Source organism: Kaistella sp., from assembly GCF_041824135.1.
Lineage (GTDB): Bacteria > Bacteroidota > Bacteroidia > Flavobacteriales > Weeksellaceae > Kaistella.
Genome location: NZ_JBGZYM010000076.1, coordinates 1 through 57,671 on the forward strand (window position 1 = coordinate 1; position 57,671 = coordinate 57,671).

Annotated in this window: 49 protein-coding genes and 1 pseudogene (1 of these 50 running past the window's edge); 38 read left to right on the top strand and 12 right to left on the bottom strand. The window is 33.3% G+C overall.

Translation table 11 applies throughout. The annotated features are described in order from the left end of the window. The 25 genes and pseudogenes from ACEYOS_RS08380 to ACEYOS_RS08500 form a co-directional block, all read left to right on the top strand. Nucleotides 1–280: pseudogene (locus tag ACEYOS_RS08380) on the top strand (DNA-binding protein); the annotation flags it as partial. Further along, entirely contained in the window at nucleotides 277–1,518 is a 1,242-nt protein-coding gene (locus ACEYOS_RS08385) for a tyrosine-type recombinase/integrase (RefSeq protein ID WP_373710186.1), read from the top strand. The pseudogene ACEYOS_RS08380 and the gene ACEYOS_RS08385, both read left to right, overlap by 4 nt. 1 nt (nucleotide 1,519) lies before the next feature. Continuing rightward, the gene (locus ACEYOS_RS08390; RefSeq protein ID WP_373710185.1) at nucleotides 1,520–2,200 is read left to right on the top strand and encodes a DUF2214 family protein; all 681 of its coding nucleotides are present in this window, start codon (nucleotides 1,520–1,522) and stop codon (nucleotides 2,198–2,200) included. A gap of 102 nt (nucleotides 2,201–2,302) precedes the next feature. Beyond that, the gene (locus tag ACEYOS_RS08395; RefSeq protein WP_373710184.1) at nucleotides 2,303–2,680 is read left to right on the top strand and encodes a helix-turn-helix domain-containing protein; all 378 of its coding nucleotides are present in this window, start codon (nucleotides 2,303–2,305) and stop codon (nucleotides 2,678–2,680) included. Further along, nucleotides 2,677–3,915 (top strand): primase-helicase family protein, encoded by a 1,239-nt coding sequence (locus tag ACEYOS_RS08400; RefSeq protein WP_373710183.1) that lies wholly within the window; start codon nucleotides 2,677–2,679, stop codon nucleotides 3,913–3,915. The genes ACEYOS_RS08395 and ACEYOS_RS08400 overlap by 4 nt, the downstream gene beginning before the upstream one ends. Before the next feature lie 221 nt (nucleotides 3,916–4,136). Further along, entirely contained in the window at nucleotides 4,137–5,018 is an 882-nt protein-coding gene (locus ACEYOS_RS08405) for a toprim domain-containing protein (protein WP_373710182.1), read from the top strand. A 183-nt stretch (nucleotides 5,019–5,201) separates the two neighbouring features. Then, the gene (locus tag ACEYOS_RS08410; RefSeq protein WP_373710181.1) at nucleotides 5,202–5,660 is read left to right on the top strand and encodes a special sigma factor; all 459 of its coding nucleotides are present in this window, start codon (nucleotides 5,202–5,204) and stop codon (nucleotides 5,658–5,660) included. Beyond that, entirely contained in the window at nucleotides 5,653–6,813 is a 1,161-nt protein-coding gene (locus tag ACEYOS_RS08415; RefSeq protein WP_373710180.1) for a relaxase/mobilization nuclease domain-containing protein, read from the top strand. Before ACEYOS_RS08410 ends, ACEYOS_RS08415 begins: the two co-directional genes overlap by 8 nt. A gap of 10 nt (nucleotides 6,814–6,823) precedes the next feature. Next, complete coding sequence (locus ACEYOS_RS08420; protein WP_373710179.1) at nucleotides 6,824–7,462, top strand: hypothetical protein; 639 nt, start codon at nucleotides 6,824–6,826, stop codon at nucleotides 7,460–7,462. A 191-nt stretch (nucleotides 7,463–7,653) separates the two neighbouring features. Beyond that, nucleotides 7,654–12,030, top strand: coding sequence for a hypothetical protein (locus ACEYOS_RS08425; protein WP_373710178.1), 4,377 nt, complete (start codon nucleotides 7,654–7,656; stop codon nucleotides 12,028–12,030). A 415-nt stretch (nucleotides 12,031–12,445) separates the two neighbouring features. Beyond that, nucleotides 12,446–12,643: a helix-turn-helix transcriptional regulator gene (locus tag ACEYOS_RS08430; protein ID WP_373710177.1), complete on the top strand. Its 198-nt coding sequence runs from the start codon at nucleotides 12,446–12,448 to the stop codon at nucleotides 12,641–12,643. 7 nt (nucleotides 12,644–12,650) lie between these two features. Then, nucleotides 12,651–13,217, top strand: a complete 567-nt coding sequence (locus ACEYOS_RS08435; protein ID WP_373739275.1) for a DUF1819 family protein — start codon at nucleotides 12,651–12,653, stop codon at nucleotides 13,215–13,217. Continuing rightward, on the top strand, nucleotides 13,214–13,828 hold the full coding sequence (locus tag ACEYOS_RS08440) for a DUF1788 domain-containing protein (RefSeq protein ID WP_373710175.1): 615 nt from the start codon (nucleotides 13,214–13,216) through the stop codon (nucleotides 13,826–13,828). Before ACEYOS_RS08435 ends, ACEYOS_RS08440 begins: the two co-directional genes overlap by 4 nt. A gap of 2 nt (nucleotides 13,829–13,830) precedes the next feature. Continuing rightward, nucleotides 13,831–17,403 (top strand): BREX system P-loop protein BrxC, encoded by a 3,573-nt coding sequence (gene brxC / locus ACEYOS_RS08445; protein ID WP_373710174.1) that lies wholly within the window; start codon nucleotides 13,831–13,833, stop codon nucleotides 17,401–17,403. Between the two features lie 3 nt (nucleotides 17,404–17,406). After that, nucleotides 17,407–20,997, top strand: a complete 3,591-nt coding sequence (gene pglX / locus ACEYOS_RS08450) for a BREX-1 system adenine-specific DNA-methyltransferase PglX (protein ID WP_373710173.1) — start codon at nucleotides 17,407–17,409, stop codon at nucleotides 20,995–20,997. Then, nucleotides 20,994–23,498, top strand: coding sequence for a BREX-1 system phosphatase PglZ type A (pglZ, locus tag ACEYOS_RS08455; protein ID WP_373710172.1), 2,505 nt, complete (start codon nucleotides 20,994–20,996; stop codon nucleotides 23,496–23,498). The genes pglX and pglZ overlap by 4 nt, the downstream gene beginning before the upstream one ends. 9 nt (nucleotides 23,499–23,507) lie before the next feature. Then, a complete protein-coding gene (gene brxL, locus ACEYOS_RS08460) occupies nucleotides 23,508–25,535 on the top strand; it encodes a BREX system Lon protease-like protein BrxL (RefSeq protein ID WP_373710171.1) in 2,028 nt (675 codons plus the stop codon). A 26-nt stretch (nucleotides 25,536–25,561) separates the two neighbouring features. Then, nucleotides 25,562–26,860, top strand: coding sequence for a DUF262 domain-containing protein (locus ACEYOS_RS08465; RefSeq protein ID WP_373710170.1), 1,299 nt, complete (start codon nucleotides 25,562–25,564; stop codon nucleotides 26,858–26,860). Continuing rightward, entirely contained in the window at nucleotides 26,860–28,719 is a 1,860-nt protein-coding gene (locus tag ACEYOS_RS08470; protein ID WP_373710169.1) for a DUF262 domain-containing protein, read from the top strand. Before ACEYOS_RS08465 ends, ACEYOS_RS08470 begins: the two co-directional genes overlap by 1 nt. A 68-nt stretch (nucleotides 28,720–28,787) precedes the next feature. Continuing rightward, nucleotides 28,788–29,768 carry a RhuM family protein gene (gene rhuM, locus ACEYOS_RS08475; protein WP_373710168.1) on the top strand — a complete coding sequence of 327 codons (981 nt, stop codon included), beginning with the start codon at nucleotides 28,788–28,790 and terminating at the stop codon, nucleotides 29,766–29,768. Nucleotides 29,769–29,972: 204 nt separating this feature from the next. Next, a complete protein-coding gene (locus ACEYOS_RS08480) occupies nucleotides 29,973–30,164 on the top strand; it encodes a hypothetical protein (protein WP_373710167.1) in 192 nt (63 codons plus the stop codon). A 331-nt stretch (nucleotides 30,165–30,495) separates the two neighbouring features. After that, a complete protein-coding gene (locus ACEYOS_RS08485; RefSeq protein ID WP_373710166.1) occupies nucleotides 30,496–32,025 on the top strand; it encodes an SAVED domain-containing protein in 1,530 nt (509 codons plus the stop codon). Between the two features lie 17 nt (nucleotides 32,026–32,042). Further along, on the top strand, nucleotides 32,043–33,197 hold the full coding sequence (locus ACEYOS_RS08490) for a hypothetical protein (RefSeq protein ID WP_373710165.1): 1,155 nt from the start codon (nucleotides 32,043–32,045) through the stop codon (nucleotides 33,195–33,197). Further along, a complete protein-coding gene (locus ACEYOS_RS08495; protein WP_373710164.1) occupies nucleotides 33,091–34,995 on the top strand; it encodes a ThiF family adenylyltransferase in 1,905 nt (634 codons plus the stop codon). The genes ACEYOS_RS08490 and ACEYOS_RS08495 overlap by 107 nt, the downstream gene beginning before the upstream one ends. After that, nucleotides 34,992–35,465: a Mov34/MPN/PAD-1 family protein gene (locus ACEYOS_RS08500; RefSeq protein ID WP_373710163.1), complete on the top strand. Its 474-nt coding sequence runs from the start codon at nucleotides 34,992–34,994 to the stop codon at nucleotides 35,463–35,465. Before ACEYOS_RS08495 ends, ACEYOS_RS08500 begins: the two co-directional genes overlap by 4 nt. 333 nt (nucleotides 35,466–35,798) lie before the next feature. Here the strand turns inward: ACEYOS_RS08500 and ACEYOS_RS08505 are convergent, their stop codons facing one another. Continuing rightward, on the bottom strand, nucleotides 35,799–36,365 hold the full coding sequence (locus tag ACEYOS_RS08505; protein ID WP_373710162.1) for a hypothetical protein: 567 nt from the start codon (nucleotides 36,363–36,365) through the stop codon (nucleotides 35,799–35,801). 195 nt (nucleotides 36,366–36,560) lie between these two features. On the opposite strand from ACEYOS_RS08505, the gene ACEYOS_RS08510 reads away from it, so the two are divergent. The 3 genes from ACEYOS_RS08510 (at nucleotide 36,561) to ACEYOS_RS08520 (ending at nucleotide 39,119) form a co-directional block, all read left to right on the top strand. After that, the gene (locus ACEYOS_RS08510; RefSeq protein ID WP_373710161.1) at nucleotides 36,561–37,574 is read left to right on the top strand and encodes a nucleoid-associated protein; all 1,014 of its coding nucleotides are present in this window, start codon (nucleotides 36,561–36,563) and stop codon (nucleotides 37,572–37,574) included. A gap of 72 nt (nucleotides 37,575–37,646) precedes the next feature. Then, the gene (locus ACEYOS_RS08515; RefSeq protein WP_373710160.1) at nucleotides 37,647–38,309 is read left to right on the top strand and encodes a phosphatase PAP2 family protein; all 663 of its coding nucleotides are present in this window, start codon (nucleotides 37,647–37,649) and stop codon (nucleotides 38,307–38,309) included. Between the two features lie 81 nt (nucleotides 38,310–38,390). Further along, nucleotides 38,391–39,119 carry a hypothetical protein gene (locus tag ACEYOS_RS08520; protein WP_373710159.1) on the top strand — a complete coding sequence of 243 codons (729 nt, stop codon included), beginning with the start codon at nucleotides 38,391–38,393 and terminating at the stop codon, nucleotides 39,117–39,119. Nucleotides 39,120–39,174: 55 nt separating this feature from the next. Here ACEYOS_RS08520 and cysK read toward each other — a convergent pair whose 3' ends face one another. After that, nucleotides 39,175–40,107 (bottom strand): cysteine synthase A, encoded by a 933-nt coding sequence (gene cysK, locus ACEYOS_RS08525; protein ID WP_373739276.1) that lies wholly within the window; start codon nucleotides 40,105–40,107, stop codon nucleotides 39,175–39,177. A gap of 58 nt (nucleotides 40,108–40,165) precedes the next feature. Beyond that, entirely contained in the window at nucleotides 40,166–40,981 is an 816-nt protein-coding gene (epsC, locus tag ACEYOS_RS08530; RefSeq protein WP_373710157.1) for a serine O-acetyltransferase EpsC, read from the bottom strand. A 246-nt stretch (nucleotides 40,982–41,227) separates the two neighbouring features. Here epsC and ACEYOS_RS08535 point away from each other — a divergent pair, with 246 nt between their 5' ends. Continuing rightward, entirely contained in the window at nucleotides 41,228–42,154 is a 927-nt protein-coding gene (locus ACEYOS_RS08535) for a malate dehydrogenase (RefSeq protein WP_373710156.1), read from the top strand. Nucleotides 42,155–42,650: 496 nt separating this feature from the next. Next, nucleotides 42,651–44,291 (top strand): alkaline phosphatase PafA, encoded by a 1,641-nt coding sequence (gene pafA / locus ACEYOS_RS08540; RefSeq protein ID WP_373710155.1) that lies wholly within the window; start codon nucleotides 42,651–42,653, stop codon nucleotides 44,289–44,291. Nucleotides 44,292–44,841: 550 nt separating this feature from the next. Here pafA and ACEYOS_RS08545 read toward each other — a convergent pair. Together ACEYOS_RS08545 and ACEYOS_RS08550 are read right to left on the bottom strand one after the other, a co-directional pair. Then, a complete protein-coding gene (locus ACEYOS_RS08545) occupies nucleotides 44,842–45,375 on the bottom strand; it encodes a DUF4136 domain-containing protein (protein WP_373710154.1) in 534 nt (177 codons plus the stop codon). A gap of 23 nt (nucleotides 45,376–45,398) precedes the next feature. Continuing rightward, complete coding sequence (locus tag ACEYOS_RS08550; protein ID WP_373710153.1) at nucleotides 45,399–45,602, bottom strand: DUF5522 domain-containing protein; 204 nt, start codon at nucleotides 45,600–45,602, stop codon at nucleotides 45,399–45,401. Nucleotides 45,603–45,641: 39 nt separating this feature from the next. Here ACEYOS_RS08550 and ACEYOS_RS08555 point away from each other — a divergent pair, with 39 nt between their 5' ends. Beyond that, nucleotides 45,642–45,974, top strand: coding sequence for a hypothetical protein (locus tag ACEYOS_RS08555; RefSeq protein WP_373710152.1), 333 nt, complete (start codon nucleotides 45,642–45,644; stop codon nucleotides 45,972–45,974). Nucleotides 45,975–46,174: 200 nt separating this feature from the next. Here ACEYOS_RS08555 and ACEYOS_RS08560 read toward each other — a convergent pair whose 3' ends face one another. Both ACEYOS_RS08560 and ACEYOS_RS08565 read right to left on the bottom strand, forming a co-directional pair. Continuing rightward, a complete protein-coding gene (locus tag ACEYOS_RS08560) occupies nucleotides 46,175–46,993 on the bottom strand; it encodes a universal stress protein (RefSeq protein ID WP_373710151.1) in 819 nt (272 codons plus the stop codon). A gap of 6 nt (nucleotides 46,994–46,999) precedes the next feature. Then, the gene (locus tag ACEYOS_RS08565; protein WP_373710150.1) at nucleotides 47,000–48,463 is read right to left on the bottom strand and encodes a potassium/proton antiporter; all 1,464 of its coding nucleotides are present in this window, start codon (nucleotides 48,461–48,463) and stop codon (nucleotides 47,000–47,002) included. Between the two features lie 150 nt (nucleotides 48,464–48,613). Here ACEYOS_RS08565 and ACEYOS_RS08570 point away from each other — a divergent pair, with 150 nt between their 5' ends. The 4 genes from ACEYOS_RS08570 (at nucleotide 48,614) to ACEYOS_RS08585 (ending at nucleotide 52,242) form a co-directional block, all read left to right on the top strand. Beyond that, nucleotides 48,614–49,522 carry a 1-aminocyclopropane-1-carboxylate deaminase/D-cysteine desulfhydrase gene (locus ACEYOS_RS08570; RefSeq protein WP_373708533.1) on the top strand — a complete coding sequence of 303 codons (909 nt, stop codon included), beginning with the start codon at nucleotides 48,614–48,616 and terminating at the stop codon, nucleotides 49,520–49,522. A gap of 47 nt (nucleotides 49,523–49,569) precedes the next feature. Next, nucleotides 49,570–50,619 carry a glucosaminidase domain-containing protein gene (locus tag ACEYOS_RS08575; protein WP_373708534.1) on the top strand — a complete coding sequence of 350 codons (1,050 nt, stop codon included), beginning with the start codon at nucleotides 49,570–49,572 and terminating at the stop codon, nucleotides 50,617–50,619. Nucleotides 50,620–50,681: 62 nt separating this feature from the next. Beyond that, nucleotides 50,682–51,965, top strand: coding sequence for a glutamate-1-semialdehyde 2,1-aminomutase (gene hemL / locus ACEYOS_RS08580; protein ID WP_373708535.1), 1,284 nt, complete (start codon nucleotides 50,682–50,684; stop codon nucleotides 51,963–51,965). Between the two features lie 70 nt (nucleotides 51,966–52,035). Then, the gene (locus ACEYOS_RS08585) at nucleotides 52,036–52,242 is read left to right on the top strand and encodes a hypothetical protein (protein ID WP_373708536.1); all 207 of its coding nucleotides are present in this window, start codon (nucleotides 52,036–52,038) and stop codon (nucleotides 52,240–52,242) included. Between the two features lie 70 nt (nucleotides 52,243–52,312). Here the strand turns inward: ACEYOS_RS08585 and namA are convergent, their stop codons facing one another. Beyond that, nucleotides 52,313–53,359: an NADPH dehydrogenase NamA gene (gene namA / locus ACEYOS_RS08590; RefSeq protein ID WP_373708547.1), complete on the bottom strand. Its 1,047-nt coding sequence runs from the start codon at nucleotides 53,357–53,359 to the stop codon at nucleotides 52,313–52,315. Nucleotides 53,360–53,502: 143 nt separating this feature from the next. After that, nucleotides 53,503–54,054, bottom strand: a complete 552-nt coding sequence (locus tag ACEYOS_RS08595) for a ferritin-like domain-containing protein (protein WP_373708537.1) — start codon at nucleotides 54,052–54,054, stop codon at nucleotides 53,503–53,505. Nucleotides 54,055–54,438: 384 nt separating this feature from the next. On the opposite strand from ACEYOS_RS08595, the gene ACEYOS_RS08600 reads away from it, so the two are divergent. After that, nucleotides 54,439–54,921: a cytidine deaminase gene (locus ACEYOS_RS08600; RefSeq protein ID WP_373708538.1), complete on the top strand. Its 483-nt coding sequence runs from the start codon at nucleotides 54,439–54,441 to the stop codon at nucleotides 54,919–54,921. A 60-nt stretch (nucleotides 54,922–54,981) separates the two neighbouring features. Continuing rightward, complete coding sequence (locus ACEYOS_RS08605) at nucleotides 54,982–55,866, top strand: exopolyphosphatase (protein ID WP_373708539.1); 885 nt, start codon at nucleotides 54,982–54,984, stop codon at nucleotides 55,864–55,866. 12 nt (nucleotides 55,867–55,878) lie between these two features. Here ACEYOS_RS08605 and ACEYOS_RS08610 read toward each other — a convergent pair whose 3' ends face one another. The 3 genes from ACEYOS_RS08610 to ACEYOS_RS08620 form a co-directional block, all read right to left on the bottom strand. After that, entirely contained in the window at nucleotides 55,879–56,352 is a 474-nt protein-coding gene (locus tag ACEYOS_RS08610) for a hypothetical protein (RefSeq protein WP_373708540.1), read from the bottom strand. Nucleotides 56,353–56,510: 158 nt separating this feature from the next. Beyond that, nucleotides 56,511–57,002, bottom strand: a complete 492-nt coding sequence (locus ACEYOS_RS08615; RefSeq protein ID WP_373708541.1) for a metallophosphoesterase — start codon at nucleotides 57,000–57,002, stop codon at nucleotides 56,511–56,513. Between the two features lie 212 nt (nucleotides 57,003–57,214). Then, complete coding sequence (locus ACEYOS_RS08620) at nucleotides 57,215–57,406, bottom strand: hypothetical protein (protein ID WP_373708542.1); 192 nt, start codon at nucleotides 57,404–57,406, stop codon at nucleotides 57,215–57,217. Nucleotides 57,407–57,514: 108 nt separating this feature from the next. Between ACEYOS_RS08620 and truA the strand changes: the two genes are divergently transcribed. Continuing rightward, a protein-coding gene (truA, locus tag ACEYOS_RS08625; RefSeq protein WP_373708543.1) for a tRNA pseudouridine(38-40) synthase TruA crosses the window boundary here: on the top strand, nucleotides 57,515–57,671 show its 5' end (the start). 575 nt of this gene lie beyond the right edge of the window; only the first 157 of its 732 coding nucleotides appear in the window; the start codon lies at nucleotides 57,515–57,517; the stop codon falls past the right edge of the window.

Genomic DNA, 57,671 nt, shown 5'->3' on the forward strand with positions numbered 1-57,671 from the left:
AGCACATAATTTTGGTGAAAGATTAACCCGAGTTTGTAAGTCGGATTTGGAATCAATATTTACTGCGGTAAAAATTGCGCCGGAAAAAGAAAAGATTGAGGAAAAACAAGTTTTTGAAATAGGTACTTGCTATACAATTTCCGAAATTAGTGCAAAATACCATGCTGATCCTGGAACCGTAAATAGTGTAATTAAGAGAAACAAAATCCCCACTAAAAAGGTGGGAAGTTTTGTGTATGCACCTAAAAATTTAATTGATAAAATTTTTGACGGAAAATGAAAGAATTATTAAAAACCAAAGTTACAGTTAGGTTGCGAAAAGCAGAGTTCCGAAAAGAATGGTTCATTTATTTGGAAAGTTACCCCGTGATGATTTCAGGTAAAAATGATCCTCAAAGAATTCGTGAATATTTGAACCGAAGTGTCACAACAGTAGAGTTTGACAAGAAAAGACCTGCGAGAACTACGGAAAATTCAGTTTCATTCAAACCAAAAAGAGATGATAACGGAATTATCGTTTGCAAAAGTGAAAATGACCGCGAGACAATGTTTTACGCAGATTCATTACGGAAATTAAGACAGAGAGAATACGATAACATTGAACTTTACAACGAACTTGATATAATTCAGCAGGAGGAAAAAGAAAGATCTCAGGAGAATTTTATAAGATATTTTGATTTGCTTGTCAATAAAAGGCATAAAAATAATTCCGAATCTATTCAGGTAAATTGGTATCGGTCGATAGAATTTTTAAAAGATTTCGGAGGTGAAAAAATTATGTTTTCACAGATTAGCACAAAATTCTGTGAAAATTTCAAATCGTATTTGTTGACTGCGAAAAGTGGTAGCAATAAAGAAGCGATAATTTCTCAAAATACAGCTTCCACCTATTTTTCTGTTTTCAAAGCCGCATTGAAAGAAGCATTTATCGATGGATATTTTACAACTGATATTTCGGCTAAAATTAAATCAATTCCGCATGAAGAATCGAGACGAGAATATTTAACGTTAGAAGAACTCAATACTTTGGTTGAAACACCATGTGAAGTTGATGTTCTAAAACGTGCAGCGCTATTTTCTGCATTGACAGGTTTGCGACATTCCGACATTCAAAAATTGACGTGGAATGAAATCAAGATTGAAAACGATCAAGCAAGAATAAACTTCACTCAAAAAAAGACAAAAGGTGTAGAATATATGCCAATGTCTAAACAAGCATTACAACTATGTGGAGAAGCAGGTTCTTCGAATGAATTGGTGTTTAAAGATTTGACGAACCCTGCTTGGATTTCCCGACCACTTAAAAAATGGATTGCAAGCGCAGGAATTACCAAAAAAATAACTTTTCATAATTTCAGACACACTTTTGCTACTTTGCAACTTTCTAGCGGTACTGATATTTACACAGTTAGTAAAATGTTAGGACATACCAACGTTAAAACTACGCAGGTTTATGCAAAGGTTGTTGATGAAAAGAAAAATGAAGCATCAAAAGCAATTCAGTTAAAAAACTTCTAGAATGAATTTGAAATATTTTGATCATATATTAAAACATTTGCCGGTCGTTTCTGCCTGTGTATTAATAGGCGCTTTGGCTAGGGTGGCTTTTCTTTATAAAGGTGTTGATGATTATACGGCAAACATTATTTTTTGGTGCGTCAGTGCATTATTTATAGTTGTTTATGCATCAATAGTTTTATTTCTGGATGCAGTTATAAAAAATAAGAAGATACTCCCTGAAAAGACTATTGCTAAAGTTGAGAGTGCGAAATTAATTCCTATCCAAGATTTTGAGAAAATAAGACAAATCAAACAGAAAGAAAATAGAGAAAAGGAGAAAAATAAAGCGGATATTGCTGTTAAATATGTCCAGGAACAATTTGCACCCTATGCTTCAGATGAACATTTAAATTTACTTTGCGATTACGTGATTCTATATTCAGAAAAGCAACAATTGAATAATGTAAAACCCATCAAAATAAAAACATTATCAAATCTTGATTTGCAAAATTTTGGCTGGAATATCTGGAATCATTTTAACGTTAGTAATCAAACCAGGATTGCTTTTTTTCTTAAAGAAGTATTTATGGAATCATTTAAAGATAGTGAAGTTCATAGTATAAAATCTCATTTAAGAAATTCTGGCAAAGACATCATTATTACTATCAAAGAAAATCTCTCCGACCACAAAATCATGTAAAAAATTAGAAAAATGCTGTTTTTTTAAAGTGTTTCATCTGTGTATATCATCACAGGCGAAACACTTTTTTTCTTTGCACCATAACAATCAAAAACAACAGTTATGGAGAGTAATGAAATCTCATTCGAAAATCTGCCAAAAGCAGTGGCGCATCTGGTCAGCGAAATTGCTATAATCAAACTTTTGGTAGAAGTAAAGCAAACCCAGCAAGTTCCTCAAAAAAGAATTCCAATAGATATAACGGAAGCCTGCCAAATTATTGGAAAGGCCAAACCCACCGTTTACACTCTCGTGCGGAAAAGATTGATTCCTTGCTACAAAAATGGTAAGAAACTCTATTTTTTTGAAGACGAATTATTAGACTGGATTTCTAAAGGAAGGAAAAAAACGTTACAGGAAATTGAATCTGAAGCAACCGCAGATTTCAAAAAGAATTTTAGAAAAACTTCAGCAGAATTTAATCTAAAATCCCAATCATGAGCACAGAAATTCCTTACTTAAGAGTAGGAACATCCTACTATAAAACCATTCAAAAGCCACTAATTTCTGGAGATAAGATTTCGATTTTAGTTCGCTGGAATAGAGAAACCATCATAAGCGACCACGGAAAAACATACGTTTCAAGCGTTCCGAAATTTGATGGCTTTTGCTGTATTCCAAGCCATTTACATTATCAACAAGTCATTGAAGGATTCTACAACGTGTACAATGAAATGCCTTTTCAACCAAATGGTGAAAAAGTAGAACTTCAATCAATAAGAGAAAAAATTCCTTTTTCTCTGGATTTTATGCATCATATTTTCGGAGAACAAATAGAATTGGGACTGGACTATTTAAAAATTTTACTTCTATATCCCACACAAATTCTTCCTATACTTTGTTTGGTCAGCAAAGAAAGGGTTACGGGAAAAACAACATTTATCAAATGGCTCAAATGTATTTTCGGATTGAATATGACCTACATCAAGGGAGATTCATTCGGAAGTCAGTTTAATGCAGACTGGACCTCAATGTTAATTGTGGCAATTGACGAAGTCTTCTTCGATAAAAAAGAGATCACCGAACGATTAAAATATCTTTCTACGACAGACAAAGATAAAAAAGAAGCGAAAGGGAAAGATCGGGAGGAGGTCGATTTTTTTGCGAAGTTTATTCTCTGTTCCAACAATGAAGATAATTTTATTCAGATTGATGAAAATGAAGTTCGCTTCTGGATTCTGAAAATTAAACCGATCAAATCTGAACGAACAGAATTTCTGCGCGATCTTAATGCTGAAATTCCATACTTCTTAAACTACTTGATACAAAGAACATTTTACAGCCAAAAGAAAACAAGAATGTGGTTTAACCACACGGAACTTAGAACCACTGCATTGCAAAAACTAGTTTGGAAAAATAATAACAAACTGGAATCCCGAATTATTGAGTTGCTTTTTGAATTTTTTGAAAGTGTAGAAGACACGGAAATAAATGCCGTCCCTCAAGATATTCTGAATATGCTTAGTAAAATGTTTAAAAGCAGTTATTGGACGATCAACGATGTTCGAAAACTATTAAAAGAAGTCTGGAAACTAGAACCGCAAAAAAATTCTTTGGCTTACATCAAATACGACATGGATTACAGCGGAAGTTTCTTTCAGCAAAATAAACTTGGTCGCTATTTTACCATAGAAAGAAATTTTATTTCTCAAAAATTTGATGAAATGATGAGTTAGTTGATAACGAAAATAAAATCAATCACTTACATCTCATCAAAGTACTCATCAAATTTTAAAACACTGATTTTTGATGAGCATTTGATGAGCAAAAAATATAAAGTTTGATGAGATGATGAGCATTTGATGAGTATATAAGTTAATGATATACAAATATATACAGTGTTTTCTCATCAATTCATCAAACTTTCCCTAAAAACCAACCCCTAAACTTTACAGCAATGAACTGCACACAATTTAATAAAATATCTGTGGAAGATATCCTACAATCGCTCGGACATTTTCCCACAAAACAAAATGAAAAAGAAGCGTGGTTTCTAAATCCTTTTTCCAAGGAAAACAACGCCTCTTTTAAAATCAATAAAAACCTCAATTATTGGTATTTATTTTCAGAAGGAATCGGCGGAAATAACATTGATTTTATGAAGAAATTTTTGAATGCTTCAATATCTGAAGTTTTAAACTGGGCAGAAAATCACAATTTTTCTTCTTTTCACCAGCAAACCAATAATCAGAAATTATTTAATCTTTCCAAAACTTATGAAATAGTAGAGGTGAAAGAAATTCAACATCCTGCATTAATTCAATATCTAAAAAGCAGAAAAGTAGAAGCTCAAAAACACTTAGTTTCTGAAATTCATTATCAAATGAATGACAAAAAATATTTTGGAATTGGCTTTAAAAACGATTCAAATGGATATGAAATCCGAAACGCTTATTCTAAAATTTGTCTTGGTAAAAAAGACATTACAACCATAAAAAATAACTCAAAATCGCTTCTGATTTTTGAAGGGTTTTTCGATTTTCTTTCCTTTAAAAATATTGAAAAATCGTTAGAAAATGTCCCTTCAGATTACATGATTTTGAATTCAGTTTCGATGATTCATAAGATTAAAAATTCACTTGAAAATTATGAAAAAACAGACCTCTATTTTGATAATGACGAAGCAGGAAATTGCGCCGTTGAAATCATCAAAAACGAAAGAATTGAAGCAGAAGATTGCCGGATTTTATATTCAGATTTTAAAGATTTAAATGATTGGTTAATTCATAAAAATCCACAAAATGATAATCTACAATCGTTAAATAGAAGGAGGTATTAGCATAGAAGAAAGAATAAAAGACCTGCGTAAAAAGGTGACGGTCAAAATATGGTTAGATGGTAGTGCAAAAAGTACCCATTGTTTACAATAAGCGTTTCACGCTTTTTATAAAACTGGGATGCTTGATTTCTTCCTATCGTCAGAAATACAATTTACAGAAAATAACATAATAAAAATTAAAACATGAAAGAAGATTTTTTTAAAAAATTTGTACAAAAAGCAACACAGGAAAATGAGCAAAAATTGAATGCTGAAAAAAGAAAAAATCACTTCAAAGATTTAGGTCGAAGAGGTGGTTTGAAAAAGAAATCTGATCCGCAATTAACGAGAATAATTTCCTTTAGGATGACTGAAAGTGAATATCAAATTGAGTTAAAAAAAGCCGAGAAAGTAAAGTTGAAATTATCAACTTTTGCCCGAATGGTTTACCAGGGAAAAGTGCTGAAAATTGACGAATTTAAAACCGATGAAATCTTGTTGGAATACGGTAATAATTTTAAGAGGATTAAAAATTTACTGCGCCACAGAGAATGGAATCTTTTCGCAAATAAAAAGAAAATTATTGTAGAGATTGAAGAAATTATTGAACTCGTCCGTGAGTATTTATATTCTAAAAAAGATCAAATAATAGCGGATGAATAATTCAGCAACTACCAGAAAGATCTCTGAAATTGCGTTGGAATATAATGGGAACGACAAAGGAATGGCGGTACTTGCGGCAGTTAATTTTCTTTTGGGTAGAAAACCAGAAGATCAATTTCAGGAAATGAAAATCGTACCTGATCGGAATCACAAGGTTAAAAAATGGGCATTAACCGGATATATTTCGCCACCAGAAGAAATTGGAAAATCTCTTTCCGATCAGGAATTGACGGACATTGCGATTGAAGCATTAAAAAAAGTTGGCGTTACGGATTTAAATCAATTTCGTTTGGATATTCATAAAAGCACAAAACAGAAACACATTCATTTTGTGGTCAATAGAATGAATATTCATGGGAAATGTACTGTTAAATCGCATAAAATAGGAGAAAGATTCGGTGAAGAAGTCCGCCAAATTTGTCAGGAACGAAATCTGAAAACCGATGTAGAAATTGGAATTGAAAAGAAAGCAGAAATGCTGAAAAATCTTATTCAGAGTTTGAAGTGCTCCAATAATTTTGATGAATTAATTTCAGAAATGAGGAAAAGAGGCTTTTTAACTGAACTTTCTAAAAATGAAAAAATTGGAATTTCGGGAATACGAATCATTTTGGAGAGCGACATCAATCATAAAACCAAACGACAATACAAACCGGGTTATAAACTTTCAGAAATAACATCAAGTCTAAAAATAGCGGAGATCAAAAGTGTTTTTGATTTGAAAAATATTGTGAATCAGGAATTAAAAGCGTCTTCAAGTTTGAAAGAACTTCGGGATAATCTGTATAGGCAAGGATGGGCGATGAAAGTTCAGTATAAAAACGAATTCCGACCCAATCAAATTAATCAAGTTCAGGATATCTGGATCAAAAGAGTTGCAACCACAACTACCAATCAGCAGAAAGATGGTTTCTTATACCACAAATACGATGGGTTTTCTCTTTCTGCAATTGGTAGCAATTACCAGAATATTGAAAAACTACTAAATAGTACCTCATTATCATCAAATCATTCACCATGTATTTCTGATAGTACCAATCGTGATGATATTTTAGAAATTGCCTTGGGTGCAGTTGAAGACATCCTAAAACCAAATTATGTTTCGCAAGCGGAAGATGAATGGTGGAAAAAAAAGAAAAAATTCAAACGATAAAAAATATAAAATGGAAAACAAAAATCAAATTGAAGAATCTAAAACCGATGGATTCGAACTTTTAGAAAAAGTAATAAAATCAAACGAAGAAAATATTAAATCAAATAAAGATAAAATTGAACTCTATGTGAAATTGGCATTTATGTTCGAGGATCATTTAAAGATGATGGGTCAGACACAATTAGATTTTGAAGTGGTTGCCGAGAAATATAAAGATGCAATGAAATTTCATGAATTAGAATCTGTAAAAAGAAGTGAATTCTTAAAAAATATTCCAACCAAAATCGAAGCAGTTCTTGCACCGGAAACAGTAGAATATTTTGAAAAGATAGATTCAAAAATAAAAGAAATGAAAATCTTAACATGGTCCCGAATTGGAACGATGATTTTAGCGATTCTAGTATTAATTATTTCTATCAACTTTGCTACGAATTGGTATAAAGAAAGTATTAAAGCGAAAAGTGAAATTAGAGAAGAAATTTTAAATGAAATTGCTGGTGAAGGGAAAAAAATATATTATGAAAATGAGGTGAAAGCTTTGACTGAAAATACTAAATTGATGCAATTATGGATTAAAAATAATCCTACAAAAGCAGAAGATTTTTTGAGATTTAAAGATGGGTACGAAGCGAGTAAGGACTCTAAGTAAGAAACGTTATTCTTCAATTTGATTGTTATTTCATACGAATTAATGTTTTTTGTATGAAATAACGATCATTTAGAAAAAAACAAAGTGGAATTTTTTCAATTTTATTCAATTGGAAGTACAAATTTCATAGATTTAGAAATTTGAAATTCTATGATTAACTTTTTAAACAAGAATATTTTTAAATTTAAATGATGAACTGGAATAAATTTACCACCTATGGAGAAAGCCCACAAAATTCTTTTGAAACATTATGTAATCAACTTTTTGAAAGATTTCTCAAACGAACATATAAAACTGAATTAATTAAATTTAGAGTTATTAATGGTGCTGGAGGCGATGGAGGAATTGAGGCATATGGACAATTAACTTCAGGAGAAATAATAGCGATCCAAGCAAAATGGTTTCAACAAAGCATAAGTGATAGTGAAATTAGACAAATAAAAAACTCAATTCTAACAGCGAAAAAAATTCGTGCTGAAATTAAAGAGTATATTATTTGTATTCCACATGATGTAAATTCTCTGAAAATTGGAAGGGGAAAAAAGCCAACTACAAATCACGAAGAAAATAAAATTAATAATTTAGTTGAAGAAATTCATGTAACCTATCCTGATTTAACAATCACTTGGTGGTTTGACAATGAAATATTAACTGAACTTCAGCAACAAGATAATGAAGGTGTCCATAAATTCTGGTTCGATAAAGAAGTCATATCAATGAACTATTTATCAAATCATTTTGCTATCCAAAAAAGAGGATGGTTAAACGAAAGATATATTCCTGAATTACATGGTTTAGGTTTAATTCATAAAGAATACGAAAAACTTTGTTTTTCAAACCAATACCGGAATGAACTATTTAGCAAAATCTCACAGGCAATTATAGATATAAGATTTTGTATCTCTCAAATTGAACTTTTTATACCAAATAATTATGTAGATGGTGTAAATGACGAGTTGCTTGTTGCTAAAGAGAATCTCAAAAAATTTCTTGAAGAACTTAAAAATATAGCAGATGCTATAAAAACCGGGAATGGCTTTTATATACCTCTAATTTTTCCAGAAGTCGATTTATGGGAAATAAAACTAAAACTAGAGAAATTCGATGCTATCAATATTCAAAAAAATATACTACCGAAATTAATTTCAAGTTTACAAAATATCCATGAATATGATTTACCACAATACATACGACACTTCTTTTTTTATTTTAATCAGAAGATAAGATTAATTTTAGGCGAATCAGGTACTGGCAAAACACATGGACTTACAAATTGCGTTGAAATTCATTTGTCTAAAAACTCTCCATCTTTAATTGTACAAGCGAAAGGATCTGCATGTAACAACTGGACTGAAATTCTTTGCCAGTCGCTAGAAATAGATTGGAATAAGAATGAAATTCTTTCCGCATTTGAAACGCTTGCAATTAAGAATGACATTCAAAGAGCAACTTCATTAAATGCTGGAGAAGAAAATGACTACGAAGTTACAAAAGCAATAATCTGTATTGATGGTCTTGAAGAAGAAATTGCAAATGAAAAAGATTGGTATGAGCGATTAAGAGAATGTGAAGAACTCACAACTAAATATCCACGGCTTAGATTTCTATTCAGTGCACGACGATATTTTTATGATCACAGAGAAGTTCCAGAAAGTGAAATTTTTGAAGAAGTCTTCTTACCGAGGGAAGGAGACATACCCATTGAAGAAGTGGCACCATATTATTTTAATGCCGATAATTATAATATCCAACTTTCTTCCCCTTCACTAATAAGGGGAATTGATAGTTTGCTTGCCTTAAGACTGTTTTGCGAAGAATATAGAAACCAGTCTATTAATGCTACAAATAATATTTTAACAGCGACAAGAGATTTAATTAATTTAAAAATAAAACGTTTAAATAGCGAATTTCTTTCAAAATTACAAAGCAAAAAAGGAGCAATCAGAAATCCTTTAATGGATTCTTTAGAAATTATCGCAAATTTTTTTTATGAGAACCACGAAATAGAACACAATGAATTAGTCAAATTAATTTCAGAACCATTAGAAAAGTATTTAGATGTATCAGAAATGGATTCTCTAATTGATTATTTAACTAATAATGCGTTTTTAATAAGATTTGACAGAATTAATAATGAAGGACTTTTAAAAAAAGTCAAGCATTATTATAGCATCACATATCAATCTATCATTGAGCATATTATATCTGAAAACATTTACTATGATATAAAAAGCGGTTCTTTAGATAGAATCCCAGAATTTTTACATAAGGTAATGATAAGACCTGTAGATTTTAATGCAGCAGATTCTTACAGTTATATGGAAATTAAGCCTAACGAAAAAATAATTCAAAATATAATAAATAATTCATTAATTGAGTCAGGCAAATTGATTGGGGATGATGGTTTTCTAACAGAAGGTTTCGATGAATGGAAAATATTAGAATACCAGTTAGTAGCAATAAACGCGGCACCAATTAATATAGCACAAGATTTCAAATCCAAAATTGACGAACTTTTAAATGGGAGTTATATAAATCTTTCTTACGTTTTAAAATATTTAATTTTTCCATCAAGTTCTTACCAAGATTCTGTTTTTGGCGCAGAATATTTACATGAAATCTTAATGAAACTTTCTGTTTTTGAACGAGACAAATTTTGGTCAGGTTTGGATATGTACGAACTCACTAAAGTTGACGAAATTGAAAGAGATAATTATCAATATGACAATATTTTCAGGCAATTAGGGATTGGTAATCCAACCCTGTATGAGTGGGATTTACACAACGGTAAACCACTTATTTTTGCTTGGGGTCTTTCAACAATTGATCAAAAATTAAGAAGTGATTTAAGAATTTCATTAACCGGTTGGGGAATTAATAATCCTTCCGAATTTGTACTTCTGTTAACTAAAATATTCAATTGCAATGACCCACAAATCCAAGAAGATTTGGCTTCAATAATGCTAGGAATAGCAAGTAGATTAAAAGACAAAGAAAAAATTAGTGAATTGGCTAACTGGTCAATTGCCAATGTTTTTGATCATCTAAAAATTCATCGAAATATTATTGTAAGACAAGGTTTTCGTGCAATTATAGAAAGAGCATTTCAGCATAATTTAGTTTCTGAAGTAGAAATTCAAAAGTGTAGACCAAGTCAAATGCAAACTATCGATTTGCTTCCTCTTGAAAGAAATTTAGAAACGACCAGTGAAGGGCAATCCTATCCAATTGTTCATGATCTAAAATGGTACGTAATAGGAAAATCATATAGTAAATTTTTAGAGTATCCATCTTCATTCGTTGATGGTTTAAAGGATAATGATTGTAGTGAGGCAAAAATCTTATTAGATATGTACCGCGAAAAATATAATGATGATAATTTATTTGCGGATCGTTGGAGTATGGAGGTTGCCATTTCTTATATTAAAAGACTTGGATTTACTAGATTAGAAGGAAATAGCTACACAAAAGCAACTCATGGAAGCAAAAGCGAAGTATTTACCTATGAAGAAAAATATACATGGCTTGCAGTTCATTATATTCAAGGATACTTATCAGATTATATTCCTGCAAAGTCATGGTCTGGTAATCGAGAATTTGTGTCAGACTATTCACAAATTACAGACATTCCAAATCCAGCAGAATTTTTTCTTGATATTGATGCAGAAATTGAAGAATTAGAACTTAAAAGAGATTGGGTTGTAAAAGAGGTTTTATCAAGTGAGTTAGAAACTGGCATTGAAATAAATCAAAGTATTTGCAATTGGGTTAACGAAGAACCTATTTTTAATTTAGAAAATTGGTTAACTTTTGATTCTACCGATTTTCAAATTGCTGAACCTAATAAAAAATGGATAGCACTTTACAATGGAACCAGTTTATCGGATTCAAAGGAGTACTGTAATTCATACTTTAATGCAACTGCATGTATAATTAAAAGTGAAGATTTGCCACCACTCCTAAAAATTATTCAGGAAATTCCAGACGTCTTAAATTTCATATCTAATAGTGATAATTTCTATTCTACGCCAAAAACAAGTACATACAGCAATCCAACTGATATAGTGTGGATGACATGGATTGAAGAAGATGACACAACGCAATCATATTATGATGGCATTTCTGAAGATGAAAAATATCTTTATCACACAGTAACGCAGATTACACGAAATACAGTTGAAGGAGAAGACTATTTTAAGTTGCCGTCAAAAAAAATCAGAAAAATGATTGATTGCATTGAACTCGTAGGAGACGAATTAAAAAATGCAAATGGAATTACAACCGCATTTAATTTTAAAAAATCCGACGGTGCATACCGTGATAGTCAGGAATTAGTTCTAGTTGATAAGGATATTTTGGAAACTGCAATTGAAAAAGAAGGATATGAAATCATATGGTTTATTGATCTTTTTAAAAAGAAAAATCCTTTAAGTGAAAATCTAGACAAGGATTTTCATGTCCAAAAATCACGGAAATATTTTGTTTGGACAGAAAATAACGAAAAGAAAAGCATAAAATTTTGGGATGAACACTTTTCAAACAGGAGAGATGAAGATAAGATCAAGTAATATCAAAACGTTACCTCTATCAGTTTTTAAATGATTTATAAATGAAAAAGTAATTTAAGAAACAGAGTATGATACAAATAGAAAAGTTTTATTTGATTACGAATAGATTTATGACAAATTGAATAATATTACTTCTATTAAAAGCTACGATAGAGATTTAGTTTGCAATATAAAAAGAGAATTTTACGATTCTAATAATTTGGTGGAAAAGATAGAATTCCAATCAGGCGTCAAAAGAAGAGTTAGAAAATATGACTTTAAATTTAACGATAACCATGATTGGATAATGAGAATGACTACAGATGATGGGGAACCAAGATTCATTACTGATCGTGAAATAATTTATTATTAAATATCATAAAATCCTCCTAATAATTTTATAAATTTACACCACAAGTTAATTAAATAACATCTAATGAAAATCAATCGATTGAAAGTAATCCTTGCTGAAAAAGAGAAAACCAATAAATGGTTGGCTGAAAAATTGGGGAAAAGTGATGTTACAGTTTCGCGGTGGTGTACCAATGAAGTGCAACCATCGATGGAAACATTGCTTGAAATTGCAAAACTTTTAGATGTAGATATTAAAGAACTATTGAATTCATCAAAATAATATGAAAATGCAGGTTTACAGATTTTCATTTACCGCAGCGTCTTTGATGGTTTCCGAATTGGTAGTTTTAGCAAAATTATTAATCAGTGTGGATTTTGATTACGATCAGATTTCTCAAAATGAAATCAAGAGAGATAGAGAGGCAACACGCAAACGTGAATTTTCAGAATTGGTTTTACGTTTGAAAACGCTTTCTAACGAAGAGATAAAAATTCTTGCAGAAAGCAGTCTTGAAAATCAAAAACTTATTTCGTTTTTGGCTTGTGTGCGATTATACAGAATTATCAGAGAATTTGTAGAGGAAGTGATTTTGGAGAAAATATTACTTTTTGATAATCTCTTAAGCAACAGAGATATAAGTGCTTTTATGTACAATAAATCCCTAGAATACAAAGAAATTGAAAAATTAACCGAAGGCACTCAAAAAAAAGTGCAACAAGTTATTTTTAAAATTCTGGAGCAAGCGGGAATTATTGATAGTGTTCGAACAAAAAAAATACAAATTCCATTTCTTGATTTTAATTTGCAAAATATATTATTAGAACAAGATAAAAAATACCTTTTGAACTTATGATTTGCGGGCAAGAAAAAATAAAAGAGAACTTTAATTCTATTTTTGATATTACACGATCAAAGGAATTTTTGAATATGGAGGGACTTGGTGGTGAAGTTCCATTCTGGATTGCGCCTTATGATATTCAATTGCAAGATTTTGCCGATCAAGAATTAAATCACTTATTAAATAAATTGAATAATGCAGGTGTGAAGGTTTTGGATCTTGATCTCTTTCAACTATCAGTAGAGATCATTGAAGAAAATATCGGACTTGATAAAATGTTCCAAGTAGAAAAGAAAAAAAATAAAGATAAATTTAAAAAAGCATTACAATCTACCTTGAATTTGCACGAACGATTTATCCCTTTGATTGATGAAAAAGTGAAAGAATCAAAAGCGCAAATTCTCATATTAAAAGGTGTAGGTGCAGTTTATCCTTTCATTCGTTCGCATAATGTTCTTAATAATTTACAAAGTGTAGTTACTCATATTCCAACTTTAATGTTTTTCCCTGGAGAATATAACGGCAGAACCTTGAATCTTTTTGGAGATATAAAAGATGATAATTATTACAGAGCACAGAATATTTTTCTTCATAAAATTAATAACCTTACTAAAACTCAAAATTAATAATGATAAAATTACCGGACTATTTTGTAAAACCTTATGATCGAGTTATAGAAACTGTTATTATGGCAGATGATCAGAATCACATTTATGATGAAGTTTCTGAATATGTAGTTACCCATGATATTTCTAATAAAATTTCAGATTTCTTTGAGGCATACAGAGACAAAGGCAGTACTAATGGAGTATGGATTTCGGGTTTCTTTGGTTCTGGAAAGTCGCATTTACTGAAAATTTTGAGTTATGTGTTAGAAAACAAACATTACGACCAAGAAAAATTGGGCGAAATGTTTGCGGGTAAAATTAAAGAAGATGCCAAATTAAAGGCAGATATTTTACAAAGCATTGAGAAATACAAATCTGAAAGTATTTTATTTAATATTGATCAACAAGCGCAAATTACGAATAAAAATGACCCAAATGCGTTGCTACAGGTCTTTTATAAAGTTTTCTATGACCACCAAGGTTTTTACGGATTCCAACCACACATTGCAGAATTTGAATCCTATTTAAGCAAGGAGAATAAATTTGACGATTTCAAAATCGAATTTAACAACAACTTTCCTAGACAATGGGAAGAAGCAAGGATAGATTATGTAGATCCACTTTTCAATGAAGCACTAGAAATGGCTTTAGGTAAGATTTATGGTGTTGATGCTTCCAAATATGAAGATTATCTGGATCAATGGGAAAATAAACACAAAGCGTCTATTGAAAATTTTGCAGATAAAGTAGCAGATTATATTTCTACAAAAGGAAAAAATTTCCGTCTGAATTTTTTCATAGATGAAGTAGGGCAATACGTTGCAGAGAACACAAAACTAATGTTGAATCTGCAAACTATTGCAGAATCTTTAAACACAAAATGTAATGGAAATAGTTGGGTTTTTGTAACGTCGCAAACAGATTTAGAAGGTTTGATTGGTGATGACCGTCATATTCAAAAAGACGATTTCTCCAAAATTCAAGGACGTTTCAGCAATCGTATTCCTCTTACTTCTTCCAATGTCGATGAAGTGATTGAACGTCGACTTTTGGAGAAAAATGAAAAAGGAAAAGATTATTTTGGCAAATTATACGATAAGGAAAATGCAAATCTCAAAACATTACTTTCTTTTTCCGAAGTTGGGATGCAGTTTAAATTATACAGCGATCAACAAGATTTTATTAATAAATATCCTTTTGTTCCTTATCAGTTTGATTTGTTTCAGCAATGTATAAAGTCTTTGTCTCGCCACAATGTTTTTCAAGGAAAACACGCATCTGTTGGAGAACGTTCAATGTTAGGCGTTTTTCAGCAGGTTTTGAAAGGTTTGGGCACTTTTGATGAAGGAGATTTAGCCACTTTTGATGCGATGTTTGAAGGTATTGTCGGAACGTTAAGACCTGAGGCTCAAAATGCAATTAGTCTTGCAAACAGCCAACTAAAAACCCGAAATCCGTTAGCAATTAGAATTTTAAAAACATTATTTCTAATAAAATATTTTGATGGTTTCAAAGCAACAACCAGAAATATTCAGATTCTTTTAACAGGAAGTGTGAATATTCAGGTTAATGATTTCCAAAAGAAAGTAGAAGAAGCGCTCAATTTGTTGGAAGAAGAAACCTACATCCAAAGACGTGGCGATATTTATGAATATTTGACCAACGAAGAAAAAGATATTGAGGAAGAGATAAAAGATCTTCGTATAGAAGATGATGAAATCAGCAAATATTTAGGTGCCGTTATTTTTGATGGAATATTAAAAGACACCAAAATAAAATACCAAGACAACAAGCAAGATTTTGAGTTTGCCCGTTTTGTAGATGGTTTATTACTTGGCAGACCCCAAGAGTTGCAATTAACGTTCATCACATCAGATTATCCCGAATATTCTAATGATTCTCATTTTTCTGCAAAAACAATTGCAGATCAAACCTTGATGATGGTACGTTTGCCAGAAGAGAAACGCTTCATCAGTGAAGTAAGGATGCACTTGAAAACTGCAAATTACATCCGGAAAAACAACACCAGTGCAAATTCTGATTCTTATGCGAGAATTTTGCGAGAAAAAGGAAGTTTGAACAGCCAAAGAAATAGAATTATTCAAGAAACTGCTAATGATCTTATTGCTCGTGCTCAAATTTTCATCAACGGAAGCGAAAGCACAAAATCTTCTTCATCCGATGCAAGAACCAGAATTGTAGATACTTTTCAGGATTTGATAAAAGTGGCTTATCCAAAATTAGATCTTCTAGGGAATGCCATTTTAGATGAAGCGCAACTCAATTTAATGATGAGTAAATCTACTGCAGATAATTTATTTGGTGGAGATGATACTTTAATTTCCGCTCCAGAACAACAAGTTTTAAATTATATCAACCGTCGAAAAAGTATGAATGAGCGTACAACGCTTACCGATGTGCGAAATCATTTCAACGGAAAACCTTTTGGGTGGAGAATGGTTGCCAGTTTCTGTATTCTTGCCCAACTTTTCAAACGTGGGAAAATAGAAGCCAAACAAAATACCAATACTTTAGAAGACAGAGATCTTGCGATGGCTTTTAATAATAACCAACAGTGGAACAATACTTTGGTTATTCCGCAGCAAGATATAGATGGTACACTTTTGCGAAAGGTGAAAGATTTGCACAAAGATCTTTTTCATGATACCAATGTAGCAACCGAAGCCAAAGAAATCGCCAAAAATTTCAAAGAAAAAGCACGGGAATTAGATTTGGAACTTCAAAACTTCCTAAATCAAACCGATACTTTTCCTTTTCTACAAACTTTGAAATCTTTCCAAGACAAGATCAAAGGTTTTGCACATTTAGATTACAGCCAACTCATCAATTCTGTAAAAGATTATGAAGATGATTTGCTCGATTTCAAAGAAGATGTTTTCGATAGAATTCGTGCTTTTATGAACAGCGATCAAGTGAAGATCTACAAAAACATCAATCTTTTTCTTAACGAAAATAGTGGTAATCTGCATTTCATTGAAAAAGAAAGAGAAATTGCGCAACTCCACGCTGTCAAAAATCACGATGCACCTTATATGGGAGATCAAATTCGTTTGGCAAAAGAAGCGATGGATGTTTTAAGCAAAAGAATTCTTGCGCAACAAGAGGAAGAACGAACAAAAACGTTAGAAAAATTAAGTAAAAACATACAAAATCTAAAAGCCGAAAAAGATTTTTCTAAATTAAATGACACTCAAAAAGATCAAGTTCTGCGCCCTTTTGAAGAATTAACGAGGAACGCTAATAAAGAACGCTTCATTTCAAATCTCAAAGATTTTGGAAATGACCTTTCGGATCTTTATACTAAACAACTCAATCTCTGTGTAACTTTAGCCAATCCATCGAAAGAATATAAAGAAACAAAAGAAGATTCTGGAGACAATTCTGGCGAAAATCCAGTTCCGAAAGTTGCTGATCCGCACGAATTTTACATCACTTTATCCAACACTTTGAAGAAAGTAAATTCTGACGTTTCTCGTTTAGAATCCGAGGAAGATGTAGAGCATTATTTGGCTGCACTCAAAACCGTTTTGCTGGATCAACTAAAGCAAAACAGAAAAATAAACTTGAACTAAAAGATGAACACCTCCCAAATAAAGAAATTTGCACAGGAAGCACGTACCAAACTCCTCAATTTGGTTGCCGGAAAATTAGAATCTGTTCTTACGCAAGATTCTGCATCGCTTCGTGCAAAAGCAGAAACCATCAAAAAACTGGACGAAGAAATAAAAGAAATTGGCAAAGAGGCTTTGATTGATAAGGTTGCTTACACTTGGTTCAATCGTTTTGTGGCACTTCGTTTTATGGATGCCAATGATTTTCAACCTTTGGGCATCAATATTCTTTCGCCTACACACGGTTTAACAAGTGGTTCTCCGCAGATTTTAGCCGATGTACAGGCAGGAATTTTTCCCGAAAATTTAAAATTAGACAGAAATTATATCAATGATATTCTGAATGGCGTAACTGCTTCTTCTAATCCCGATAACGATATTTACCGTCATATTCTTATTGCGGTTTGCAATGATCTGCACCGCATTTTTCCTTTTTTGTTTGAGAAGATTGATGATTACACCGAACTGCTTTTGCCCGATGATCTTACCACGCCATTTTCTATTGTAAACGATGTGGTAAAAGGAATGACGATAGAAAATTGCGCCGAAGTAGAAATCATTGGCTGGATCTACCAATTTTATATTTCTGAAAAGAAAGATGAAGTATTTGCCGCCAAAACTTCTGTGAAGAAAGAAGATATTCCTGCGGCAACACAACTTTTTACGCCCCGATGGATTGTAGAATATATGGTGCAAAATACGGTGGGAAAATTGTGGTTGCAAAACAAACCCCAATCTGCATTGCGAGAACATATGCCGTATTTTATAGAATCTCCTTCTGTAAAAAATGAAGATTTCTTGAAACTCAATTCTATAGAAGAACTCACGCTTTTGGATCAAGCGTGTGGAAGTGGGCATATTTTGGTGTATGGTTTTGAGTTGCTCTACAAAATTTACGAAGAAGAAGGTTACAGTCCTGCAGAAATTCCTGCTCTTATTATTACTAAAAATTTGCACGGTTTTGAAATTGATGATCGTGCTGCACAATTGGCAATTTTGGCGTTGATGATGAAAGCCAGATCTTACCAACGCAGGTTTTTTAACAAAGAAATAAAACCCAATGTCTTGTGTTATGACGATGTTGTTTTTAACCAGGAAGAATTAACCAGCGTTTTGGTTTTAACCAAATTGGATAAAAGCACAGAACTGCAATATGATCTGAAAATTTTGGAACAAGCCACCAATTATGGTTCTTTGATGATCCCAAAATCTTCTGAAACATTTCTTAATGAAGCATTAGAAAAAGTAAAGAGTGCCTTGCAAAAAGCCGATCTTTTTCAGCAGGAATTATTAGAAAAATTAAAATTGGCATTGTTGCAACTCTTGCCTTTGAGCAAAAAATACCATTGCATTGTAGATAATCCACCATATATGGGAGGCGGAAATATGAATAAAGTTTTAGGCGATTTTGTAAAAAGCAATTATAAAGATTCTAAAGCAGATTTAATGACTTGCTTTATGGAAGCAGGTTGGAAAATGCTTTTACCAAATGGATATTTAGGAATGATAAATCTACCATCTTGGTTGTTTCTTTCATCTTTTGAAAAATTACGAAATATTATCATAAAACAAAAACATATTGATTCTTTGCTTCACATGGGAAGAGGGATTTTTGGCGTAGATTGGGGATCAACAGCATTCATAATTCAAAATCAAAAATCTGATAGGGAGGGGAAATATTTTAAACTGCATAAAAGAAATTTCCAACATATTTATCCAGAAGATATTAGAGATATATTCTTAAAATCCAAAAATAATTCTTTAACAAAAATAAATTTTGATAAATACAGAGATGAAGGTGAAATTGTCCATATTGATGATTTAGAAGATGAAAATGGTTTACAAATTTCTTACAACGGCAACCAAAAGGATTTTGAAAAGATTCCGGGAAGTCCAATTGGATATTGGTTAAGTGAAAAAATGTTAATGAATTTCAGTGAAAAACTTGTAAACACATTCGCAGAAGCCAAAACAGGAATTACTTCGGGAAAAAATGAAAGATTTGTTAGAATCTGGTTTGAAATTGATAAAATAAAAATAAATACTAAAGAATCATATAATGATGAAAAATACTGGACATCATATCGCAAAGGAGGAAGCACGCAAAAATGGTTTGGTAACAATTCTCTTTTTATAAATTGGCAAAATGACGGCGATGAAATTAAAAATTTTAAAACATCTATTATTAGAAACCAACAATATTTTTTCAAAAATTGTATAACATGGTCATTAACATCATCGAATGGAAATAGTTTTAGAAAATGTGAAAGTGGGGGCGTTTTTGATGTAAATGGAATGTCTTTATTTATTAAATGTTTAGATGATCAAAATTATTTTCTCGGATTTTTGAACAGCAAAATCACTTATGAACTTCTAAAAGTAATTAATCCAACACTCGCTACACAACCTGGAAATGTTGAAAGTTTACCGATCATAATTCAGAATAATACAGAAATTTCTCAAATCGTAGAAAATAACATCTTTATTTCTAAACAAGAATGGAATTCCCGCGAAACTTCATGGGATTTCCAGAAAAACGAACTCGTCCGTTTCAAAGGCGTAGATGTAGAAAGTGCGTACAATTCTTATAAAGATTATTGGCAACTGCAGTTTTTCACTCTTCATAAAAATGAAGAAGAACTCAACCATCAATTTATAGAAATCTATGGTTTGCAAGAAGAATTAACGCCAGAAGTTCCGCTTGAAGACATCACCATTCTAAAAGAAGAAAGCAAAATAGAAAACGGCAAACTCATCTTTCAGCAAAAAGAGATTATGGCGCAATTTATTTCTTACGCTGTTGGTTGCATGTTTGGCAGATATTCTTTAGACAAAGAAGGTTTAATTCTCGCCAACCAAGGAGAAACTTTAGAAGATTATTTTCAGAAAGTCGGCAAAGAAGAAAAAGAGTTGCGCTTTTTACCAGATGCAGACAATGTAGTTCCCATTTTAGAAGAAGAATGGTTTGATGATGATATTGTAAACCGTGTCAGAATTTTCATCAGAAGCATTTGGGGAAATGAGGTGTACAGCAAAAATATTCAGTTTGTAGAAGATTGTTTGGGTGATGATTTGCGTAAATATTTTACCAAATATTTTTATGCAGATCACATAAAACGCTATAAAAAACGTCCTATTTATTGGTTGTTTTCTTCGCCAAAAGGTCACTTTAATGTACTTGTTTATATGCACAGATATACGCAAGATACACTCAACTTTATTTTAAATTCTTACTTGCGTCCATTTAGGGAGAAAGTGAAAAATGATATGCAACAGCAAGAAGACATCATCATCACAGGATCTGCTATAGAACAAGGCAAAGCCAGAAAACGCCAAGACAAACTGAAAGATATTCTAAAAGATTGCGATGCTTATGAATATGATATTTTGTATCCTTTAGCAGGAGAACGGATTGCCATAGATTTAGATGATGGCGTTTTGGTGAATTATAACAAATTCGGCAAAGCGATTGCACCAGTTCCGGGTTTAAATGATACCAAAACAAAAGAAAAAGTAAGAAAATTTGACTGGATCGATATTGCAAATATCAAATGAGTAAAATAGCACAAAGTTTAGAAAAATTATATACCAAACATCGCATTGTACTTTGGTATGATGCCGAGCAAAATTTTGAAGAAGATTTGGCAACATTAGACTTGCCAGAAATTACCATTCTTACTGTTGCAAATGATGAATTGGCAATAAAGCACAGAATGCTTTTGCAAGAGCCAAAGCAACAATTTTTGCTTTATATGCCTTACCAAAAACCATCAGATGACGAGAATTGGTTGAAAGATATAGAATTGTCGCAAACCATTTTCCACACAGATCAGGAATCGATGTTGTTGCAGGAATTAGAATTACCGTTTCATCTTCAATCTTGGCTTAAGAAGCAAACTTTATTTTTCAAAAGCAAAGAACGTTTGGCGAAATTTCAGACTTTAATATCCCCGAAAGATGATGTCAAAACACTGAATAATAAATTGTTGCAAGTTCTGCTAAATTCAGAGTACCACGATTTAGATCAACTATTGCGAGATTATGTAAAAGCATTTGCCGATGCAAAATCCGATGCGGTGAAAGAGATGTTGGAGAAACATAATTTGGCAGAATATTTTTGGGTAGAAATTGCAAATGTTTACGGAATTCCCAATGAATCTCACAATATTTATGATTTTCTATTGATGTTGTTTCAAAGAAGTTTCGTCCCGATTTGTGGTGCAGAACAATTTTTAAATTCCGCAAAAGTTGCGCTTTCCAATTGGAAAGATTTGCGTTCATTTTCTCCAGTTTTCGATGCAGTTTCCAATAAAATTGCAAAAGACCTAAATGTGAAATTGGTTCTGAACGGCATTGTTTTAGAAGAAGTTTTGGAAGAAAATCTTTTTGAAGAAATTGAGAAAAGCATTGTAAAAGATGTGATTAAAAAAGTAAGAGACCGCACTTTCAATAGTTCTCGTGTAGAAGAAATAATTAAAAAAAGAGAAAGCAAACATTGGTTTGGAAAATACAAATTTTACTACCAAGCAATATTGAAAGCCATACTTTTAATTGAAGAAATACAGAAAACAGATTTCAAAGAGATTAAAAGTTTAGAAAGTGGTTTTGAATTATACAGCAGTTCTTATTACAAAGTGGATCAATGGTATCGCCAATTTATTTCGCTTTTACGCAGAGTAGAAGCAAGCAGTATTTTGCAACCACTTTACCAGGAAGTTGAAAAAATATATTCTAACAAATGGTTGCTAGATTTGGCAGATCATTGGCAAGCATTCGTCGATAAAAATGAAAAATGGTATTTCGGATCAAAAAGCCAATTGAATTTTTATGACACCGTTGTAAAATCCAAATACATCGATCAAAAAAGAAAAGTATTCGTCATAATTTCTGATGCATTGCGCTTCGAAATAGGAGAAGAATTGAATAGAACAATCAATCTTCAAAACCGATTTGAATCTAAATTGGATTATAGAATTACTGGTTTGCCATCTTACACGCAATTGGGAATGGCTTCTTTGTTACCACATTCTACCATTAGTTTGGGAGAAGCAGATGATATTTTTTTAGATGGACTTTCCACAAAAGGAATGCAAGCAAGAGCAAAAATCCTAAACCAATCTGGAAGTATAAAATCTGCTTGTATTTCTGCCGAGGAATTGGCTTCTTTCAAAGTGAAATCTGAAGAAGCAAAAGATCTGGTTCAGAATAATGATGTGGTTTATGTCTATCACAACATCATCGATAAAACAGGCGACGACAAAATTTCTGAAGAGAAAGTGTTTGATGCTGTTTCAGACGAATTAGAACATTTGGTTTTATTAATTAAAAAAATATCGAGCAACAATATTTTGCACATGGTAATTACTGCAGATCACGGTTTTATCTATCAAAACGAAGCCATTGCAGAATCTGATTTTGCAGATGCCGATGTGAAAGGAACTATTGCAAAAAGCAACCGAAGATTTGTAATTGGTAAAGACCTTTCGCATAATGAAGCCGTTTTAAAATACGAAGCCAAAAATTTGGAAATAGATTCTGATGCAGAAATTCTTATCCCAAAAGGAATGAACAGATTGCGAAGACAAGGAGCAGGAAGTAGGTTTATTCACGGTGGTGCAATGTTGCAAGAAGTGGTAGTTCCTGTGCTTATCATTACCAAAAAAAGAGAGGACACAATCAGTAAAATAGAAGTAGATATTATTAATAAAAGCAATAATAAAATTACGACGAATATACATCCAGTAAAATTTTATCAATCCGAACCTACTGCAGAAAGATTGGTTGGTAGAAAATTAAAATCTTATTTCGCTGTGGATCAAGAAGGACAGAGAAATACCATCAGTGATGTTTTTGTTCATAATTTTGATTCTGCTGCAAACCGCGCAGAAGATCGAGAATTAATGTATCAGTTTAAGATTTCTACTTTATTAACAAGGCATTCTGAAGTGTATTTGCATTTGGAAGAACAAATCGAAGGATCAACCCAATGGATAGAATATGCGAAGTATAAATTTACACTCACGCTAGGAATGATGAACGATTTCGATGATTTTTAATTGAAGATTATGAAAGAATTAGATAAAAAAATTAATGAGCATTTTGCAGGAAAAGTAGTTCGCAAAGACCTTACACAAATTGTGAAAGGGAATGCAATTGTACCCAATTATGTTTTGGAATATCTTTTGGGACAATATTGTGCATCTGATCAGGAAGAAACCATTTTGGCTGGAATAGAAACGGTAAAATCTATTATTGCACAGCATTTTGTTCACCGTGATGAAGCGGAATCTATAAAATCTAAAATCAGGGAAAAAGGAACGCATCGCATTATTGATAAATTATCTGTAAAACTAAATGATAAAGCAGATCGCTATGAAGTTAGGTTTAGTAATTTGGGATTAGAACATATTCCGATCAGTTCTGAAATTGTGAAAAAAAATCCGAAACTGCTTTCAGAAGGAGTTTGGTCTTTGGTAAATATGGCATATCTTGCTGTAGAAGAAAGAAATACACCACCTTGGATTATTGAAAGCGTAAAACCAATTCAAATTTCGCAGGTAGATATTGAGGAGTATAAAAACGAAAGAAAAAATTTCAGCACAGAAGAATGGATTGATATGCTTTTGCAGTCAATTGGGCTAAATCCTGAATCTTTGTCGATGAGATCCAAGTTGATACAATTGTGCCGTCTAATTCCATTTACAGAAAACAATTACAATTTAATTGAACTTGGTCCGAAAGGAACGGGAAAGTCTCATATTTTCAGTGAAATGTCGCCACATGGAATTTTAATTTCTGGCGGAGAAGTTTCTAAAGCGAAACTGTTCGTCAATAATTCCAACGGAAATATAGGTTTGGTTGGTTATTGGGACGTAATCGCTTATGATGAATTCGCCGGTAAAACCAAGAAAGTAGATCGCGGTTTGGTTGATATTATGAAAAATTATATGGCAAACAAATCTTTCTCCAGAGGAAGCGACGTTTACCAAGCAGAAGCATCGATGGTTTTTGTGGGAAACACAGATCATTCTGTTCCTTATATGATGAAGCACAGCCATTTGTTTGATGCATTGCCGAAGGATTATCATGACACTGCATTTTTAGATAGAATTCACGCTTATCTTCCCGGTTGGGAGGTTTCTAAATTAAGAAATGAACTATTCACTGACGATTTTGGTTTTATTGTGGATTACATTGCCGAAGTTTTAAAAACTTTAAGAAAGGAAGATCACAGTAAATTATATCAAAATTACTTTACACTTTCCAACACCATTACTACACGAGACAAAACTGCGATTGAAAAAACATTTTCAGGTTTGGTGAAAATTATATTTCCAGATTTAGAAGTTTCAAAGGAAGAAGTGAAATTGTTGCTTGATTTTGCCATAGAATCTAGAAAACGAGTGAAAAATCAACTCATAAAAATGGATGAAACCTTCAATGAAGATCCAGTGTATTTTGAATATTTTGATAAACAAAATCAAAAATTTGAAGTGCAGACTTTGGAAGAATTGGAATATGGAGAACCTAAAGAAAAATTGGAGAGTAAAGAAAAAACATCCAATGAAGTAGAGGAAGATTCTGAACAAATTACAGAGAAAAAAGTTGAAAAACTTCCAATCAGCGGTTGCACAAAACACATTCGAGATAATCAAACGAATATTTCTTACGATAAGTTATTTGGAGATTATTTAGAAGGAGCAACAGAATATATAATTCAAGATCCTTACATTCGGTACGCATATCAATTCAGAAATTTCATAGAGTTGTGTTCATTGATTTATCAAAGAAATAGCGAAGCAGAGAAAATCACTTTAAAATTGATAACATGGAATGACAAAGATTTCATGGAAAATGCCACTGAAAGTTTTAATGAAATAAAAGATTCTTTATCAGAAATAAATATCGATTTTGAAGTTGAATTCAAAGAAACTGCACACGATAGATTCATCACTTGCAACAATGGATGGCGAATTATTTTAGGAAGAGGATTAGACATTTGGCAAAAAAGTAACGGCAGATATGATATTGCAGAATTACTGCAAGAAAAACGGAAATGTAGAGAGTTTGATTTGGTGGTGATTGCGGAGTGAAACAATAATTAATAACAAAGTACTAGATGAGGAATAAGATTGAAGATTCTATTATTTTAACGGATTTTTTCTTAAAATTTTCATTAATAATATCAGATTACCAACGACCATACGTTTGGTCTTTTAAACAATTTATAAAGTTGTATAAAGATCTAATTAAATATCAAGTTCAGTCCGAAGATCTTACTCCGCTATACTATCTAGGAAACATTATATTGGTTAAAAATAATGAGAATGGTTATGACATAATCGATGGACAACAAAGGATAACAAGTTTGTTAATTCTTGCGAATTTATTACAGCAAGACGAAATCTTCGGTTGTAATAAGGAATTTGTAATTAGATCTTCTATCTCTAAAGATAATATTAAAGCAAATGCTTCTTATTTAAGACATTATTTATCAGAAGAGGGAATAAAAAGAATTGATTTTGAAAAAATTAATATAACCTACATTATTGCTGAAAATCAAGATCAGGCTTTTAAATTCTATACTACTCTTAATACATCTGGAAAAAGTTTAAACGGTATAGATATTATTAAACCTTTTCATTTACAAAGTTTAAAAAAAACGAAGCAAGAAGAAAAAGCAAGATTGTTTGAAAAGTATCAATTTTCAGATAATGTACTGGGAAAAGTAATAAAATTATGTTTCCGTATTAGGTGTTGGACGGATTTATCTTTTCGTGATTTTCCAAGAAATCATGAAAAAATTTGGAAAGAGATTCTTCCTGAAGAATTTGCAAATATTGAAATGCAATCTGGTCATGATTATAAGTATTCGACAATTATAGAAGTAGAAGGCAATCTTAAAACTTCCCTTCCGACCTATCATATACTTCAGCCTTTACATAAAGGAGAAAATACTATTCATTATTTTATCTATTGGAGTGAAATATGGATCAAGATTGAAACGAGACTAAAATCTGAAATATTTGATAAACTAGATAAACTAGATGGTGTTGAATTTAATACCGAATATTTTGAAATGGCTTTGCTGTGCTATGCGAGCAAATATGGCGAAAAAGCCGTCGAAGATGATAACTTTATTGAGATCTCCAATTATCTTTTTAAAGTATGTTTTTATACAAGATTAACAAAACCTTGCTCTAAAATTTCAATTAAGAAAAATGAACAGCAAAACCAGTTATTGAAACGAATACTATATGCATTTGATAAAGACGAAATTAAGGATTATTGTATAGACTTTTTTAACGAGACAATCTCTAAAGATACTGCAGAAATAACAACTGGAAGAATTCAAGCATTTAAAAATAGTTTTGGATTTAAAAATGAGAATTATAAGCAACCCTTTTTTAATCTGTAATGAGAAATGAATTATTTACAATCACTAGAAAAACTCTTAATGATTTAACTAATAATGAATTATTTGTTATTCCAGCATATCAAAGACCATATAGTTGGGGATATGATGAAATCACCAAGCTTTTGAATGATTTGCAAGAAAATACGAAGGAAAGCATATATTTTATAGGAAATATAATTACTATTTTAAATGAAGGAAAATTTGATTTAGTAGATGGACAACAGCGGTTCACTACCTTATGGATGATCTCTTTGTATTTAAGTAAAAAGCACGAAAGTAATGATCTTTTTAAATTTTGTAGTTTAGATGGCAAGTCACGTCTGAGTTTTGCTATACGTGATAAAACAAATGAATATTTAGATAAATTATTAACTTCTGAAGAGAATGCAGGAGAGAGTGAAAATTTTTGGGATTTACAAGACTCAATTCTGGTCAATGATTCGCAAGACCCTTCTTTAGTGCAGAATCAGATTATTGCAACTAATTTTAAAACTATTGATCAATGGTTTCATGAGAATATTATTGACGATAGTTTTTTGAAATTTATAAAATCAAATTTAACATTTGAATTCTTAATTGCTCCGGAAGGAACCGACGAAAACAATCTATTTATCCAGATCAATACAAATGGTACTCAATTACAACACTACGATATTTTAAAATCGGAATTATTGAACGCTGTTGAGGAAGATAAAAGGCATGAATATTCTAATAAATGGGAAAACTGTTCTGCAATATTTGACTGTAAAAGTTATAGTGATTTGAAGCTTTCATTTACTAAAGAAAAGCTATTGGATGTCTTGGATTCTAATGAAAGTAAACCTTTTTTTAAATGGAAAAGCACTAATGTAAATATTGATTCTGCTGGTAATTATCAGCAAATAATTAGTTTTAGTACCTTATTGATTCATACCCTTTTTATATTTATTAAAAATAATAGAGATGAATTGGAAATAAGTTTACCAAAAATTTTCAATACAGATAAACTTCTACAAGTTTTTGGTGAGTTTAGGAATGATATTATAGGGGTTGACAAATATCAAAGAAATAAGGCTGCGAAGGATTTCATAGATTGTTTAACAAAGGTAAAAGAACAGCTCAATTCTTCAATCATTTTCTCAGATTTACAAAACTATGATTTCGGTTTACTTAATAATCTTAAAAATAAAGAACAAGAAAACAAGGAATTCTATAAATCCATCGAACAACTTCAAAGAATGTTATATCACAGCAATAATGATACAACACATTATTGGCTGGGCATTTATCTAGATCTTTTGTTAAATTTACAAAGAACGAACGATATTGATATATTAGAAAAACTTGATAATATTATTTCTCTCAAAGGAAATACCTTTAATACGTATAAAAGCTACTTTAAAAATTCTACATCTTTCCTTAATCAAACAAATGTATTTAATTTAGCTGATTATGATTTTACATATAGAAGGTTTAATAGATATTGGTTTTATAAATTAGAATATGTACTATGGAAAAAATATGAGAATGACCAGTCAAAAATTGTATCTAGAACTTCGGTCGAACATGTTTTACCACAAATTCAAAAAGAGAAGTATTCAGAAAATAATATTGATATTGATAAAATACAAAATTTAATTTTAATAACGGTTTCCGAAAATTCTGGTTTTTCTGATAAAAATATTGTTGAAAAAAACGAATACAGGAAAAGACTTATAAATCCTCCCTTGAAAATGACAAAGTTATTTACAGATTTGGATAAAAATGAACTAATTAAAGAATCATATGATGAAATTTCTTTCTTTAAACTGAAACAAACTTTAAAAGATCATGAGGATGAAATGTTACTTTTATTAGCCCAACATTATAACCTAAAATAATTATTTGGATTTTTTCATTACTATTAATTATGAGGAAATTGAGTATTTATTTAAGAAAATATAATCTGATGAACACCGAAAACCAAATAGTAATTTACCAAGCGGATGATGGCTCTACTCAAATTAATGTGCAATTTGAGCAGGATACAGTTTGGCTTACTCAGGGGCAAATGGCAGAGCTTTTCGAAAGAGACAGAACTGTTATCGGAAGGCATATATCTAATGTTTTTAGTGAAAATGAGTTAGATGAAACTGTGGTATGTGCAAAATTTGCACACACCACTCAACACGGTGCTATTAAAGGAAAAAGCCAATCTAAAGATGTGCAATATTACAATTTAGATGTCATCATTTCTGTGGGTTATCGAGTAAAATCCAAACAAGGAACACAATTCCGAATCTGGGCAAATAACATTCTAAAAGAATATTTAGTAAAAGGTTATGCTGTAAACGAAAAAAGATTAGCTCAAAAAGAACAAGAAGTTCAACTCTTAAAAAATGGAATTCAGATTTTAAGCAGAGCCATTGAAGAAAAATCGGATGAAAATGAATGGTTATCAATTTTCTCAAAAGGATTGAAATTATTAGACGATTATGATCACGAAGAATTGGATTCTAAAGGTTTAACGAAAAAACAAGCACTGTATCCTACCAGAGAAGATTATCAGGAACTCATCAATGAAATGGTGGTTGATTTTGATTCGCAAGTATTTGGAAAAGAAAAAGATCAAAATTTTGACAGTTCAATTGCGCAAATAGAAAAAGGTTTCGGAGAAAATGATTTTTATCCAACATTGGAAGAAAAAGCCACGATGCTTTTGTATCTCGTGGTGAAAAATCATTCGTTCGTAGATGGTAATAAAAGAATTGCAGCGGCGTGTTTTCTGAAATTTTTGCAAGCCAATCAAATGCTTTTCAACGCACAAAAGGAACTGATTATTGGTAATGATACTTTAGCAAGTTTGACACTCTTTATTGCTTCGAGTAAACCCGATGAAATGGAAACTGTAAAGCGATTAGTAATTAGTGTTTTGAATAGGAATAAATAAATTAAACACGGAAGAATTAGAATATTTCGAACTCTCATTATTATTTATTCTAACTGAATAAGTATTAAATTATAGGTCTATTTGTAATACGATAATGTTAATTATAGGTCGTTTATCTCATTAATTACTATTACAATGTTATTTATTTCTTTAGAAAAAGCATAAAAAAAATTGATTCAAAATATTCTTGAACGGCGATTATTGATGGAACTTACACAAGAAGGATTGTCCGATAGATCAGGTGTTCCTTTATCTACTTTGCGGAAATTTGAGCAGAAAGGCCAAATTTCTTTAGATTCATTTTTAAAAATGCTTTCTGTAGTAGGAGGTCTGGAGGAAATGTTGAACGTTTTGAAACCAACTAAGCCAATTTTAAATCAATTGACGATGTATTAAAATCAGATAACAATGATTTAACTAGAAAAAGCGGCAGCAAAAGATACTCAAGAAATTATTAAGTAAAGCTTCAAGAACCTCATAGAGATTGTACCACAAAAGTGTTGATGTATAAACTATAAAAGAATTGTATTCGTAAACTGTGCAGTGATTTAATAATGTCAATTATACTGGATTATTCAGTATTACTTGATGATGACTTGATGTTTTTGCTGCATTTTTAATTATTATTTAAGAAAAATTAGGATTGTTTAAAATAAATCATATATGCCATTTTGTCAAAAATTCATCTAAGGCATACTTACTGTGTGGAGTTAAGAAAAAAATAACAATGGCAAACAGTGTATTAGCGAGGCAGGCGGGTGATGATTATCAAGCTAAATTTTTTTGGTTACAGGCATGTAGGCTTAATATTCCGCACACTTGCGTCAAACAGGTTGCATGGGAAATGAACGGCACTTTTGGCTTTGATGATGTGGTCGTCTATTATGATCCTGCATCAAAAGATCCAAGTGGAGGGGATGTTATCCAAGAATGTTACCAGGTTAAATTTCATGTTGACCACAAAAGAGGCTTTACATGTGAATCTCTTATGGAACCTGAATTTATTGGAAACAAAACAGAATCAATCTTACAGAGACTATACAAAAACTATGAAAATGATCTCGTAAATTTCAAAAATAAAAGATATATATTAATTAACTCTTGGGGGTTAGACCATAGTAATCAATTAACTGTACTATTAGGTAATAATGGAGGAATTAGATTAAATGTTCTATTTAAGGGAGGAGAAAACTCTGCAAATGGTAAAGTTAGAAAGGCATGGAAAGATCACATGGGTATTACTAGCGACGATATGCTAAGGGAGGTTTTGTCCACACTTAGGATAAAGCATAGTTCTGATGACGAGAGTCGGCTAAAAGAAAACTTGAATACTCATTTGTCCATATCAGGCCTGGAAACAATTTCGGCGGATCAACGTTCCAGTAAATACATTGATTTAATTCAGAAGCTTCACGCTGCAGGACAGAATATTTTCACAAAGGATGAGCTAATGGAGATTTGCAGACAGGAGAAACTATATGTAGGAATTAAAGAAACCGAACAAATTTATTTCAAAGCAGGAGTTCGTAGTTTTTACAGAGGTGCGGAGAATCTTCATAATGAAGTAGATGGTGTCGCATGTTTACTACATTGCTTTTCAGGTAGGTTTATATTGGATGAATATTCGGGAATGGAATTTATCAATTCAGAGATTGACAGGCTTTCCAATTCGATAATATCGGCAAAATCTCCTGTGTTATTACATTTAGATACGCACTTGTCTATTGCAATGTTGTTGGGAAAGAATCTGAATCCTAAATACGGTGGTTTAGATATAACTATTGTCCAAAAAACGTTTAACGGAAATCTGATGTGGAAACCTGAGTTGGAAAATAAAGAGATGTATAACTCTCCTTTCTGGAATATTGAAAATAGTAGTGTTGATGAAAAAGGAAACGACCTGGTTTTGTCACTTAGTATAACGCATGATGTAAGAAATGATGTATCGGATTTTGTTAAAACACATTTGATTGGCGTCAAACTTAGTGTAGAAGCTGTCGTCAAAGCTGGTGTAGGAGCAACTTCCATTAAGGATGCTACCCATGCAGTATTGGCACTTGAAGAATTGATTTCTACTGTAAAATCATTGAAGAGAGAACAAGCAATCACAGGTAGAGTACATATTTTTATGGCAGGACCTAATGCATTGGCTTTCTTTTTAGGACAAAGAATTAGCCCTCTTGGCTCCGTCAGACTTTATGAATATGACTTTGAACAGCAGAGATCATTGGGATATCATGCTATTTTAGATTTATAATAAAAAATAATACTTATATGAAAATTGATCCTTACTTTAATGATTTTTTGTCAAATATCAGATTAACTTCTTCACAGAGAGCAGATTTAATTACAGGGCATACTACGCTTCGTAAGAGATTACTAGCCGATGAAGATCTTAAAGACATAATAATATCCACCTTCCTGCAGGGAAGCTATAGAAGATCAACTGCTGTTCGGCCTTTAAATGGTAAAAGAGCTGATGTAGATGTGATTATAGTTACTAATCTCGATAGAGATTCTGTAACTCCTGAAGAAGCTATTGAAATATTTATTCCTTTTGTGAAAAAACATTATGATGGTAAATATGAAATACAAGGACGTTCTATAGGAATAGAATTGTCGTATGTCGACTTAGATATAGTGATTACATCAGCACCTTCCGAAGTGGACAAAGCTGCTTTACAATCTAATAGTGTAGTGTCAAATTTAATGCTTGAAGATTTTACGCCAACTTATGAATGGAGACTTTCTAAAGGATGGGTTGAACCAGACCTTCTAAAGTCTAATGTTTATTTATCAGAGGCTGTAAAATCAGAATCGGAATGGAAAACCAGCCCTTTATGGATACCTGATAGAGAAGCGGAACAATGGGATCAAACGCATCCACTCGAACAAATTAGCTGGACGAGAGACAAGAACAAAAATACCAATAAACATTTTGTGAATGTTGTAAAAGCATTAAAATGGTGGAGAACTCTAAAACTTACCACTCTTAAATATCCCAAAGGTTATCCTATTGAACACATGATTGGAGATTGTTGTCCTAATGGCATTTCTTCGGTTGCAGATGGTATTTCTAAAACATTAGAAGGTATTGTCGATGCCTATTATATTGACCACCTTTTAAATAGGACACCAACACTACCTGACAGGGGTGTTCCAGAACATGATGTGTGGAAGAGGGTTTCAGTTGAAGATTTTAAATCTTTTTACGATTCTGTGAAAGAGTATTCTAATATAGCAAAGGAAGCAATTGAAGCAGATAGGTTGAAAGATCAAGTTGATAAATGGAGGCAAATTTTCGGAGATAAATTTCCACCGTATGACGATGATGATGATGATGGCTCTGAAAAAAATTCAATTAACCCGTCAGGTGGATTTACTCCTAGAAAAGAAAGCTCAGATGTTGAATCAGGACGTTTTGCATAATTTAGAAGCAAGTGATAAACTTAGAAAAGCGAGAAGGCAATTAGAAAAAATTCAAGGCTATTCATTAGTTCAAGATTTTCTATGGAATGAGGTTTTTCGAAAATGGTATTTAGTTTTTAAAATTTCGTTAGATATTGCAGAGTCCGAATTTGTACCTAAAGAAACTCAATGGTTTTTATTTGCTGACAATGATTTTCCTGATGGAGATATATGGATCATACCAAGTAAAGAGAATGGCATAACTTCAACTTTCCAGCATCAGGAATATAATCTCAAAGGTGATAAACTTGAATGGACATCAGGTAAAATATGTCTAACGGAAACTCAGGGAAGCTGGGGCAGAAAGCAGTATCTAAAGGAACCGAGAGATGTAAATCTAAGATTGAAGTGGCATGTTGAAAGATGTAAGCAATGGCTTATTGCAGCTTCAAACAACACTTTGGTAGAAGATGGTGATCCTTTTGAACTACCTCCGTTTCCTCCCAGATCGAATACTCATTTGATTTTCAATGAGGATGAAGTTTCTTTTAATAATTGGAGCAGCAGGAATAAAAATTCAGGTACATTTGAAGCTGTTAGATTTATTAGATCGGTTGATTTATTTTTGATTAAGCAATACAGTGTAAACGGTAATGAATTTAATGTGCCATGGGGAAATCGTATTGATAACCTTGATCAAGAAATTAGATATGGTATCTGGCATTTGATTGATGAGATACCTGTACTTCCACCTTGGCAAATCCCTTTAAACTTTACAGAGTTAAAGTCTATATTAGAAAAACAGAGTGTAGCTTTGTACAGGTTTCTATATGATGAATGCCGGAATCTCAGAAAAGAAGGCAAAATGCCTTCTTTTGTACTGTTGGGATTTCCTGTTTTAAAGATGGTAGGGGAGGAAAAGAGTTTAATTCATTGGTTTGCGTTTAATTTTCCAAAGCTGCCTGCTGTTACGGGTTTTCGACCAGATTCACCTGAACTCATAAAAATTCAGATTAGAATAGCATTGCAAAATGACAAAAATATTAAATGGATATGCACAGAAAATTGGAATACAAAACAACTGAATAGTAGAGGTAGACTAAAACAAGATATTTCAGAATTAAAAATACTTATAATTGGGGCAGGTTCTGTGGGTTCAATTTTTATACAGACATTAGTCCGATTAGGCGTTTTGCATGTAGAAGTTTTAGATATGGATCTTGTTCAAGCAGGAAATATGTCGCGACATATATTGACTTTAGATTCTGTGGGATTAAAAAAGGCGGAAGCTTTAAGTAATTATTTGAATGGAATTTTTCCTGCTGTAAAATCTTCATTTAAAAATTCTAGCTTAAAAGATGTTCTTGAGAAAAATAATGATTACCTCACTGGTTTTGATGTTGTTATTGATGCATCGGGTAGCGATGACGTATTGAAACAGCTTGGAGATAAAATAGATGATGGACAAAAGTTCTTTTTTGTTTCAGTATCAACAGGATACTTAGCTGACTCATTTTATGTTTATACAAGGCCTGCTGATGACAGAAATGATATGGTGGAAGACTTTAATTCTAAAATTGCAAAATGGTTAATTTTAGATTCTCAGAAAAGTTCAGGCGATGAGGAAATTATAGAAGGTATAGGGTGTTGGCATCCCTTATTTCCGGCCAGAGTCGATGATATTCAAATGCTCGCAGGAGCTGCAGTTAAGATTTTTGAAAAAGAAATAATGCAAGACAGGGATGCTAAATTGACAGTAATAAGCAAAAGTTATAATGATAACGGACACTTTACAGGATTAAATATTAGCCACGAATGAGGACTTATACAAACGAAAATAATAAAATTACAATATTCTTTGCAGAGGATTTACTTTCAGAGGTAAAGGAACTTTGTAAAGAAAAAGGTAATTTAGAGACTGGGGGAATATTAGTTGGTATGTATAATTTAGATTTACAATCTGCAATTATAACAAAAGTGTTAGGACCTCCGTCTGATTCAAAATATGGCAGAACTACATTTGTAAGAGGAACTAAAGGAGTTAAAAAGACTTTGGACAGTTTTTGGAAAGAAGGTCAATACTATCTAGGAGAATGGCATTTTCATCCTAATGCTTTGCCTATTGCCAGTTCACAAGATATTAGCCAAATGAATAAAATTGCAAAGAATGTTGTCTATAAGTGTCCTGAACCACTTATGCTTATCATTGGACAGGATTATAACGATTTTCTAGAAACATTTTATATATCAGTGTATGGCAATGACTTAATTGAATTTATCAGATCATAAGTTTCTTTTCTATTAGTTTACAAATTTTTAATAATATTTTCCACTTTAGTGCTTCAATTTCCACCAAGAACCAATCGTAAGTTCATGTTAGATGACTTGTATTTGTATAGATTAATTATTCAATTTATACCTTATTTGTACCATGAAATTATAAACAACTGATTATCAGTACCCGTTATTTTTGAAGAAGTCAAATAATTCAAATAACGATATTGCTTAAACAGCAATTAGTTGACATAAAAATTCCCCGAGTGAAAACTTGGGGAATTTTGTTTTTCGTCAATGCTTAAAACGATATAGAAGAAAACCTCGACTAAAGCCGAGGTATTTTATTTATTGATTTAGAAAAGTATTTAGTTTCATTGCTTCTTCATTGGTCGAATCATATTGCAGAGATTTTACAATGTGCTGTTTTGCCTGCTCTTTATCAGTTTCCTGAAGTTTGTAGGCCACAAAGAAATGCGCATACGCTAAATTCTTTTTACTGGCTTCTACTTCTTCTGGTTTTACCGCAGCGATGTACTTTTCGTAGGACATTTTTGCATTATCCTCGTCTTTCATATTTTGAAACACATAAGCTTGACTATAATAAGATGGCGCCCAGTCTGGTAACAATGTTGACATTTTATTCCAGGTTGCCAAAGCGTTCGGCCAGTCTTTCGCGTCTTGATAAGCAGTTGCCAATTTGACAATGGCTTCTGTATCGTTTGGATTGGCTTCAATTTGTTTTTTTAAAGTTTCGATCACTGGATTTTGTTGCATCGTTTGAACTTGCTCAGTAGCAGTTGCAACCGTGTCCGTAGCTTGGGCAGTTTCCTGTGCATAACCGAAAGTGGTTGCTCCAAAAAATAACGCAGCAATTACTGCTTTCTGTGTGTTAATCACTCTTTCCTTTTTCATATTCAATTTTTTGATTAATGTTTAATTGCGGTTTTTGATATCAACAATAATTCCACGCGTCTTCAAATTTTGAAAGTTTAATGTTTTTAAGACAAACTTAACTTTTATACTTTCACTTCATTGTCGATATTTTTCTTTAAAAATTTCCTGCTTCGATCTTTTAAAAATATCTTTGCACTCACAAAATTTTCAATAATGCTCAGTAAAATAATCATTCATAAAGTCGGTAATAAAATCAATCAGGAATCGCTGGTTCTTTCTCAGGAGGAATATCAACCCGATGAAGGAATGAAAGAAATGCTGGAAGATTTTTTCCTAAAATCCTTTAAATCTGATGAACAGTTTCAGTTTTACAGCGATACTTATTTGGTGAATAATCCGATCTTCAGTTCAGCGTCAGAAATTTTTGAAGATCTTTCAAAGTTCATTTACGAATCAGAAAATATTGCCGAACATCTTTATGGAATAACTGAAAATCCACGCGTTCAGGCAGGCGAATTGTTTATCTGCTATTTTGAAGGCGAAGAAATCGCAGGGGAGAAAATTGATTCCATCGGTATTTTTAAAACAGAGAATAAAGCACCTTTTCTAAAAATTTTCCCAGAAGGAGACGCTTTTGATATTGAAAAAGATTACGGAATTAGCTTAACCAAGCTCGATAAAGGCTGTATTATTTACAACAGTTTCAAAGAATCCGGATACGCCGTGTCGATCATCGACAATAATAAAAATGGCGACATGTATTATTGGTTCGAGGATTTTCTGAAAGTAAAACAACGCGACAATGAATATTTTCATACTCAGGAAACTTTGTCCGTTTACAAAGAATTTATCACCAAGCAACTTCCCCAGGAATTCGAAACGACCAAAGCGGATCAGGCTGAGTTTTTGAATAAATCGATTGAGTTTTTCAAAGAGAAAGAACAGTTCGATTACGATGAATTTACCAAAGAAGTATTACAGGATGACAATGTGATCGAAAGTTTCAGCAACTTTAAATCTGATTACGAACAGGAAATGCAGGTTTCTATTTCAGAAGATTTTGCCATCAATGAATCTGCCGTAAAAAAGCAAAGTCGCGGGTTTAAAAGCATTATTAAACTTGATAAAAACTTCAGTATCTACGTTCACGGTGATCGCAAAATGATCGAGCAGGGAAGTGATGAGAAAGGAAAATACTACCGTCTTTATTTCGACGAGGAAAAATAAAGTTACATACAATAGTACTTCTATTTAGACAAAGAAAATGCTCAACAAAAACATTTAAATCAATAATCATTTATGGTTCGTTTTATCAAAGATTATTATCATAATAATTCGGCAAAACTGTTGCTATCGGTTTTGTTCTTTGTTTTGGCATTATTGATTTTTGCCGTAATAACGGACGAAATTATTTTAGAAAAAGAAGAAACTATCGATTTCCTGGTTTTTGAATTTTTCAAAAAATATTTGATAAGTGATCAGTTGACAGGCTCTATATACGCCATTACACAGCTTTCTTCTGTTACTTTGATGAAAATTGCATATCCATTGCTGATAGGTATTTTGGTTCTTTTTAAATTTTACAGAAAAGCATTGTTCACGTTTGTGGCGGGAACGGGAGGTTTACTCATTATTTATGTAATGAAAATGTTTTTTGAAAGACCACGACCGCCTTATCCAATATTATACAGAGAGGAAAGTTTTAGTTTTCCCAGTGGTCATGCTACTTTCAGTTTTATTTTTTATGGAACATTGGCTTATTTCATCTGGCTCACCGATTTACCGAAAGTCTGGAAATATATCGCAATGACTTTTTTGGTTTCGCTTTCTCTTGCGATAGGATTTAGCCGCGTATATCTGCACGTTCATTATGCCAGCGATGTTTTAGGTGGATTTTGCCTGGGATATTCCTGGTTGTTTTTAATGATCTATACTTTCAGAAGATTTTTCCCTTTAAATTAAATCAGCAACACAATACTTTAAATATTCCGCAATTAATTTCTCTACTTTTGCGAAGCAATCTTTTTATTAAAATCTTACACCATGTCAGAAGGACCATCTATTCTTTTTCTTAAAAATAAACTACAGCGCTACAAAGGGAAAACGGTTACAAAAATCTCTGGCAAAACAGAATTTGATGAATCCTTCTTTACCAATGCGGCACTCATCGATATTCAGACTTTCGGTAAAAATTTCCTTTTCGTTTTTAAAGATTTTTTTGTTGCGATTGAAGTTAATTTAGTTGGAAATGTTTTGGTTAATAAACAAAAGAAAGTCATTGCCAATTTCGCTTTCCATTTTGACGACAATGAGATCAATTTCTATGATTCAAACATTTTAATTCAAAAAGGTAAACCTGTCGATTATTTTAATTTTAAAACTGATATCTCAAAACCAGAATTTGATGCCGAATCTATTTTAAGTGAATTTCAAACCAAGCATGCTGAAGAAGAAATTGGAGATGCTTTATTGAACCAAAATATTCTTGCGGGTGTAGGACCAATTATCAGAACGGAAACTTTGTATCATGCAAAAATTCATCCTGAGAGTTTAATCAAATCAATTCCAGAAAAAAAATTAATTTTCCTGTTAAAAATGGTTCAGGATTATGCTGAAGAGCTTTTGACTTTATTAAAAACCGATAGTGTTGAAAAGAATGCCTTGATCTTTGAAAAGAAAAATTGCCCGAAAGATAAAACTCCAATTATCATTGAAACAGTAGGAGGTACAAAAACGTACGTTTGTCCAAAATGTCAGAAATTATTCAAATAACAAAATCCTGCAACGTTGCAGGATTTATGGTTTTTTTCAGAATCAATTTTTACGATTAACCTTTATATAGATTCTCCTCAAAAAGTCCTTCTACCGACCAGTATCTTTCTCCCGTATCGTAATTGAACGTTAGAATTGTAGCGCCTTCTGGAATTTCCGCCAGTTTTTTATTAACAGCCGCCAAGGAAGCACCTGTAGATATTCCAGCCAAAATTCCTTCTTCGGCCGCCAGTCTTTTAGTGAAGGTATAAGCTTCCTCTTTTTCCACTTGAACGGTTCCATCCAAGATCTCGGTGTTCAAAACTTTTGGCACAAAGCCAGCGCCAATTCCTTGCAACGGATGCGGGCCTGGAGCGCCACCGGAAATCACTGGAGAATCGGTTGGTTCTACCGCAAAACTTTTCATGTTAGGGAATTTTTGTTTTAGAATTTCAGTCACCCCGGTAATATGTCCGCCTGTTCCAACTCCAGTGATGAGGTAATCGATTCCATCTGGGAAATCATTTAGAATTTCCTGCGCTGTAGTTTTTGCATGAACTTCTGGGTTGGCAGGATTCTCAAACTGCTGCGGAACCCAAGAGTTTTCAATCTCACTCGCCATTTCCATCGCTTTAGCGATCGCACCCGATGTTCCTTTTTCTTTCGGCGTCAAAACAAATTGAGCACCGTACGAACTCATCAGTTTTCTTCTTTCCACGCTCATGCTTTCTGGCATAACCAAGACGAGTTTGTATCCTTTCACCGCGCAAACCATTGCCAGTCCGACTCCTGTATTTCCAGAAGTAGGTTCTATAATTAAAGTGTCCTTATTGATTTTCCCGTCCTTTTCTGCTTTTTCGATCATCGCCAAAGCAATTCTGTCTTTTAAACTTCCGCCGGGATTTTGTCTTTCGAGTTTCATCCAAACTTCAACATTGTTTGGGAATAATTTATTGATTTTTACGACCGGAGTTTTTCCGATGGCTTCTAATATATTGTTAAGTTTCATAAATGATTTTTTAAAAGTTAAAGTGTTTATATATTTAAATGAGCGTCAATGCACATTTTTAAATGCTAAAAATAATCGGTTCATTTCCAGGGAATTTGTTTTTTACGGTGACTTGTCCTTTATGAAAAACCACGGAATGGGGAGCGACACTGTCTGTTATCCAGACATTTCCGCCAATGACAGAGTTTTCTCCAATGATCGTTTCACCGCCCAGAATTGTAGCGTTGGCGTAAATAACCACATTGTTTTCAATCGTAGGATGTCGCTTGATATCTTGAAGATTCTTAGTAACAGAAAGCGCTCCCAAAGTTACTCCTTGATAAATTTTCACATCATCGCCAATAATTGCAGTTTCACCAATCACAATTCCCGTTCCGTGATCGATAAAGAAATTTTCACCTATTGTTGCGCCCGGATTAATGTCGATTCCTGTTTTGCTGTGTGCAAATTCGGTCCAGATTCGTGGAATTAATGGGATGTTGCTTTTATAAAGTTCGTGGGCGAATCGATAAACAGCGATTGCAAAAAATCCTGGATAAGAGAACATCACTTCTTCAAGACTTTGAGCTGCCGGATCATGATCGAGAATAGATTTCGCATCATTTTCCAGCGATTCATAAATTCTGGGAAAACTCTGAAAAAAATCATCGGTTTGAACGTCATCTTTCTCTTCGGTCACTGAATAGAGAATTTCTTTAAATTCAGTTTTGAAGTTATTCAAACGGACTTCAATATCCGTAACTTCTGAACATCTTTGATATTCCAAAAAAAAGATAAAGCGAAAAAATCGGTCAATAAAATCCTCAATTTTCTTTTTATCAATGTCATATTTTCGGTTAGAATAACCTTCGTGCAAACGTTTGGAAAAACCCATTCTTCATTTTTATTTGAAACAAAGTTACAGCATACTCTTTGCCAAACCACTTGATGTAAGGTAATTAATTACGATGACCGCAATGTGTTTGATATATTAGGAAATAAATTAGAGTACGGTAAAACTTTAATAAGGTCAAATATTGCTCACAACTTTAACATTTCGTAAATTTGAATTTCATTAAATAAATCTAAATATGGAAACAAAAGTTTCTGTATTATTAATAAAATCAATAAAAATTTAAATATGAAAGTTACCGTAGTTGGAGCAGGAGCAGTTGGCGCAAGTTGCGCAGAATACATTGCGATGAAAGATTTCGCAGCAGAAGTTGTTTTAGTGGACATTAAAGAAGGTTTTGCCGAAGGTAAAGCAATGGATTTAATGCAAACCGCTTCTCTAAACGGATTTGATACCAAAATTACCGGAACTACTGGCGATTACAGCAAAACTGCTGGATCAAAAGTTGCCGTTATCACTTCAGGAATTCCAAGAAAACCCGGAATGACCCGTGAAGAATTGATCGGGATCAACGCTGGAATCGTGAAAGATGTTACTGCAAACTTGGTAAAACATTCACCAAACGTGATCATCATCGTAGTTTCTAACCCAATGGATACCATGGCGTATCTGGTTCACAAAACTTCAGGTCTTCCAAAAAATCAAATTATCGGAATGGGTGGAGCACTGGATTCTGCACGTTTCAAATACAGATTGGCTGAAGCTTTAGAATGTCCAATTTCAGACGTTGACGGAATGGTGATCGCAGCTCACAGTGATACAGGAATGCTTCCTTTGATGAGTAAAGCAACCAGAAATGGAGTGCCAGTAACTGAGTTTTTAGACGAAGCAAAACAAGATCACGTTGCCGAAGAAACCAAAGTTGGTGGTGCAACGCTAACAAAACTATTAGGAACATCAGCTTGGTATGCGCCGGGTGCAGCAGTTTCAGTAATGGTTCAGTCGATTCTTTGCGACCACAAAAAAATGATTCCTTGCTCATTAATGTTAGACGGAGAATACGGTCAAAGCGACATCTGCCTTGGAGTTCCTGCAATCATTGGAGCAAATGGAGTTGAGAAAATCGTTGAGATCAGTTTAACAGACGCCGAAAAAGAAAAATTCGCAACCGCTGCACAAGCAGTTCGTGAGGTGAATGGTGATTTGAAATTCTAAATAAATCATTATCAATTATACAAACGCATCTTTTAGAAGGTGCGTTTTTTTTGGAGCAACAAGATTTTCGCTTCTTAGAAAACCCGTCCAGCTGTCCGCTATATCCGCTCACTGCTTTCGCACACTCGCGGGATGCCGCTGCCATCTGGGCTAGAAACACAGGCAGTTTGTTTTTTCAATATTACAAATCTTTCTTCTAAGCTAACTTTTCTAAAATTGTCAGACTGAGCTTGTCGAAGTCTTTTTTAGTAAGCACATCCATAGTATCTTAATTTTTTATAAATCCACGAAATAAATTAAACAGTCAATTACCGAAGGAAATCTTAATAATCTTAATCCCTTCATCAGATCTTAATGGTTAAATTGATTACTGGTAAATGGTTTTTTTGCCCAATCTCTTAAAATTTTAAAGTTAATAGAACGTTCATTCGATTCTTTAGAATTAATCCTTAAATTTGTGTTTCTCTTAAAAAAAGCAAATAATAATTATTAAAATATGTTCAAAAAATTAAGCATTGTTCTTTTGGCCGTGATGTGCTCAGGATTTAATGCACAAAAAAGCAAATCCAATCAAGTTGACAGACCCAAATTGGTTGTCGGATTAGTCGTTGATCAAATGCGTTGGGATTACCTTTATCGTTATTATGAAAAATACGGAAATGATGGATTCAAGAGATTGCTAAATCAGGGTTACTCTTTGAATAATGTGCACATTAATTATATTCCAACTTACACCGCGATCGGGCATACCACAATTTATACAGGATCCGTTCCAGCGATTCACGGCATTGCAGGAAATGATTGGTTTGACAAAACTACAGGAAAAAATAGGTATTGTACAGAAGATAATACCGTAAAATCGGTTGGTACAATCAACGAAAAAGTAGGTAATCAATCACCACGCAACTTGTGGTCAACCACCATTACAGATGAACTTAGGTTAGCAACAAGTATGCAGGCAAAAGTGGTAGGCGTTTCTTTGAAAGACCGCGCATCTATTCTACCAGCGGGACATAATCCAACTGGAGCTTTTTGGTTTGATGATTCGACCGGAAATTTTGTGACCAGTACTTATTATATGGAAGCTTTGCCAAAATGGGTGAACGACTTTAATAATTTAAAAGTAGGAGAAGGCTTGGTGAAAAATGGTTGGAATACATTATTGCCAATAAATCAATATATAGAAAGCTCCCCCGATAATTCTCCTTGGGAAGGTTTGCTAGGCAGTGCAAAAACACCTGTATTTCCGTATAGCAATCTGGCCGCTGATTACAAAAGTAAGAAAGGTGAAATTAAATACACACCTTTTGGAAACACTTTAACGCTTGCCATTGCTAAAGCAGCAATTAAGGGAGAACAGTTAGGAGCAGATGCAATCACTGATTTTTTAGCAGTTAATTTAGCTTCGCCAGATTATGCCGGACATAAATTTGGACCGAATTCAATTGAAGTTCAGGATGTGTATTTAAGACTAGATCGCGATTTAGCGGAGTTCTTTAACTACTTAGATCAGAACGTTGGTAAAGATCAGTACACGGTTTTCCTTTCTGCAGATCATGGTGGCGCTCACGCAAAAGGTTTCATGGATGAACATAAAATGCCAACTGGTTTTTATGGTGAAGACAATAAAGAGTTTAACGTCATGTTGAAAGATCAATTTAAAGTTGATAAACTTATTACGAAAATCACCAACAATCAGGTTTATCTGGATGATAAATTAATGACTGATAACAAATTGAATGCAGATGAGGTGAAACAATTTCTGATCGATATCTTGAACAAAGATAAATCGGTTTTATTTGCCGTTGATATGAAAAAAGCAGGTTCATCTTCAATTCCAGAACCTATCAGAAGTCGAATTGTCAATGGTTATAACTGGCAAAGAAGTGGTGATATTCAAGTGATTTATCATGATTCGTGGTTGCCGACTTATTCCAAGTTAGGAACTACTCACGGTTCTTGGAACTCTTATGATTCGCATATCCCATTGATTTTTATGGGCTGGGGAATTAAGCCGGGCGAAAGTAATAAAGAGTACAGCATGACGGATATCGCTCCGACCTTATCGGCATTATTGCACATCCAATTCCCAAGTGGAAACGTTGGAAATCCAATTGTGGAAGCGATCGGAAAATAGGTTTTGAGTAAATACTATAAAATTTAGAATAATTAAAAACCGCTTTCGAGCGGTTTTTTTGTTTTAACACTAAAGTCACCAATGGTTTTAAATGTGAAGTGTCACGATAAAATCTCACCATTAAGAATTTAATTAAGGAGTTAAGAAGATTAAGATTTTCTACGAAATTTATCGGCTGTAAAACTAATGTGATCTTGCATTTTACTAAAAACTCATGTTGCTATTTATCAAAAACACAGAAGACATTTTATTTTTTTTCAATTATGCCAGGTGGCATTTTTATACTGATTTAAATTGAGCACAGATCCCACGGATTTCACAGATTTATAAAATCAAATCTGCTGCATCTGCTTAATCTGCGAGAGAATCCTTTTGTGTATTCTTTCGCACTCCACGAAAAAACTCATGTATTAAAAAAAATACTGTACAAAAACTTTTGTGACTTTACTCCATTTATTGGTCCTTTTTTAAAGGAATCAGTGCATCTTCAATTTGTGGTAAAGAAAAAGACCGATTTCTCAATCAGTCTTTCTTAATATTTTATAGAAAATTATTTGTTTCTATTCGGCGGATAATTCGCCATAATTTCATTCACAATTTCGGGAATTTGTTTCTGTTTAGATTTCGGAGAATCTACAGAGATTCCACTTCCGACTCCTTGCCAAACTAATTTTTGGGTTCTCGCATCAATTAAATCTACGATCAAAGCACCTTGATTATAATTCTGGGTCCAGGTTCTATTCATGCCCAGTCCGTAACCGAAAGGTCCGCCCCAACCATACATTCCGTAACCTCTAGAACCTTGAATATCCTGAACTTTTTTATGATTCGCTTTTACGTTCACAATCAAATCCGGGTTTTCAGAAACGCTCATTCCTTTGGTTTGCAATTGTTTAGAGACTTCGTTCAGTACGCGGTCTTTATCAATGTCATTCAATTTCAAATCGTCAATTCGTAATTTATACGTTTTGTACATATTGAAATTCGCAGTTTCTGCATAATCAGATTTCACCTGAAAAGGGCTGCAAGAAGCAAGACCCAACGTGGCAGAAGCCAATAAAAGTAAGATATATTTTTTGCTCATGACCTGTATATTTTTAATTGAATTTATTGCTTATTATTCGTTACTGATTGCTCATTTTTCTTCACCTTCACAAAAGTATCCGTCTTTTTATCATAACCGTACGGACAATGTTTGCACCCACTTTTGCAGCAATAGCCGCGTTTCAAATGGTAGGCTTCTGTAAAAACTTTATAACCCTGTTCGTTATAATAAAAGTCTTCGTGTTCTTTGATAATTTTCTGGTACATAAGTTAAATCAGATTTCCTGAAATTAATATCTTTGTTGCATGATATTGGTTTGCCAAAGACTTCTCAAAAATACAAAAATTTCAGGGATTACCCTTTTCCCGTTTATCATTCTGAAAAAGCCAGAATACCTGCACGATCAAATCCTGATCAACCACGAGAAGATCCATTTGCGACAGCAGGTAGAACTTTTGGTAATTTTCTTTTATATCTGGTACGTGATCGAATATTATTATTGGTACTTTAAATTAAAAGACCATTTTCTTGCCTACAAATCCATCTCCTTCGAGCGGGAAGCCTACGCCATGGAAGATGATTTAAACTATCTCGACTCGCGAAAAGTTTGGAATTTTTTTAAATATATTTTGGATTAATTATTATTGGGGCGCCTTAATCCGCCCTCCGTTCCCGCTTTTTTGTTCGTCGTGCCTCCTCGCAAAAAGAGCTCCACTCAGGTCGGGGCGCAGATCTCGCCGTTTGGGAATTCTGGATTTTAAATAGAAAATTTTTTAGTAGAATATTCGTTTTTTATGAAAAGAAAAACTTCATTCTTCTAACCTTGTTGTGAAGATTTTTAGGGCAAAACAATCATCGGCGTTTGTCCATGATAGATTAATTCGTTAATCAGAAATTTCCGGAAGTACTGATCATTCAGAAATCGGGAACCTTTCTGAATAACCAAAATTTCATCAATTTTATCGTTGATCACTTCTTTAATGTCTTCAAAGGGTTTGCTGCCTTCAAATATGCTGAAAGATGAATGGTATTGATCGGCGTAAGACTGCGATAATTCACTAAGATACGCTTGAATGTTTGCTGTTTCTTCAAAAGGTTTTGCCAAATAAAAGAAGGTAAGTTCAGTGTCTTCCGGATCAATGAAACCTAAAAACTTATCTAATTCAACAATATTTAAAGGATGCTTTTCGGTAACGGCTATAAATATTTTTTTATGAGAGAAAGTGCTGATTTCTTTCGGCATGGCTATTACAATATTATCGGTACCATCGATAACTTCAACTGCCGTGCTTCCTAAAAATATTTGTTTTAATAATCCGGCCTCTTTTATTCCTATAAAAACCAAATGATCGAAAGGTTCAGTTAACATCGCTGGGATGATCATATTCAAATGGCTTTCTGAAACCCAAAAAGAAACCTTAATTGTTGAAGGCACAATTTCTTGCGCTAATTTCCTTAACTCTTTTAGTGCTTCATTATTGGTGTGTTGTGTAATTTCCTGTTTCACTTCGTAGTTGGAAAGTGCAGGAGACAATACCGTTGTCTGGTGAATGAGCAGAAGTTCAGCATTAATTTGTCCGCACCATTCCGAAGCATATCGGATCAGGTTAGCCGAATATTTAGAAAAGTCGATGAGTAAGATAAATCGTTTTTTCATTTTGTGCTATTTGAATTGTAAGGAGTCAGTTACTTTATTAAAATCATTTTGATCATCAGCAATAATCATCAGCGTATCGTTGACTTCTATTTTTGTCGAACCGCCGGGTCGGATGAATTTACCATTTCTCTTGATCATGATGATAAATGCGGATGTAGGGAAATCCAAATCAACAATCCTTTTATTAACCGCAAAAAAATCGGGCGGGATTTCAAATTCTTGCAGAGAAGATTTTGGAAGTTCTAAGATGAGTTTATCAGTTTCACTAATTTTTTTCGCTTCCTCAGGCAACGCAACTCTGAGCCATTTTGCCACGATCGACAAAGTAGTGCCTTGGATAAGAATAGAAGTTACGGAGATAAAAAAAACGATATTAAAAATCATGTTGGCCTTATCAATCCCCGCCAACAAAGGATAAGTCGCGAATACAATCGGAACTGCACCGCGTAAACCTACCCACGAAATATAAAGTCTTCTTCTAAGTTTCATTTTAAAAAACAGGAGACTTAGAAAAACACTAACAGGTCTTGCAACGATAATAAGAAATAAGGAGATGAGGATCCCGATCCCAAAATGAGGAATTATTTGAGATGGAAAAACGAGCAGTCCCAAGGTGAGAAATAGTACAATTTGCATGAGCCATGCTAATCCATCATACATTTTCAAAATGGTTTTTTTCTGAATAAGATCTTGGTTGCCTAAGTAAACAGCACAGATATAAATAGCCAGGAATCCATTTCCACCAATGAAATCGGTGGCAGAAAAGGTGATAAACATTAAGGCGATTACCAATACAGGATAAAGTCCTTGAAAATCAAGATTAATTCTGTTAATGATTATTTTACTGACTTTTCCAAAGCCAAATCCTAATATTCCACCAAAAACCATCTGTTTTAAAAACAGAAAAATCACGGAAGAAAAATTTTGGTCCTGATTGATGACTAAAGTTAAAAATACAATCGTAAGTACATAGGCCATGGGATCATTACTCCCACTTTCCAGTTCTAAAGTTGGCCGCAGATTCGATTTTAATGCAAGACTTTTTGAACGTAAGATCGAAAATACTGCCGCCACATCTGTGGATGATACAATAGATCCCAATAACATACTTTCATAAATGGTAAAGTCGGTCACAAAATAAACAAAAGTCCCCAGGGAAAGGGCGGTTAACAAAACACCAAGAGTTGATAAGATCATTCCTTCCTTTAAAATAGGCTTTACAGAAGACCAGTTGGTATCAAGTCCGCCAGAAAATAAGATGAAGTTCAGAGAAACGATCCCAATAAACTGTGCTATTTTTGGATTGTCGAAGTTGATTCCGCCAATTCCGTCAGAACCAGCAAGCATGCCGATTCCCAAAAATAATAATAGTACAGGAACGCCAAATTTATACGTTGTTTTTCCTGCAATGATGCTTATGATAAGTAGGAGGGAGCCTACCAGTAATATATTTTCAATTGTTAAATTCATTCTTGTTTTCTGTTATCTCGTCTTTTTAAAATGGTAATTTTATTGGTCATAAGATATTAAAATAAAAATTATTTAAAAGCGTTTTTTGAAATTTGAATTCAAAAAATTTAGGAAATTGATGTTTAAATTATTTCCCCGAAATTTGCACCCATGAAAATTCCCACCATTACCATTCCAATGATCCAAATTCCTTTAGAAAAAAACATTCAACTTTTTCTGAAAAGAGAAGATCTTATTCATTCACAGATTTCAGGGAATAAATACTGGAAACTCTTTTATAACATCAATTCTTATTTAGACCAAAATCCAGAGAACGCTTTTATTATCACATTTGGGGGTGCTTTTTCCAATCACATTGCCGCAACTGCTGCTTTGGGAAAAGAATATAATCTTAACACTTTAGGAGTTATTCGTGGTGAGGAACTTCAGGATCAATGGCAGAAAAATTCAACCTTAAAACTCGCGCACCAAAACGGAATGGACTTTCGATTTTTTACCAGAGAAGAGTATAGAGACAAAGAAACTTTAACCCAAATCTTAGAAAAAGAATTCCCTCATGCTTTAATCATTCCAGAAGGCGGAACGAACGAACACGCCGTGGAAGGCATTCAGTTCATGTTCAATGAGGAAACAAAAAGTTTTGATTATCTTTGCACCGCAGTAGGAACCGGTGGAACAATTGCTGGAATTTCTAAGTTTGCAGAGGAGAATCAAAAGGTTTTAGGTTTTAAGGTTGTTGATGATCAGTCCTTATATAATAAGGTGTTGGAACTTTCAGATAATAACAACTTTGAACTGATAGAAGCACATGATGGAAAGTATGGTAAAATAACGGATGAAAATATTCGTTTTATCAATGACTTCAAGCAGAAGTATGGAATTCAACTCGACCCGATTTATACCGGAAAAATGATGAGGAAGCTTTTTGAAATGATAAAAGAAAATTATTTTCCGGAAGGAAGTAAAATTTTGGCTTTTCATACAGGTGGTTTGCAGGGAATTTCCGGAGCCAATGAACTATTAAGAAAACAGAATCGCCACTTAATCGATATAAATTAAAATATGATATAGAACATTACTGGTTTTAACGTCATTAAATATAATATATGAAGAAAGTATTTTTTGCTCTTGCATTAATATTATTTGCAAAATTCAACGCTCAAGGTTGGAAAACAGACGAGCAATACATTCAAAAATTTGCCTTGTACGCGGTCGAAGAAATGGAAAAATATAAAATTCCAGCTTCAATAACTTTAGCGCAGGGACTTCTGGAAACCGGTGGTGGACAAAGCCGCTTGGCTCAGCAGGGAAATAATCATTTCGGCATTAAATGTAAAGAAGACTGGACCGGAAAATCTATGAAACACACGGACGATGCGCCGAATGAGTGTTTCCGAGTGTATGACGATCCAAGAGAATCTTATGAAGATCATTCCAAATTTTTGGCTTTCCGAAAATATTACGTGAATTTGTTTAAGCTCGATATGATGGATTACAGAGGCTGGGCTCACGGTTTAAAAAAAGCAGGTTACGCAACCAATCCTCGTTACGCATACATTCTGATCGATAAAATTGAAAGGAATAAACTATACGAATTTGACAAAGTAAGTTCTAAAGAAGCGCTTTATGCAGTCTTGAAAATGTATCCGAATTTAAAGGATGACCGTATTTTTATGGCGCAATTGGATCAAAGTCAAACAAAAACAAAAGCAGTAACTGTAAAAGTTCCGTACGAACAAATTTCCTATTCTGAGCAGAAAAAGAAAGTAGAAAAACTGGTCACAAAAGCGGAAGCACTAAATTCTATTTTAATTAAAAGCCATCCAAATGGTGCTAAGAAATTCGTGATTATTCCAGATGATATTGAGTTGGCGGCGATTTCGAAAAAATTCCAGATCACAGAATCTGCTTTAATGAAATGGAATGAACTCGACCGAACTCAATTAAGAAGAAATGATATTCTGTTTTTAGAAAATAAATCGTCCAAAGGAAATGTCGCTACTTACAAATCTCAGGTAGGAGAGTCGATGCATGATATCGCCCAAAAATTTGGAATTAAATTGAATAAATTGTATTCTAAAAATAGAATGGACTACGGACAACAACCAAAAGTTGGACAGCTCATTTATCTTCAAAGCAAAAAACCCAGAAAGTAGGTAGACCTTAGAAGTTAGATTTTCTACATTACTCATTATTTATTACTCATTACTCATCAATTATGAATTACCAAAGAAGTTCAGCTTTATTCGACGAAGCGTACCAATATATTCCGGGCGGTGTGAATTCACCCGTTCGTGCTTTTAAATCTGTAGGCGGCGTGCCTCTATTTATGAAAGCTGCAAAAGGCGCTTATCTGACTGATGCAGATGACAATCAATATATCGAATACATCAATTCTTGGGGTCCGGCCATTCTTGGACATACGCACCCTGAGGTTTTAGAAGCCATTAAAAAACAAGCAGAAAAAGGTTTTTCTTATGGAACTCCGACTGAGCTTGAAACTGAAATTGCAAAATATATTGTAGAAAACGTTCCGAACATTGATCAGATCAGAATGGTTTCTTCAGGCACAGAAGCGTGCATGAGTGCAATTCGTTTGGCGAGAGGTTTTACGGGAAGAGATAAATTCATCAAATTCGAAGGTTGTTACCACGGACATTCCGACTCATTTCTGATTAAGTCGGGTAGTGGAATGGCAACTTTTGGAAATCCAAGTTCGCCTGGCGTAACTCCTGGAACTGCGAAAGATACTTTGAACGCGCGATATAACGACATTGAACAAGTTGAAGATTTGTTCCGATTGAATCAAGGTGAGATTGCCGCGATCATCATTGAACCAGTTGCTGGAAATATGGGTTGCGTTTTGCCGGAAAATAATTTCCTTCAAAAATTGAGAAAACTCTGTGATGAAAATGGAGCACTTTTAATTTTTGATGAGGTAATGACTGGATTCCGTTTGGCATTTGGTGGCGCTCAGGAATTATATAATGTAAAAGCAGATTTGGTAACTTTCGGAAAAGTGATCGGTGGTGGACTTCCAGTTGGTGCTTTTGCGGGAAGAAATGAAATCATGGATCAGCTTGCGCCAAAAGGTGCCGTTTATCAAGCTGGAACTTTGAGTGGAAATCCTTTGGCGATGAGAGCAGGTTTAACCACTTTGCAGCTCATTAAAAATGATGAGAACTTTTATCAAAATCTAAGCAAGACCACAGAAACTTTAGATTTTGAAATCGGTAAAATATTAAATTCAAAAAGTATTGAACACCGAATTAATAGAAAAGGATCGATGATGAGCATCTTTTTTCACATTAATGCGGTTTCTAATTTTGACGAAGCGGCACAAGCCAATCATGCTTTGTTTAATAATTTCTTCCATCAGTTATTAGCCAAGGGAATTTATTTGCCGCCAAGTGGTTATGAAACCTGGTTTATTTCTGATTCTATTAAAGAAAAGGAAATTGACAAAACATTAGAAGTCATTCGACAGTTCGAATATTCTTAAGGTTGAAAAATAATTGTGGATACTAATCACATCGAAGTGACGTTTTTATGAATAATCTAAAACAATCGCTATGAAAAAAACATTATTAAACATTTTGACCATTTCATCCATTCTTACGACCATCGGATTTATATTGGACGGCGATCCTAAAGTGCCAAGTGTTTTGTTGAGATTCACAGAGTTTTTCCTCCTATTAGGAATTGTTTTCTTATTTCTATCAATAATATATTTTGGAAGTTTATTTATAAAACGCAATTTTCAAAAATTGATCAATTAAGAAGTTGAGAAATATAAAAGAAAAGCCAGTTCGATTTGAACTGGCTTTACTATTGGTGATTAACGAAGTTCTAAATTCTCGCTCTTTCATATTGGTGCGGAAAATCACATTCTTCTTTTCCTTCAAAAGAACCTTGAATTGCTAAGTAAGGATTTCTTAAGATTTCCCGTGCTACGAAGATTAAGTCAGCTTCTTCTTTTTGTAGAATTTCTTCAGCGTGTTCTGCAGATTTAATTAAACCAACGGCACCTGTTTTAATTCCGGTTTCTTTTTTAATCTCAGCAGATAAGGGAACTTGATAACCATCAAACAAACTGATTTTCGCGCCAGCAATATTCCCACCGCTTGAAACATCGATTAAATCAACGTTCTTGTTTTTCAAAACTTCTGCAAGTTGTACGCTTTCTTCAATATCCCAACCATTTTCGGCATATTCAGTTCCGGAAATTCTCACAAAAAGTGGGTGATTTTCATCCAGCAATTCATTCACCGCATCTACGATTTCTACCAGAAAACGAATTCTATTTTCAAAACTTCCGCCGTATTCATCAGTTCTTACATTAGACAAAGGAGACATAAACTGGTGAATTAAATATCCGTGCGCCGCGTGAATTTCAATAACGTCAAAACCAGCTTCCAAAGATTTTCTCGTAGCTTCTTTAAAATTCTGGACTAATTTTTTGATTTCAGGAACCGTCAGTTCGTGTGGAATTCTTTCTCCATCAGCATAAGGAATCTTCGATGGCGCAACGGTTTCCCAACCTTCTTCCATAGAAAGTTGTTTGCCATTCCAGGTTGAAGATTTTCTTCCTGCATGTCCCAGTTGAATCCCAATTTTACTTTTAGAATTATGATGAACAAAATCGACGATCTTTTTAAAAGCCTGCGTTTGTTCGTCATTCCAAAGTCCGGTGCATTTGTGCGTAATTCGTCCCGCCGGAACGACGCCGGTTGCTTCAACAATCAGTAAGCCCGTTCCACCCTGAGCACGACTTGCATAATGAACAAAATGAAAATCATTCGCAACACCATTTTCGCAAGAGTACATGCACATAGGCGACATCACCCAACGGTTCTTTAATTCGACACTTCTAAATTTAATCGGAGAATATAAAATCATAAATATTTTTTTTAATTAAGATCTCAAATTTACGAAAAGGGAAGTTGCGATGGTAGCTCTGGTGATTTATTGTATCAATACAAAGAAAAGAGGCTTTCAGATAGAAAAACAAGGTGTTTTTTTTAAAGTAAAGAGCAGATTTAATTTTTATATCCTTCCACATGAGCGCTCAGGAAGTCGTCGATTATTACATTCAAATTATTGGCGATATATTCTTCTTCCTCCTGTGCACTAAAAGCCAGTAAGGTTGCAGCTTTGTAATAATTTAAATTAATAGCTAAATGAGCAAGTCCGCCATAGGAGGCAATTTTATAATGAGCCAGTTTCTGAGAAACCAAAATAAGAGCGATTTCCCAATTTGAAATATCGTTAGAAAATAAAGCAAGGTGGCTTAATCCTTCGGCTAATAAAGCATTGAAAGTTTCGCAATTCCTACCTTGTATTGCGCTGTCTTTGAGTCGGAAAATCTTTTCAAGACGCTCCTTATGTTTAAGATGAATATCGAAATGGTTCTGAAGAATAGCCTTTAGATTTGGGGAAGTGATATGTGATTGTATCGTATGAAACTCCTTGGCGATTTGGTCTTCGGCATAATACATCTCCTGTAGAGAATGAATAAAATATTTCTCTAAAACTACATTTGAATTCTTACTTCTATCATTAGATTGAATGGGTTTATCTATATTTTTCATGAGACTCATTCGTTTGTTTACCTTTTTTAGGTCGCGAATATTAACAAGGTGAAAGTACAATTTAATAGTTATAAGATAACGAGTGTTTTCACGGTTTATTTCACTTTCTGGAATCATTAAAACGTAGCTGCTTTTAATTACAACATGCGATCTTTTAAGTTTATTTATTACAGTTGGTGTAAAATGGTGAAAATGAATATTTTATCGAAGATATCGCGATAATAATTATTTATTTTTGATGTTTCTTAATAAAGCCTGAATTCATTTTTAGTGGAGCTACAAACATAAGAGAAGTCTTTTCAACAAAAGAATTAATCAGTGTTTACGCATAAATTGAAAGCAGTTTAAAAAAAAACCTATATCTTTACTTTCCTATTTTTGCCAATGGAAAAACAACATACAATTAATTTCGAATCCATCGAAAGTTACGACCACCTCGATGCGATGGAGAAAACGCTTTTTGATAAAGCAATGCAAGTTCGTGATATCGCCTACGCACCTTATTCCGACTTTACGGTTGGCTGTGCAATCCTACTGGAGAACGGTGAAATTATCACTGGAAGCAATCAGGAAAATGCAGCTTATCCATCTGGCTTATGTGCTGAAAGAACAACGATTTTTTATACGGGATCTAATTTTCCGGATGTTAAAATTAAAAAGCTTTTTGTTATCGGAGCGCCTAGAAATGCAACTTCTTCAGTTCCTATTCCTCCTTGTGGTGCTTGTCGCCAATCTATTTTAGAATATGAAGCGAAACAGAACGAAGGGATAGAGATTTATTTTGCCTCTCTTGGTGGTGAGATCTATAAAACGAAATCAATTCGGGAACTGTTACCATTTTCATTTGATGCCTCTTATCTTAATTAAATAAAAAATAGTTTTCTTTAATTAAAGAGGGCATTTTTCTAAAATCTTTTTCCCCTTACAATGAGAATTGCAGCAATCGATATCGGAAGTAATGCAGCACGGCTGTTGATTAACGAAGTGACGGAACCTAAAAAAGGAAAACCGCAGTTCACTAAACTCAATCTGCTCCGAATTCCGCTTCGTTTGGGAATGGATGTTTTTACCAAAGGCGAAATCGGTCCTGAAAGACAGCAAATGGTTCTTGACTCGATGAATGTTTTCAGCAATCTGATGAAGATCTATAAAGTCGAGCATTTTCGAGCTTGTGCAACCAGTGCGATGCGAGATGCTAAAAATGGTCAGGAAATCATCAAGCAAGTCAAAAAAACTTCTGGAATTGATATCGAAATTATTACCGGTGATGAGGAAGCTGCTTTGGTTTTTGAGAATCACGTGGCTGATGCGCTCGATAAAAATTCGGCTTATCTTTATATAGATGTCGGCGGTGGTTCTACTGAATTAATGTTTTACGAAAACGGCAAGATGGAATATGAGAAATCCATTAATATCGGAACGATCCGTTTGCTCGATGGTTTGGTAAAAGACGATTTGTGGAAGGAATTAAAAGAAGAAATTCGCAAAAACATCAATAGCAAAAAACCGATCGTTGCGATTGGATCCGGTGGAAATATCAACAAGATATTTTCGATGAGTAAAACGAAGGATGGAAACTCAATGTCCAGCGCTTATCTCAAAAAATATTATAAGGAAATGTGCGGGTTGACCGTTCCTGAGCGAATGAGCAAATTCAATCTTCGGGAAGACCGCGCCGATGTTTTGGTTCCAGCCTTACAAATTTTTAATAATGTAATGACCTGGAGTGATATTGATAAAATATTTGTCCCGAAAATTTCCGTTGCGGATGGATTGATTCATAGTATTTATGAAGGTTTGAAAAAGAAGTAAACTCATTTCATTTCAAAAGTCATCACCTTCGTCTTCATCCAAAAAGTTCAACTCATCATCTCTTTGTTCATAATCCTGCGGAATTCCGGGCGGATTAAAAAGTCCCCAGTCATCAACAATGAAATGTTTTGGATTGAAAGATGCGACCCAATCTCTAAATAGCAAACGAAACTCCTCAAGTTGCCTTCTTACAATTTGGTAATAATCTGCTTCTTCGAAACCAAAAGCTGTTAGAGAATGTTGAAGAACCATTAATTCTCTGGCACATTTTCTAATGATCGCCGCGTTTTCCATTTTTAAATCCCAGATTCTTACGGAATAAGCACCAGCAAGTTTCGCTTGAATGGTGTAAATGTTTTCAAGGATATGCTGTTTTGTAAACTCCAAATGCTCGTTCTCCTCCGGTATTAAATCGGTGATTGTTCTTAAGGTTTCAAAGATTTCTTGAGACTTTATAAAAATGGGTGTTTCACGATATTGATCCATATTTGTTTTATTAACTGCAAATTAAAGATGATATAATTGTACTTTAAAAAGTTGAAGGTTTCGACAAGCTCAACCTGACAAGATTTTAAAAATGATAATATTAAAAATAAAATTCTGAGCTTGTCGAAGCATCTTTTATAATTGGAGAATTAATTCTCTTATTTCTTGCCCAATTCAATCACTTCCAGATTTTCAATCTGATCTCCGTTAATTTCAAAACGCATCATGGTTCGCATTTGATGCCAACCGACTTTTCCCATGGCGCCAGGATTGAGGTGCAGCAAGCTGTTTTTTTGATCATACATCGCTTTTAGAATATGAGAATGTCCCGAGATAAAAAGTTTTGGTGCTTTATCTGAAATTTCCTTCTTGGCTAAAGGCGTATATTTATTTGGATAACCACCAATATGAATCATTAAAACTTCAACCTCTTCACACTTGAATCGTAAAACTTCTGGGAATATTTTTCTGATTTCTGTGCCGTCAATGTTTCCGTAAACTCCGCGCAATGGTTTGATTTTTTCCAGTTTCTCAATCACTTCCAAATTCCCGAAATCGCCACAATGCCAAATTTCATCTGCGTTTTTTGCATAGTCTAAAATTCGGTCGTCGATGTAAGAATGAGAGTCGGAGAGGAGCAATATTTTCATCACGTAAATTTCTTACTTTTTTTTGTAATCGCAAATTAGGACGGATTTATTTAACAAAATCTACAGCCTTCTTTTTTACTTAAAAGGATTTTAACAATTTTATTTTATTTTGGAAAATATTGTAATACAAAGGAAAATCGGTTTTAAGTCTTTTTCTTCGTCATCTTAAATAATGTACTTCTCACTTTTGACAAGTTAGATCTTCAAATATTTTAGTTACAAAAAAGACACTTTTTATTTATAATTTTTTTAATTCTTCTATCAATCGCTTTTTCCAACTTTTTTCTATTGATTATTATTTTACAGATTTTATGAATAGCAATAATTCCTGTACTAAAATCATTAATAATGCTAACCGAAGTTTCATAATCTAATGATAAAATAATTTCTACAAAATTTTTCATAGTCTGAATAATTGTTTTTATTAGAGTAAAGATATATCAAGGTTTAAAATTTTGTGGGTTGCTTAATCATCTTTTGTTGCTCCTAAAAATTCTGTAAATTTGCAGGCGATGAGGTATTGTATAGAGTTTTCGTATTCGGGTAAAAATTATTATGGCTATCAAATCCAGCCGGATCAGATTTCTGTACAGGAAGTTTTGGAAAATGCTTTATCTACGATCCTTCGTGAAAAAATTAAAACAACCGGAGCGGGAAGAACTGATACAG

Bases quoted from the DNA above. Each gene is read 5' to 3' on its own strand.
- cysK (WP_373739276.1), bottom strand. From the start codon at position 40,107: ATGAAACTTAACAATATATTAGAAGCCATCGGAAAAACTCCGGTCGTA.
- brxC (WP_373710174.1), top strand. From the start codon at position 13,831: ATGATAAAATTACCGGACTATTTTGTAAAACCTTATGATCGAGTTATA.
- ACEYOS_RS08600 (WP_373708538.1), top strand. From the start codon at position 54,439: ATGGAAAAACAACATACAATTAATTTCGAATCCATCGAAAGTTACGAC.
- ACEYOS_RS08410 (WP_373710181.1), top strand. From the start codon at position 5,202: ATGAAAGAAGATTTTTTTAAAAAATTTGTACAAAAAGCAACACAGGAA.
- ACEYOS_RS08585 (WP_373708536.1), top strand. From the start codon at position 52,036: ATGAAAAAAACATTATTAAACATTTTGACCATTTCATCCATTCTTACG.
- ACEYOS_RS08565 (WP_373710150.1), bottom strand. From the start codon at position 48,463: ATGAATTTAACAATTGAAAATATATTACTGGTAGGCTCCCTCCTACTT.
- ACEYOS_RS08620 (WP_373708542.1), bottom strand. From the start codon at position 57,406: ATGAAAAATTTTGTAGAAATTATTTTATCATTAGATTATGAAACTTCG.
- ACEYOS_RS08495 (WP_373710164.1), top strand. From the start codon at position 33,091: ATGACGATGATGATGATGATGGCTCTGAAAAAAATTCAATTAACCCGT.
- ACEYOS_RS08420 (WP_373710179.1), top strand. From the start codon at position 6,824: ATGGAAAACAAAAATCAAATTGAAGAATCTAAAACCGATGGATTCGAA.
- pglZ (WP_373710172.1), top strand. From the start codon at position 20,994: ATGAGTAAAATAGCACAAAGTTTAGAAAAATTATATACCAAACATCGC.
- hemL (WP_373708535.1), top strand. From the start codon at position 50,682: ATGAATTACCAAAGAAGTTCAGCTTTATTCGACGAAGCGTACCAATAT.
- ACEYOS_RS08490 (WP_373710165.1), top strand. From the start codon at position 32,043: ATGAAAATTGATCCTTACTTTAATGATTTTTTGTCAAATATCAGATTA.
- ACEYOS_RS08435 (WP_373739275.1), top strand. From the start codon at position 12,651: ATGCAGGTTTACAGATTTTCATTTACCGCAGCGTCTTTGATGGTTTCC.
- ACEYOS_RS08575 (WP_373708534.1), top strand. From the start codon at position 49,570: ATGAAGAAAGTATTTTTTGCTCTTGCATTAATATTATTTGCAAAATTC.
- ACEYOS_RS08440 (WP_373710175.1), top strand. From the start codon at position 13,214: ATGATTTGCGGGCAAGAAAAAATAAAAGAGAACTTTAATTCTATTTTT.
- brxL (WP_373710171.1), top strand. From the start codon at position 23,508: ATGAAAGAATTAGATAAAAAAATTAATGAGCATTTTGCAGGAAAAGTA.
- ACEYOS_RS08425 (WP_373710178.1), top strand. From the start codon at position 7,654: ATGAACTGGAATAAATTTACCACCTATGGAGAAAGCCCACAAAATTCT.
- ACEYOS_RS08470 (WP_373710169.1), top strand. From the start codon at position 26,860: ATGAGAAATGAATTATTTACAATCACTAGAAAAACTCTTAATGATTTA.
- ACEYOS_RS08485 (WP_373710166.1), top strand. From the start codon at position 30,496: ATGGCAAACAGTGTATTAGCGAGGCAGGCGGGTGATGATTATCAAGCT.
- ACEYOS_RS08510 (WP_373710161.1), top strand. From the start codon at position 36,561: ATGCTCAGTAAAATAATCATTCATAAAGTCGGTAATAAAATCAATCAG.
- ACEYOS_RS08500 (WP_373710163.1), top strand. From the start codon at position 34,992: ATGAGGACTTATACAAACGAAAATAATAAAATTACAATATTCTTTGCA.
- ACEYOS_RS08400 (WP_373710183.1), top strand. From the start codon at position 2,677: ATGAGCACAGAAATTCCTTACTTAAGAGTAGGAACATCCTACTATAAA.
- rhuM (WP_373710168.1), top strand. From the start codon at position 28,788: ATGAACACCGAAAACCAAATAGTAATTTACCAAGCGGATGATGGCTCT.
- ACEYOS_RS08465 (WP_373710170.1), top strand. From the start codon at position 25,562: ATGAGGAATAAGATTGAAGATTCTATTATTTTAACGGATTTTTTCTTA.
- ACEYOS_RS08555 (WP_373710152.1), top strand. From the start codon at position 45,642: ATGATATTGGTTTGCCAAAGACTTCTCAAAAATACAAAAATTTCAGGG.
- epsC (WP_373710157.1), bottom strand. From the start codon at position 40,981: ATGGGTTTTTCCAAACGTTTGCACGAAGGTTATTCTAACCGAAAATAT.
- ACEYOS_RS08395 (WP_373710184.1), top strand. From the start codon at position 2,303: ATGGAGAGTAATGAAATCTCATTCGAAAATCTGCCAAAAGCAGTGGCG.
- ACEYOS_RS08405 (WP_373710182.1), top strand. From the start codon at position 4,137: ATGAACTGCACACAATTTAATAAAATATCTGTGGAAGATATCCTACAA.
- ACEYOS_RS08480 (WP_373710167.1), top strand. From the start codon at position 29,973: ATGGAACTTACACAAGAAGGATTGTCCGATAGATCAGGTGTTCCTTTA.
- ACEYOS_RS08430 (WP_373710177.1), top strand. From the start codon at position 12,446: ATGAAAATCAATCGATTGAAAGTAATCCTTGCTGAAAAAGAGAAAACC.
- ACEYOS_RS08520 (WP_373710159.1), top strand. From the start codon at position 38,391: ATGTCAGAAGGACCATCTATTCTTTTTCTTAAAAATAAACTACAGCGC.
- ACEYOS_RS08505 (WP_373710162.1), bottom strand. From the start codon at position 36,365: ATGAAAAAGGAAAGAGTGATTAACACACAGAAAGCAGTAATTGCTGCG.
- pglX (WP_373710173.1), top strand. From the start codon at position 17,407: ATGAACACCTCCCAAATAAAGAAATTTGCACAGGAAGCACGTACCAAA.
- ACEYOS_RS08545 (WP_373710154.1), bottom strand. From the start codon at position 45,375: ATGAGCAAAAAATATATCTTACTTTTATTGGCTTCTGCCACGTTGGGT.
- ACEYOS_RS08385 (WP_373710186.1), top strand. From the start codon at position 277: ATGAAAGAATTATTAAAAACCAAAGTTACAGTTAGGTTGCGAAAAGCA.
- ACEYOS_RS08595 (WP_373708537.1), bottom strand. From the start codon at position 54,054: ATGAAAAATATAGATAAACCCATTCAATCTAATGATAGAAGTAAGAAT.
- ACEYOS_RS08415 (WP_373710180.1), top strand. From the start codon at position 5,653: ATGAATAATTCAGCAACTACCAGAAAGATCTCTGAAATTGCGTTGGAA.
- ACEYOS_RS08390 (WP_373710185.1), top strand. From the start codon at position 1,520: ATGAATTTGAAATATTTTGATCATATATTAAAACATTTGCCGGTCGTT.
- ACEYOS_RS08535 (WP_373710156.1), top strand. From the start codon at position 41,228: ATGAAAGTTACCGTAGTTGGAGCAGGAGCAGTTGGCGCAAGTTGCGCA.
- ACEYOS_RS08560 (WP_373710151.1), bottom strand. From the start codon at position 46,993: ATGAAAAAACGATTTATCTTACTCATCGACTTTTCTAAATATTCGGCT.
- pafA (WP_373710155.1), top strand. From the start codon at position 42,651: ATGTTCAAAAAATTAAGCATTGTTCTTTTGGCCGTGATGTGCTCAGGA.
- ACEYOS_RS08550 (WP_373710153.1), bottom strand. From the start codon at position 45,602: ATGTACCAGAAAATTATCAAAGAACACGAAGACTTTTATTATAACGAA.
- ACEYOS_RS08570 (WP_373708533.1), top strand. From the start codon at position 48,614: ATGAAAATTCCCACCATTACCATTCCAATGATCCAAATTCCTTTAGAA.
- ACEYOS_RS08615 (WP_373708541.1), bottom strand. From the start codon at position 57,002: ATGAAAATATTGCTCCTCTCCGACTCTCATTCTTACATCGACGACCGA.
- ACEYOS_RS08610 (WP_373708540.1), bottom strand. From the start codon at position 56,352: ATGGATCAATATCGTGAAACACCCATTTTTATAAAGTCTCAAGAAATC.
- ACEYOS_RS08515 (WP_373710160.1), top strand. From the start codon at position 37,647: ATGGTTCGTTTTATCAAAGATTATTATCATAATAATTCGGCAAAACTG.
- ACEYOS_RS08605 (WP_373708539.1), top strand. From the start codon at position 54,982: ATGAGAATTGCAGCAATCGATATCGGAAGTAATGCAGCACGGCTGTTG.